The sequence below is a fragment of the Halorutilus salinus genome, from assembly GCF_026242195.1.
Taxonomy (GTDB): Archaea; Halobacteriota; Halobacteria; order Halobacteriales; family Halorutilaceae; genus Halorutilus; species Halorutilus salinus.
Genome location: NZ_RKLV01000001.1, coordinates 110,479 through 165,904, shown reverse-complemented (window position 1 = coordinate 165,904; position 55,426 = coordinate 110,479). Strand labels below are relative to the sequence as shown.

General features: G+C 61.3%; 58 protein-coding genes, 5 tRNA genes and 3 rRNA genes (2 of these 66 running past the window's edge). 37 read left to right on the top strand and 29 right to left on the bottom strand.

The window, feature by feature from the left end; all coding sequences use genetic code 11:
- Positions 1–229, top strand: partial view of a geranylgeranylglyceryl/heptaprenylglyceryl phosphate synthase gene (locus EGH25_RS00915; RefSeq protein WP_266085460.1) — the 3' portion only. The gene continues 464 nt to the left of window position 1, outside the view; the window shows 229 of its 693 coding nt (coding positions 465–693); its start codon lies off the left edge, out of view; the stop codon is at positions 227–229.
- Here the strand turns inward: EGH25_RS00915 and EGH25_RS00910 are convergent.
- From EGH25_RS00910 to psmB, 3 genes are read right to left on the bottom strand one after another with little or no spacing between them, the layout of a single operon-like run.
- Complete coding sequence (locus EGH25_RS00910) at positions 226–696, bottom strand: DUF7984 family protein (protein ID WP_266085459.1); 471 nt, start codon at positions 694–696, stop codon at positions 226–228. The genes EGH25_RS00915 and EGH25_RS00910 overlap by 4 nt on opposite strands.
- Complete coding sequence (locus EGH25_RS00905) at positions 696–2,603, bottom strand: beta-CASP ribonuclease aCPSF1 (protein WP_266085457.1); 1,908 nt, start codon at positions 2,601–2,603, stop codon at positions 696–698. Before EGH25_RS00905 ends, EGH25_RS00910 begins: the two co-directional genes overlap by 1 nt.
- A gap of 18 nt (positions 2,604–2,621) precedes the next feature.
- Entirely contained in the window at positions 2,622–3,287 is a 666-nt protein-coding gene (gene psmB, locus EGH25_RS00900; RefSeq protein ID WP_266085455.1) for an archaeal proteasome endopeptidase complex subunit beta, read from the bottom strand.
- Between the two features lie 123 nt (positions 3,288–3,410).
- Between psmB and EGH25_RS00895 the strand changes: the two genes are divergently transcribed.
- Both EGH25_RS00895 and EGH25_RS00890 read left to right on the top strand, forming a co-directional pair.
- On the top strand, positions 3,411–3,839 hold the full coding sequence (locus EGH25_RS00895) for an FxsA family protein (RefSeq protein ID WP_266085454.1): 429 nt from the start codon (positions 3,411–3,413) through the stop codon (positions 3,837–3,839).
- Positions 3,840–3,878: 39 nt separating this feature from the next.
- A tRNA-Ile gene (locus EGH25_RS00890) sits at positions 3,879–3,952 on the top strand.
- 135 nt (positions 3,953–4,087) lie between these two features.
- Here EGH25_RS00890 and EGH25_RS00885 read toward each other — a convergent pair.
- Positions 4,088–4,579 carry a DUF456 domain-containing protein gene (locus EGH25_RS00885; RefSeq protein ID WP_266085453.1) on the bottom strand — a complete coding sequence of 164 codons (492 nt, stop codon included), beginning with the start codon at positions 4,577–4,579 and terminating at the stop codon, positions 4,088–4,090.
- 338 nt (positions 4,580–4,917) lie between these two features.
- On the opposite strand from EGH25_RS00885, the gene EGH25_RS00880 reads away from it, so the two are divergent.
- The gene (locus EGH25_RS00880; RefSeq protein ID WP_266085452.1) at positions 4,918–6,672 is read left to right on the top strand and encodes an L-aspartate oxidase; all 1,755 of its coding nucleotides are present in this window, start codon (positions 4,918–4,920) and stop codon (positions 6,670–6,672) included.
- A 2-nt stretch (positions 6,673–6,674) separates the two neighbouring features.
- Here the strand turns inward: EGH25_RS00880 and EGH25_RS00875 are convergent, their stop codons facing one another.
- On the bottom strand, positions 6,675–7,163 hold the full coding sequence (locus tag EGH25_RS00875) for a hypothetical protein (protein ID WP_266085450.1): 489 nt from the start codon (positions 7,161–7,163) through the stop codon (positions 6,675–6,677).
- Positions 7,164–7,222: 59 nt separating this feature from the next.
- Here EGH25_RS00875 and EGH25_RS00870 point away from each other — a divergent pair, with 59 nt between their 5' ends.
- Complete coding sequence (locus EGH25_RS00870; protein ID WP_266085448.1) at positions 7,223–8,248, top strand: NAD(P)/FAD-dependent oxidoreductase; 1,026 nt, start codon at positions 7,223–7,225, stop codon at positions 8,246–8,248.
- Here EGH25_RS00870 and EGH25_RS00865 read toward each other — a convergent pair.
- Positions 8,241–8,993, bottom strand: coding sequence for a hypothetical protein (locus tag EGH25_RS00865; protein ID WP_266085446.1), 753 nt, complete (start codon positions 8,991–8,993; stop codon positions 8,241–8,243). The two genes, EGH25_RS00870 and EGH25_RS00865, sit on opposite strands and share 8 nt — an antisense overlap.
- Before the next feature lie 185 nt (positions 8,994–9,178).
- Between EGH25_RS00865 and EGH25_RS00860 the strand changes: the two genes are divergently transcribed.
- Positions 9,179–10,288, top strand: coding sequence for an FAD-dependent oxidoreductase (locus tag EGH25_RS00860; RefSeq protein WP_266085445.1), 1,110 nt, complete (start codon positions 9,179–9,181; stop codon positions 10,286–10,288).
- On the opposite strand, the gene EGH25_RS00855 is transcribed toward EGH25_RS00860, so the two are convergent.
- Positions 10,274–11,443, bottom strand: coding sequence for an MFS transporter (locus EGH25_RS00855; RefSeq protein ID WP_266085444.1), 1,170 nt, complete (start codon positions 11,441–11,443; stop codon positions 10,274–10,276). The two genes, EGH25_RS00860 and EGH25_RS00855, sit on opposite strands and share 15 nt — an antisense overlap.
- Positions 11,444–11,513: 70 nt before the next feature.
- Here EGH25_RS00855 and EGH25_RS00850 point away from each other — a divergent pair, with 70 nt between their 5' ends.
- A complete protein-coding gene (locus EGH25_RS00850; protein ID WP_266085443.1) occupies positions 11,514–11,927 on the top strand; it encodes a Rieske (2Fe-2S) protein in 414 nt (137 codons plus the stop codon).
- Positions 11,928–11,968: 41 nt separating this feature from the next.
- Positions 11,969–12,043 (top strand) — tRNA-Arg (locus EGH25_RS00845).
- A gap of 153 nt (positions 12,044–12,196) precedes the next feature.
- Here the strand turns inward: EGH25_RS00845 and EGH25_RS00840 are convergent.
- Complete coding sequence (locus EGH25_RS00840) at positions 12,197–12,781, bottom strand: uracil-DNA glycosylase family protein (protein WP_266085442.1); 585 nt, start codon at positions 12,779–12,781, stop codon at positions 12,197–12,199.
- 88 nt (positions 12,782–12,869) lie between these two features.
- On the opposite strand from EGH25_RS00840, the gene EGH25_RS00835 reads away from it, so the two are divergent.
- Genes EGH25_RS00835 through EGH25_RS00825 form a run of 3 tightly spaced genes read left to right on the top strand, consistent with a single transcriptional unit; the run spans position 12,870 to position 15,896 of the window.
- Positions 12,870–14,039, top strand: coding sequence for a thiolase C-terminal domain-containing protein (locus EGH25_RS00835; protein WP_266085440.1), 1,170 nt, complete (start codon positions 12,870–12,872; stop codon positions 14,037–14,039).
- Complete coding sequence (locus tag EGH25_RS00830) at positions 14,036–14,395, top strand: Zn-ribbon domain-containing OB-fold protein (protein ID WP_266085438.1); 360 nt, start codon at positions 14,036–14,038, stop codon at positions 14,393–14,395. The genes EGH25_RS00835 and EGH25_RS00830 overlap by 4 nt, the downstream gene beginning before the upstream one ends.
- Before the next feature lies 1 nt (position 14,396).
- Positions 14,397–15,896 carry an Hvo_1808 family surface protein gene (locus EGH25_RS00825; protein WP_266085436.1) on the top strand — a complete coding sequence of 500 codons (1,500 nt, stop codon included), beginning with the start codon at positions 14,397–14,399 and terminating at the stop codon, positions 15,894–15,896.
- Here EGH25_RS00825 and EGH25_RS00820 read toward each other — a convergent pair.
- The 6 genes from EGH25_RS00820 to argF form a co-directional block, all read right to left on the bottom strand.
- Positions 15,879–16,670, bottom strand: coding sequence for a cell division protein CdpA domain-containing protein (locus tag EGH25_RS00820; RefSeq protein WP_266085434.1), 792 nt, complete (start codon positions 16,668–16,670; stop codon positions 15,879–15,881). The two genes, EGH25_RS00825 and EGH25_RS00820, sit on opposite strands and share 18 nt — an antisense overlap.
- A 139-nt stretch (positions 16,671–16,809) precedes the next feature.
- Entirely contained in the window at positions 16,810–17,055 is a 246-nt protein-coding gene (locus EGH25_RS00815) for a type II toxin-antitoxin system HicA family toxin (protein ID WP_266085432.1), read from the bottom strand.
- Positions 17,056–17,325 carry a type II toxin-antitoxin system HicB family antitoxin gene (locus EGH25_RS00810; RefSeq protein WP_266085431.1) on the bottom strand — a complete coding sequence of 90 codons (270 nt, stop codon included), beginning with the start codon at positions 17,323–17,325 and terminating at the stop codon, positions 17,056–17,058.
- A 278-nt stretch (positions 17,326–17,603) separates the two neighbouring features.
- Positions 17,604–17,688 (bottom strand) — tRNA-Leu (locus tag EGH25_RS00805).
- A 49-nt stretch (positions 17,689–17,737) separates the two neighbouring features.
- Positions 17,738–17,872 carry a hypothetical protein gene (locus tag EGH25_RS00800; protein ID WP_266085429.1) on the bottom strand — a complete coding sequence of 45 codons (135 nt, stop codon included), beginning with the start codon at positions 17,870–17,872 and terminating at the stop codon, positions 17,738–17,740.
- 25 nt (positions 17,873–17,897) lie between these two features.
- Positions 17,898–18,815 (bottom strand): ornithine carbamoyltransferase, encoded by a 918-nt coding sequence (gene argF / locus EGH25_RS00795; RefSeq protein ID WP_266085427.1) that lies wholly within the window; start codon positions 18,813–18,815, stop codon positions 17,898–17,900.
- Positions 18,816–18,923: 108 nt separating this feature from the next.
- Here argF and EGH25_RS00790 point away from each other — a divergent pair, with 108 nt between their 5' ends.
- From EGH25_RS00790 to EGH25_RS00780, 3 genes are read left to right on the top strand one after another with little or no spacing between them, the layout of a single operon-like run.
- Positions 18,924–19,295, top strand: coding sequence for a metal-sulfur cluster assembly factor (locus EGH25_RS00790; protein ID WP_266085425.1), 372 nt, complete (start codon positions 18,924–18,926; stop codon positions 19,293–19,295).
- A 9-nt stretch (positions 19,296–19,304) separates the two neighbouring features.
- A complete protein-coding gene (locus EGH25_RS00785) occupies positions 19,305–19,661 on the top strand; it encodes a DUF7124 domain-containing protein (protein WP_266085423.1) in 357 nt (118 codons plus the stop codon).
- The gene (locus EGH25_RS00780) at positions 19,658–20,038 is read left to right on the top strand and encodes a hypothetical protein (RefSeq protein WP_266085421.1); all 381 of its coding nucleotides are present in this window, start codon (positions 19,658–19,660) and stop codon (positions 20,036–20,038) included. The genes EGH25_RS00785 and EGH25_RS00780 overlap by 4 nt, the downstream gene beginning before the upstream one ends.
- Here the strand turns inward: EGH25_RS00780 and EGH25_RS00775 are convergent.
- Positions 20,030–21,448: a hypothetical protein gene (locus EGH25_RS00775; protein WP_266085419.1), complete on the bottom strand. Its 1,419-nt coding sequence runs from the start codon at positions 21,446–21,448 to the stop codon at positions 20,030–20,032. The two genes, EGH25_RS00780 and EGH25_RS00775, sit on opposite strands and share 9 nt — an antisense overlap.
- 65 nt (positions 21,449–21,513) lie before the next feature.
- Positions 21,514–21,909: a DUF7124 domain-containing protein gene (locus EGH25_RS00770; RefSeq protein ID WP_266085417.1), complete on the bottom strand. Its 396-nt coding sequence runs from the start codon at positions 21,907–21,909 to the stop codon at positions 21,514–21,516.
- A 76-nt stretch (positions 21,910–21,985) separates the two neighbouring features.
- On the opposite strand from EGH25_RS00770, the gene EGH25_RS00765 reads away from it, so the two are divergent.
- From EGH25_RS00765 to rrf, 10 genes are all read left to right on the top strand, one after another.
- The gene (locus EGH25_RS00765; RefSeq protein WP_266085415.1) at positions 21,986–23,266 is read left to right on the top strand and encodes a TraB/GumN family protein; all 1,281 of its coding nucleotides are present in this window, start codon (positions 21,986–21,988) and stop codon (positions 23,264–23,266) included.
- Positions 23,267–23,317: 51 nt separating this feature from the next.
- Positions 23,318–27,154, top strand: a complete 3,837-nt coding sequence (locus EGH25_RS00760) for an Eco57I restriction-modification methylase domain-containing protein (protein WP_266085414.1) — start codon at positions 23,318–23,320, stop codon at positions 27,152–27,154.
- A 69-nt stretch (positions 27,155–27,223) separates the two neighbouring features.
- Positions 27,224–27,427 (top strand): hypothetical protein, encoded by a 204-nt coding sequence (locus EGH25_RS00755; protein WP_266085413.1) that lies wholly within the window; start codon positions 27,224–27,226, stop codon positions 27,425–27,427.
- Positions 27,428–27,614: 187 nt separating this feature from the next.
- Positions 27,615–27,983 (top strand): helix-turn-helix domain-containing protein, encoded by a 369-nt coding sequence (locus tag EGH25_RS00750; protein WP_266085411.1) that lies wholly within the window; start codon positions 27,615–27,617, stop codon positions 27,981–27,983.
- Positions 27,976–28,305 carry a hypothetical protein gene (locus EGH25_RS00745; protein WP_266085410.1) on the top strand — a complete coding sequence of 110 codons (330 nt, stop codon included), beginning with the start codon at positions 27,976–27,978 and terminating at the stop codon, positions 28,303–28,305. The genes EGH25_RS00750 and EGH25_RS00745 overlap by 8 nt, the downstream gene beginning before the upstream one ends.
- 65 nt (positions 28,306–28,370) lie before the next feature.
- A complete protein-coding gene (locus EGH25_RS00740; RefSeq protein ID WP_266085408.1) occupies positions 28,371–29,294 on the top strand; it encodes an alpha/beta hydrolase in 924 nt (307 codons plus the stop codon).
- 436 nt (positions 29,295–29,730) lie between these two features.
- Positions 29,731–31,200: ribosomal RNA gene (locus EGH25_RS00735) — 16S ribosomal RNA — on the top strand.
- Between the two features lie 266 nt (positions 31,201–31,466).
- Positions 31,467–31,538 (top strand) — tRNA-Ala (locus EGH25_RS00730).
- Positions 31,539–31,729: 191 nt separating this feature from the next.
- Positions 31,730–34,691: ribosomal RNA gene (locus tag EGH25_RS00725) — 23S ribosomal RNA — on the top strand.
- A 100-nt stretch (positions 34,692–34,791) separates the two neighbouring features.
- Positions 34,792–34,908: ribosomal RNA gene (rrf, locus tag EGH25_RS00720) — 5S ribosomal RNA — on the top strand.
- Together the 16S, 23S and 5S rRNA genes with 1 tRNA gene alongside form the textbook arrangement of a ribosomal RNA operon.
- 168 nt (positions 34,909–35,076) lie before the next feature.
- On the opposite strand, the gene EGH25_RS00715 is transcribed toward rrf, so the two are convergent.
- The 6 genes from EGH25_RS00715 to EGH25_RS00690 are packed head-to-tail and all read right to left on the bottom strand — an operon-like array spanning position 35,077 to position 37,960.
- A complete protein-coding gene (locus EGH25_RS00715) occupies positions 35,077–35,667 on the bottom strand; it encodes a class I SAM-dependent methyltransferase (RefSeq protein ID WP_266085407.1) in 591 nt (196 codons plus the stop codon).
- A 31-nt stretch (positions 35,668–35,698) separates the two neighbouring features.
- Positions 35,699–36,151: a universal stress protein gene (locus EGH25_RS00710; protein ID WP_266085405.1), complete on the bottom strand. Its 453-nt coding sequence runs from the start codon at positions 36,149–36,151 to the stop codon at positions 35,699–35,701.
- A gap of 48 nt (positions 36,152–36,199) precedes the next feature.
- The gene (gene msrA, locus EGH25_RS00705) at positions 36,200–36,721 is read right to left on the bottom strand and encodes a peptide-methionine (S)-S-oxide reductase MsrA (protein WP_266085404.1); all 522 of its coding nucleotides are present in this window, start codon (positions 36,719–36,721) and stop codon (positions 36,200–36,202) included.
- Positions 36,722–36,772: 51 nt separating this feature from the next.
- Positions 36,773–37,267, bottom strand: coding sequence for a redoxin domain-containing protein (locus EGH25_RS00700; RefSeq protein ID WP_266085402.1), 495 nt, complete (start codon positions 37,265–37,267; stop codon positions 36,773–36,775).
- On the bottom strand, positions 37,268–37,549 hold the full coding sequence (locus tag EGH25_RS00695; RefSeq protein ID WP_266085401.1) for a glutathione S-transferase N-terminal domain-containing protein: 282 nt from the start codon (positions 37,547–37,549) through the stop codon (positions 37,268–37,270).
- Between the two features lie 48 nt (positions 37,550–37,597).
- Positions 37,598–37,960 carry a hypothetical protein gene (locus EGH25_RS00690; RefSeq protein ID WP_266085400.1) on the bottom strand — a complete coding sequence of 121 codons (363 nt, stop codon included), beginning with the start codon at positions 37,958–37,960 and terminating at the stop codon, positions 37,598–37,600.
- Positions 37,961–38,044: 84 nt separating this feature from the next.
- Here EGH25_RS00690 and EGH25_RS00685 point away from each other — a divergent pair, with 84 nt between their 5' ends.
- Entirely contained in the window at positions 38,045–38,671 is a 627-nt protein-coding gene (locus EGH25_RS00685; RefSeq protein WP_266085399.1) for a hypothetical protein, read from the top strand.
- On the opposite strand, the gene EGH25_RS00680 is transcribed toward EGH25_RS00685, so the two are convergent.
- Genes EGH25_RS00680 through EGH25_RS00665 form a run of 4 tightly spaced genes read right to left on the bottom strand, consistent with a single transcriptional unit; the run spans position 38,665 to position 41,613 of the window.
- The gene (locus EGH25_RS00680; protein ID WP_266085397.1) at positions 38,665–39,555 is read right to left on the bottom strand and encodes a complex I NDUFA9 subunit family protein; all 891 of its coding nucleotides are present in this window, start codon (positions 39,553–39,555) and stop codon (positions 38,665–38,667) included. The genes EGH25_RS00685 and EGH25_RS00680 overlap by 7 nt on opposite strands.
- Positions 39,556–39,586: 31 nt before the next feature.
- Positions 39,587–40,360 (bottom strand): 4-phosphopantoate--beta-alanine ligase, encoded by a 774-nt coding sequence (locus tag EGH25_RS00675; RefSeq protein WP_266085687.1) that lies wholly within the window; start codon positions 40,358–40,360, stop codon positions 39,587–39,589.
- Positions 40,357–40,587 carry a DUF7123 family protein gene (locus EGH25_RS00670; protein WP_266085395.1) on the bottom strand — a complete coding sequence of 77 codons (231 nt, stop codon included), beginning with the start codon at positions 40,585–40,587 and terminating at the stop codon, positions 40,357–40,359. The genes EGH25_RS00675 and EGH25_RS00670 overlap by 4 nt, the downstream gene beginning before the upstream one ends.
- Before the next feature lie 42 nt (positions 40,588–40,629).
- A complete protein-coding gene (locus EGH25_RS00665; protein WP_266085393.1) occupies positions 40,630–41,613 on the bottom strand; it encodes an ornithine cyclodeaminase family protein in 984 nt (327 codons plus the stop codon).
- 80 nt (positions 41,614–41,693) lie between these two features.
- Between EGH25_RS00665 and EGH25_RS00660 the strand changes: the two genes are divergently transcribed.
- The 9 genes from EGH25_RS00660 to EGH25_RS00620 all read left to right on the top strand — a co-directional run bounded on the left by EGH25_RS00660 (position 41,694) and on the right by EGH25_RS00620 (position 52,178).
- Positions 41,694–41,766, top strand: a tRNA-Gln gene (locus EGH25_RS00660).
- Positions 41,767–42,075: 309 nt separating this feature from the next.
- The gene (locus EGH25_RS00655; RefSeq protein ID WP_266085392.1) at positions 42,076–43,416 is read left to right on the top strand and encodes an ammonium transporter; all 1,341 of its coding nucleotides are present in this window, start codon (positions 42,076–42,078) and stop codon (positions 43,414–43,416) included.
- Positions 43,417–43,432: 16 nt separating this feature from the next.
- Positions 43,433–43,624, top strand: a complete 192-nt coding sequence (locus tag EGH25_RS00650) for a hypothetical protein (protein ID WP_266085390.1) — start codon at positions 43,433–43,435, stop codon at positions 43,622–43,624.
- 127 nt (positions 43,625–43,751) lie between these two features.
- The gene (locus EGH25_RS00645) at positions 43,752–45,155 is read left to right on the top strand and encodes a COG1361 family protein (protein ID WP_266085388.1); all 1,404 of its coding nucleotides are present in this window, start codon (positions 43,752–43,754) and stop codon (positions 45,153–45,155) included.
- Positions 45,152–45,850 (top strand): ABC transporter ATP-binding protein, encoded by a 699-nt coding sequence (locus EGH25_RS00640; protein WP_266085386.1) that lies wholly within the window; start codon positions 45,152–45,154, stop codon positions 45,848–45,850. The genes EGH25_RS00645 and EGH25_RS00640 overlap by 4 nt, the downstream gene beginning before the upstream one ends.
- A complete protein-coding gene (locus tag EGH25_RS00635) occupies positions 45,847–46,980 on the top strand; it encodes an ABC transporter permease (protein WP_266085384.1) in 1,134 nt (377 codons plus the stop codon). The genes EGH25_RS00640 and EGH25_RS00635 overlap by 4 nt, the downstream gene beginning before the upstream one ends.
- A gap of 217 nt (positions 46,981–47,197) precedes the next feature.
- A complete protein-coding gene (gene katG / locus EGH25_RS00630) occupies positions 47,198–49,336 on the top strand; it encodes a catalase/peroxidase HPI (RefSeq protein ID WP_266085383.1) in 2,139 nt (712 codons plus the stop codon).
- 299 nt (positions 49,337–49,635) lie between these two features.
- Positions 49,636–50,559 (top strand): ribonucleotide-diphosphate reductase subunit beta, encoded by a 924-nt coding sequence (locus EGH25_RS00625; RefSeq protein ID WP_266085381.1) that lies wholly within the window; start codon positions 49,636–49,638, stop codon positions 50,557–50,559.
- Between the two features lie 125 nt (positions 50,560–50,684).
- On the top strand, positions 50,685–52,178 hold the full coding sequence (locus EGH25_RS00620; protein ID WP_276591859.1) for a spermidine synthase: 1,494 nt from the start codon (positions 50,685–50,687) through the stop codon (positions 52,176–52,178).
- Here the strand turns inward: EGH25_RS00620 and EGH25_RS00615 are convergent, their stop codons facing one another.
- Complete coding sequence (locus EGH25_RS00615) at positions 52,179–52,697, bottom strand: CinA family protein (RefSeq protein WP_266085379.1); 519 nt, start codon at positions 52,695–52,697, stop codon at positions 52,179–52,181.
- A 42-nt stretch (positions 52,698–52,739) separates the two neighbouring features.
- On the opposite strand from EGH25_RS00615, the gene EGH25_RS00610 reads away from it, so the two are divergent.
- Both EGH25_RS00610 and EGH25_RS00605 read left to right on the top strand, forming a co-directional pair.
- Positions 52,740–53,174, top strand: coding sequence for a gamma-glutamylcyclotransferase family protein (locus tag EGH25_RS00610; RefSeq protein ID WP_266085377.1), 435 nt, complete (start codon positions 52,740–52,742; stop codon positions 53,172–53,174).
- Entirely contained in the window at positions 53,171–53,773 is a 603-nt protein-coding gene (locus EGH25_RS00605; RefSeq protein WP_266085376.1) for an IMPACT family protein, read from the top strand. The genes EGH25_RS00610 and EGH25_RS00605 overlap by 4 nt, the downstream gene beginning before the upstream one ends.
- A gap of 9 nt (positions 53,774–53,782) precedes the next feature.
- Here EGH25_RS00605 and EGH25_RS12345 read toward each other — a convergent pair whose 3' ends face one another.
- The gene (locus EGH25_RS12345) at positions 53,783–53,884 is read right to left on the bottom strand and encodes a DUF8141 family membrane protein (protein ID WP_476729807.1); all 102 of its coding nucleotides are present in this window, start codon (positions 53,882–53,884) and stop codon (positions 53,783–53,785) included.
- A 204-nt stretch (positions 53,885–54,088) separates the two neighbouring features.
- Here EGH25_RS12345 and EGH25_RS00600 point away from each other — a divergent pair, with 204 nt between their 5' ends.
- Positions 54,089–54,844, top strand: coding sequence for a ribonuclease H-like domain-containing protein (locus EGH25_RS00600; protein WP_266085375.1), 756 nt, complete (start codon positions 54,089–54,091; stop codon positions 54,842–54,844).
- Here the strand turns inward: EGH25_RS00600 and EGH25_RS00595 are convergent.
- Positions 54,833–55,426, bottom strand: partial view of a class I SAM-dependent methyltransferase gene (locus EGH25_RS00595; RefSeq protein WP_266085373.1) — the 3' portion only. Its footprint extends 18 nt past the window's final position; only the last 594 of its 612 coding nucleotides appear in the window; its start codon lies beyond the right edge, outside the window; its stop codon occupies positions 54,833–54,835. The genes EGH25_RS00600 and EGH25_RS00595 overlap by 12 nt on opposite strands.

The window sequence follows — 55,426 nt, the reverse complement described above, 5'->3', positions numbered from 1 at the left end:
CTATGTCGAGTACTCGGGTACGTTCGGCGACACAGAGGTCATCGAAGCCGTCGCGGACGCAGTCGACGACGCGACGGTCTTCTACGGCGGCGGTGTCGACGGATACGACCGCGCGAAAGAGGCGGCACGGTACGCCGACTGTATTGTGGTTGGCGATGCAGTACACGAAAAAGGCGTCGACGCGTTACGTGAGACGGTGCGAGGCGTCGACGACGCGCGCGGCGTCTAAAAGCCGTCCTCCTGCCAGTCCCATCCCGGTAGACGTGTCTGTACACCCGCGGCGAGTCCCGCGAGAACGTCGTCCTCGCCCGCGGTCGTCTCTCCGAGAACCTCGTCGGTGTGAACGTCGATATAATGGAACGTCGCCTCGGCGAGCGTCCGCTCAGGGTCGTTACCCGCGACGACCGCGGCGAGGTTGCGCCCAACGATCTCGTCGACGACGAAGCCCGCGTAGTCGTTACGTACCTCAAGACCCACACCGACACGGTAGAGCGCGGCGGCGTTTAGCGCCGGGTCGTCGTCGGCGAGGAAGGCGTCGAACTCGTCGCGTACATCGTCGGCGGATACTTCCGGAACGTCCTCGTCAAAGGCGTCGCCGAGGCTGTCGCGCGCGTGGTTGACGAGGGCGGTGATGTCACCGAGGTTTTCGTCTACGTAAGCGTCGAGTTCGTCGACGGTGTCGCGTGAGACACGCATCAGATGAAACGGTGCGTCTCCAGATTCATCGGCGATATGGTGCGCATGTTAAAGTTCTGGTACAGCGCCGAGGCGAGAGCCTTCGTCTTGCCCTCGTCGCCGTGGACGGTAAAGATCTTCTCAGGACGCGGGTTCATCTCGTCGACGAAGCTGATGAGTTCGTCGCGGTCGCCGTGCCCCGAAAAGCCGTCTACGCTGTAGACGTTCATCTTTATCTTTACCGTCTCCGACCGACCGTCGGACGACGGTACGCGCACCTCGTCGCGTCCCGACTCTATACGCGCGCCAGTAGTGCCCTCCGCCTGATAGCCGACGAACGCGAGCGAGTTTTCGGGGTCGGGCGCGAGCATTTCGAGATGCTCCATGACGGGACCGCCAGCCATCATGCCGTTGGTGGCGAGGATGATAGCGGGTTCGCCGTCACGTATCTCCTGTCTCTGTTCCGTACCCTCGTCGACCTGTTGGAAGCAGTCGGCAAGGAACGGGTTCTCGTCCTCGTGGAAGATACGGTCGCGGAGGTCGTCGTTGAGGTACTCGGGATGCGCCGTATGTATCGCCGTCGCCTCCCATATCATGCCGTCGAGGTAGACGGGCATCTCAGGGATACGTCCCTTGCGCATCGCCTCTTCGAGGACGATCATCATCTCCTGCGAACGTCCGACGGCGAACGCGGGTATGAGTACCTTTCCGCCGTCGTCGTGCGTCTTACGTATGAGCTTGATTAGCTTCTCCTCCGCCTCCTCCTGCGAAGGCGCTTGGTCGTTCCTTCCGCCGTACGTCGATTCGAGGAACAAGGTTTCGAGACGCGGGAAGTCGTTGACAGCCCCGTTGAAAAGACGCGTCTCGTCGTAATGTATGTCGCCCGAAAAGCCGACGTTGTACAGACCGTCGCCTATATGGAAATGGACGACGGCGCTACCGAGTATATGCCCTGCGTTGTGGAACGTCAGCTTGATATCGGGGGCTATGTCGGTGACCTCGCCGTAGTCGAGCGTGATAGTGTGTTTTATCGCCTCCCTCACCATCTCGGAGTCGTACGGAGGCGTCCGTCCCTGCTTCGCCGCGACGTCGAGGTAGTCGACCGTTAGAAGGCTCATCAGGTCGCGCGTCGGCGGTGTCGTGTAGATAGGTCCGTCGTAGCCGTACTTGTACAGGAGAGGGACGAGCGCAGAGTGATCGAGATGCGCGTGTGTCAGAACGACGGCGTCGATCGACTGCAACGGGTTGGCTTCGGGAGCCTGCAGGTACGGCGTCTCGTCCGTGCCCGGCTTGTCGCCGCAGTCGATGAGTATACGCGTTTCGGGCGTCGAAAGCAGGAAGGCGGCGCGTCCGACCTCGCGCCCGCATCCGAGCGTCGTGACACGTACCCATTCGTCGTCGCTCGTCTCCTCGCGGTGTATACGCCGACCCGTCTGACGTAGGAACTCCTTACGTTCGTCGCTCTCCTGTGTCAGGTAACGGCGTATGTTGTCGACAGTCGAAGACTCTATGGGGGGCGTACGCACCACGTCGGGCGTCCAGCCCGTCGCCTTGGTTATCTCACGTAACGTAGAGCCGTGCTTGCCTATGACCAGACCCGGCTTCTCCGCCTTGATCACGACCTCGCCGACGTCGGGCTTGAAGTCGTAGTCCGTGATCCCCGCATCGTCGGGGACGATCCCGTCTATCTCGTCCTTCGCGGGTTCGGGGTCTGTGAGAACACCGGGGTCGGGGCGTACTGTGATACGTTTCCTTAGCTTACGCGCGAGGTCACGTACAAGATCGCCGTCGTCGGCGAACTTCTTGGGGTCGCTCGTGTATATGACGAGTTCGGGACCCTCGTACTCGACGTCACTTATCGCTATACCGCCGGGTATCTCGTCCTCTATACGCTCTTGGAGGTCCTCTAACTCCTCGTCGACGTTCATTTGCGTAGAATTCCTCGTCTAAAGCTCTTGGGCGATCGACTCGACCTCTTCGTCGTCTAACTGGCGGAAGCCCTCGTCGGGCGTGATGGTGGAGAGGAGTATACCGTTTCCGCTTGCCGTGTCGCGCTCCATGGCGCTTTCGAGTCCACGGACTGCGAGCTTCTGCGCCTCGTCGAGGCTAAGGTCGTCGGTGTAGCCGTCTTCGAGGACACCGTACGCGATGACGGAGCCGCTACCGGTCGATACGTACTCCTCCTCCATGACGCCGCCCGCGGGGTCGAGTGAGAAGACGTGCGCGCCCTCGTCGTCGACGCCGCCGAGTATGGGGACGACGCGGAACAGGTACGACCGCAGGACGTTCCCCGCCATGCTCGCCAGACCCGTCATCGTCATGGGCTTTCCGCGCCGCATCTCGTACAGGTTCGCCTCGACCTTTAGTGTCTTGGCGAGGTTCTGACCGTCGCCGACGCCGCCGCTGATCGTGAGCGCGGCGTCGTCTGTAACCTGATATATCTTCTTCGCCGTCTTGCTCGCAACCAGATTTCCCATGCTCGCGCGCTGTTCGGTTGCGAGCACGACTGAGTCACCTGCGGTTATACCTATCGTCGTCGTTCCTTCTGCGACATCTTCGTTCGATACCGACGCTTGGTTTCTTTCTCGCTGATTAGGGTTGTTGGGTATCATCTAAACGTCCCTCGAAAACCCGTGAGGTAGTTCTTCGTTTGAACCCCCACCATATAAAGTTTCAGTATCCGGCGGGAGGACGGCGTACGTAACTAACTTTACGGAGGAGAACTTAGACGCGACGTGCTCGGCAAGCTACTCCTCGCCTTCGTGCTCGTCCCCCTCGTTGACCTGTACGTCCTTCTGCTTGTCGCGGGACGTATCGGCGGTCTCCAAACCCTCGGACTCGTCGTTCTCACGGGGGTCGTCGGCGGTACGCTCGCCAAGGTACAGGGCGTCCAGACCGTCCGGCGTCTACAGCACCGCACCGCGAAGGGTGAGTCACCGTCGCGCGAACTCGCCGACGGCGCGCTGATACTCTTCGGCGGCGCGCTCCTCCTTACACCCGGTCTTATCACCGACGGTATCGGCTTCGCACTCCTGCTACCGTTCGTACGTCCGCGTATACGGTCGGTGCTCTCGTCTTACCTCGGCGACGCTGTGAGACGCGACGCGGTCGTGGTCGAGGTCGACGGAGCCGGGGATGTCGATGTAGGCGGCGACAGTGAGTAACTCTTAAGACGCGCCTCGAACTACGACGAACCGTAGCGGGGGCCAGTAGCTTAGCTAGGTTGAGCGTTCGGCTGATAACCGGGAGGTCCTCGGTTCAAATCCGAGCTGGCCCATGACGAGCGGGTTTTGCGAGCGAACTGTAATGGACAGGAGGATTTGAAGTAGTGAGTGGAGCACAGCGGAACGACCGAGTTCAGATCCGAGCCGGCTCATGATTTCTGAAGACTTTCGGTTCCGGACGGAGCCGGCTACACGAGTATGACGACCACGGTTGCAACGAGTATACCGAACGTGAGAACCGTCTGCATGACGGTGGTTGCCAAGACGCCCAAGGTTGTATACGCGGCTGTACGGAGGCTTCCTCTATGGTCGCCTGTACCCCGGTACTCGACGACGAAGACCGTTCCCGCTGAGCCTAAGAGGAGTCCAACGGGTCCGGCTATGAGTAGACCACCGAGACCGGCGAGTCCCGCGATAAGCGAGAGCCTCGTGGACGCGCCCCCTGCCTTCGCGGCGAGCGCACCCCCGAACCAGTCCACCGCAAGAACCAGAAGACCGACCGCCGTGAGAGCGGTCAGTACGACGGCTCCGGGGTCGGTGTAACCCGTCGAGAACCAGTAGGTGTAGACGCCCGCGAGCGACAGCAGAGCGCCGGGTAGGAGAGGGACGAGGCTTCCCAAGACGCCGAGGGTTGCGAGCGCGACCGCGAGCAGTACGAGAGGGTCGATACCGAGTACCATCGGTCGTCTTCCCATGTAGCTCATCGGGTATGTGCTTTCGTATTTAGCCGAACCTCGCGTCCGGTGTAGAGATCCGATCCGACGGGTTCGGGTGTAGGGGTGAGGTTCGAGGCAGAACCGCAGGCGAGGGGTAGGTCGGGAAAGACGATGGGCGCGCGTTTCGGTATTTTCCGTCCGTTCTCCATCCGCGCAACGCGCGGTCAGTATGAGGCGTTAGGGAAGTATATACTACAGAAATAGAGGTAGTTTTTATTTTCTAAGATTAAGATTACTGCCTCACTCAGGTCGATTCGACAGAACTATAATGAACTAAGATGTATATGTAGATGGGTTCTACAATGACTGACGCAGAAACAGAGACCGTCAGATGCCGCTCTCTGATCGTAGGTGCGGGTGCCGCAGGGGCGCGCGCCGCCATAGCGATGAGTCGGAGCGGTCTGGAACCGCTCGTGGTGAGTAAACGCGACCACGGTGACGCGCATACGACATGGGCGCGTGGCGGTATCAACGCCGCTCTCGGCAACGTCGACGGCGACGACTCCTGCGAGGTGCACGCCGCCGACACGCTCGACGAGGGTCACTTCGTGAACGACCCCGAAGCCGTCGAGGTCGTGACGAGCGAGGCACCCGACAGGATACGTGAACTCGACGACTGGGGCATGGATTTTTCGCGCACGAAGGACGGTGAGATAAACCAGAGGTACTTCGGCGCGCAGGCTTACCCGCGGACGTGTTTCGCGGGCGACCACACGGGAGAGTCGATGCTCGACGCTCTCGTCGGTAAGGCGCAGGAGATCGGTATACCGTATCGCGACAACGTGATGATAACGCGTCTCCTGAGCGACGGTGGGAAGGTCTACGGCGCCGTGGGGTACGACATGGAGGACGGCGGCTTCGTCAGGTTCCTCGCGGGTGCGGTCGTTCTCGCCGCGGGCGGAGCGACGGCGGTCTACTCGCGTCACTCGTCGCGCGAGGAGGAGAACAACGGCGACGGAGCGGCGCTCGCGTACGAGGCGGGCGCGGAGCTAATGGACATGGAGTTCGTCCAGTTCCATCCGACGGGTATGGTCGGCGAGAGGTACGGCGAGGACTGGGACGGAAGGCTCGTCACGGAGGCGGTTCGGGGAGACGGCGGTGTTCTACGTAACTCCGAGGGCGAGAGGTTCATGTTCGAGTACTCGGAGATGGATCGCCCCGAACTCGACGCACGCGACGTTGTGGCGCGCGGTATAGCGAACGAGATAGACGAAGGGCGCGGTACGGAGAACGGCGGCGTCTACCTCGATATCTCGGATGAAGACCGCGACTACATACGTGAACGTCTCCCGCGTATGTACGAGAGGTTCGAGTCGCTCGGCGTCGATATAGCCGAGGAGCCTATGGAGGTAGCGCCGACGGCGCACTACGCGATGGGGGGTGTCGACTTCGACCCGCGTACGGGTGAGACGGGGGTCGAAAGCCTGTACGTCGTAGGGGAGACGACCGCAGGCGTCCACGGCGCGAACCGCCTCGGCGGTAACTCGCTCGCGGAGACGGTGACCGTCGGTAAGCTCGTCGGTGAGTACGTCGCGTCGCAGGAGCCGATAGCACCCGACGAGGAACCCGACCTCGGACACGGCTCCGAGGAGGAGTTCGAGAGACTGAGGACGAAGCTCGACACCGACGGCTCCGTGAGGGTCGACGGGGTCGTGGAGGAACTCGGCGAACTCATGGAGGATCACGCGGGTATACGCCGTGACTCCGACGGTCTGAGGGAGGGTTTGGAGAGGCTCGACGGGATAAGAAAGAAGACGGACAGCCTCGGTATCGACGGCGGTATAACCTCCGTCGAGTTCGAGTTCGCGGTCGACCTTGAGTTCATGGTGACTGTGGCGGAGGGCATACTCCGCGGTGCTCTCGAACGCACCGAGTCGCGCGGCGCGCACTACCGCGACGACCATACGGAGAGGTCGCGCGACTGGAGAAAGAACATACTGTACAGGGAAACCGACGACGGTATGTCGTTAAGAACCTCCGAACCGGGGGAGCCGAACGAGGGCGTGAAACGCGCTCTCGACGAGGAGCACGAGTTAGAGTACCACCATCTGGAGTAAGGTCAGTACCTGTAGACGGCGTCGGCTATACCGATCGTCTGTCCTACGGCGACGACGGCGATACCTGCGACGGCGGGTGAGACAGCGGACGCGTACACGACCGCACCGACGGCGCTGAGAAACGCCGCCAAGACGTACGGAGCCGGTGTACCGACCTCGCGCGCGGTGTAGACGAAGCCCACGGCGGGTAGTAGGAACCAGCCGTAGAGAGCGAGCGCGGTCAGGGGCGCGGCGTCCGTGTACAGACCCACGAAGCCGGCGGCGGTGACGGGCAAGCCCGCGACGAGGACGGCGCGCCAGACGCTCAGGACGCCCTCGGACATATCTTTCCAACCGAGGACGGCGAAGACGGCTATCAGGACAGCCATGACGCCGTGGGCGATCAGTAGTGTCCTCATCTCCAGCCATCCCGCATCGGTTGCGCCCGCAACGATCCATGCGGCGGGGACGAGTACGACGGATCCGTTTTCGAGGGCTGTCTCAGTATCCATACGCGGAAGAGGCGGGGCTTTTCCGTGAGGCTTTCGGAGACGGAAAACGTGTTCTGTACATGGAGATAGGCGTGATAGGCGCTGGCGGTGGCGGTGCGGCGGCGACGTACGTGGTCGACAACACGACGGAGGCGGAAGTGACCGTCTTCGAAAAGTCGCGCGGTGTCTGCGGGCGCGCGGCGGCGCGGAGGCGCGACGGACGTGTCTACGAGTACGGCGCGAACTACCTCAAGGGCGACGACGAACGTGTCAACGAACTCGTGACGGAGGAGTTCAACGAGGGTCTCGCCGAGGTCGAGGGGGATATATGGACGTTCGACGCGGAGGGTAACGTCTCGGAGGGACGCGGAGACGACGAACGTAGATGGACGTACGAAGACGGTATCACGCGTCTTGCGAAGCATCTGTTCGGCGCGACCGATGCGACGGTGCGGCGCGAGACACGTATCGAAGACGTGAGTTACGACGACGGCTGGTGGCTTACAGACGCCGAAGGTCGTGAACACGGCTCCTTCGAGGCTCTCGTCGTCAACCCGCCCGCGCCACAGACGGCGGAGCTTCTGACCGGCACGGGTGTTGAGAAGGTCGACCGTCTCGGCGACTCCGCGTCCGATGTTCCGTACAGGACGGTCTGGACGGCGGTTCTCGGCTACGGCTTCGAGATCGACGTACCTTACTACGCCCTGATCAACACCGACGACCGACACGAAATCGGATGGGTCGGGCGCGAGGAATGCAAGCCCGGACACGTACCCGACGGCGAGTCGGTGCTCGTCGTACAGGCGTCGCCCGACTGGTCGGCGGAAAGGTACGACGCGCCGCCGGAGGAGAACGTAGCCGAACTCGCGGAGAAGACGGCGCGTCTGATCGGCGACGAACGTCTCGCGGAACCCGACTGGACAGACCATCAGGGATGGCGGTACGCCCTCGCCGACGACGGTGTGGCGGCGGGTGCTGTTGGGGACGCCGCAGACGAGGGCGTCTACGTGACCGGCGACTGGGTAGCGGGTGAGGCGCGTCTACACGCCGCGGTGCGCCACGGTTTAGAGACGGGCGAACGCGTCGCGTACGGTCTAACTACCTGACACGCGTCGCGTTAAGAGCTTTCTGAGGTACTTCGACGGTCGGCACGTCGCCGTACCGGAACGTGTCGGAGAAGGTGAGGTCGACGTTCAGATCCGTCCGTCCGGTTGCCGTCGTCCGGTTCCGGAGAACCATACCGGCGCGCGTCTCTGCGCGTAGGAGGCGTCCGTCGTCGGTTATCCAGACGGTGGTACGGAACGTTTCGGTCTCGCCCTCCTCAAAGAAACCGACACCGTCCCTGAACTTGCCTGCGAGTAGTTCGGCTCTACGGTCGCCGAGTTCTACGTCGATACGGTTTGCGTCGGTACCGCGTACGGCTTCGGTTCGGTTGTGCTCGACGGAGGCGTTTCTCAGGAGGTGTTCGTACAGACGGAGTTCGTCCCTCGCGCTCCACGTGTTCTCAACCTCGGCGTCGGTACCGAAAGCCGTCCATCCCGTCGTGTCCCCTTCCCTAACGCTCCTGGTGTAGACGGTTCGGTTTACGAGGTACGTCGTCGTACCGCTCACGGCGCTCCGACCCGCACCCTCTGTTACCGAACTGATGTTAGCGCGCAGGCTCCGCGCCGTCCGGTTAACCACAGCACGGAAGTCGATCGTCGTCGTCCGTGTCGGTCCTCCGGGGGCGTTGAGCGAGTACGACGTCTCGCCGTCGTAGACGTACGAAGATGTGTTTTGGTGTACGAACTCGTCACGTACACCGTCGGCTTGGACACCCGCGCCGAGGCATCCCGACACGACGACGAGCACGAGCAGGAGGAGTCTTTTTATGGACTGACGGTGTCCGCGCCGCTACGTCACGTTTACGGTGGCGACGGACACGGACGAAGGCGGTAGCACCGTCGTGACGACACCGGAAGGTTCCGCGGTGCGTGTAGACAGGAACGGTTACGACGTTCGGTGTTTTGATACGTCCGGGCGGTGAAAACGGTACGATGAACGAACACGTCTCTGTCGTCGGCGGCGGCGTCATAGGTCTGACGACGGGTATCTTCCTCAACCTACAAGGGTACGAGACGCGTATCTATACGCGCGATATCCCTTACGACGGCGTTCCGTCGCCGCAGGTGGCTACGAACTACGCCGCGGCGTCGGTAAAGCCCGTTATCGTCGACGAGGACGGTATAGGCGAGCTTACGCGCGTATCCGAACGTTTCTTCGAGAGGCTGGGCGACGCAACCGATACGGTGAGGCGTCAGAGGAACTACGAGGTGTACGAGAACCGAGATGGGGGCGAGCCTGACCACGCTGACGAACTTCAGGGACACCGAAGCCTCGAAGCGTACGACGGTAAGGTGCCGACGCGCGAGGGCGTCAGCGCATCGGATGTCGAAGGCTACGTACACGAGGTTCTCTTTGTCGAGATGCCAAGGTACGCTCCCAAGCTCGTGGAGTGGTACCGTGCGACGGGAGGGGAGATCGAACGCCGTGAGATCGAACGCGACGGTGTAGGCTCCCTCGACGGCGACACGGTCGTCAACGCGACAGGGGGCGGGGGGTTTTTCGAAGACGGCTCTCTAACAGCCGTGAGAGGGGATCTCGTCTACGTCGACACGGACGGACGTGTAACCGACGACGGAGAAGGATTCTCGTACAGCTACTACACCGACGACGACCGTTTCGTCTACGCCTACCCGCGCGACGACAGCCTCGTGCTCGGCGGGAGCGCACGCGAAGGTGGGTTCGTCGACGGCGAATGGAAGCCCGTTTCCGACGACGCGATCCCGGAAGGTACCGTGAGCATTGACGGTGTCGAGGTTCCGCGACGTATCGTCGACGTTAACACAGAGATCCTGAAGGGCTTCGGCGTCGGTATCGACGGCTGTGAGATGACGGCGCGTTTCGGCTACCGACCGTACAGGGACGGCGGCGTCAGAACCGAGAAGGAGACCGTAGACGGCAAGGAGGTAGTCCACTGTTACGGACACGGGGGAGCGGGTGTTACGCTGTCTTGGCTCTCGGCGAACCGTGTCTACAACCTAATATCGGGTTCGTCGGGGTACGACTACGAGGCTATAGACGAAGTAGCCTCAGTCGACGTCTAAACGCAGAAGGAACGGGAGGGCTAAGACGGCGATTACGACCTCCGCGCCGCCTACGACGCCGAACGCGACGGTGTAGCCGTACGCCTCAACGAGGGCGGTGCCGCCGACGACGCCCGCGAGAAACCCAAGGCTTCCTGCGACGTTGAACCCCGCCATAGCCGCGCCGCGTCCGTCTTCTGGAGACAGATCGGTGACGAGAGCCATGGTTGCGGGTGCGACGAGAGCGCCGAGGACACCGACGGCGAGCATAGCGGCGCGTGCTTCCGTGAGGGTCGGGGTGAGGACGACGAGGAAGACGGCGACACCGTAGACGAGGGAGCCAACGACGACGGGCGGAACGCGTCCGACGCGGTCGGATAGACGTCCGAGAGGGTACTGGAGGAGCGCGAAGGGTGCGAAGAAGAAGGCGAGGGTGACGCCCGTCTCCGCGGGACCGAGAACGAACGTCTCGCGGAAGTAGAACGTCCCTACAAGAGCGAAGAAGCCGGCGGTGAGACGGTCGACGAAGCCGAAGGCGTAAGGAACGGCGACGGCAGGTGTATCGGAGAGACGGCGGACGGCGCGCCGTATACCTCTTTCCCCCGTGGGTACGCGGTCTTCGACAGTGAAGGCGAGGACGGCGGCAATGCCGAGGAGCGCAGAGGCGAGGTACAGAGGTGTGAGCGTACCCGTTTCGTATACGAAGCCGCCGACGGGCGCGCCGAACCCGACACCCGCACCTATCGCAACCCCTGCGGCACCCATGTTACGTCCGTGCCCGCCTCCGAGATCCATGAGCGTCGTGAGGGCGAGCGAGAAGGAGCCGACCGTCGCCGCGCCCTGTACGAAACGGATCCCGAGGACGGCACCGAAAGGGAGGTTCGCGAGCGACGATAGAGCGATTGCGACGTACGCAGTGCAGGCGACGGCGGACGCGAGAACCACGAACGGGACGCGTCTTCCGTACGAGTCGCTCACCGCCCCCCAGATAGGCGCGAAGACGACGTACGCGACGAACTCGGTGGCGACGAAGACCGCGCCCGCGTTGAGTGAGGGGGGCGCACCGAGCGCCCCGACGAGGTCGGCGATACCGGGGTACAGAAGTATCTGTGCGAAGAGGACGACGAAGACGGTGGCGGAGAGCGCAAGCCGGTCACGGTCTTCGCCGACGAGCATACCGGCGATAGAAGCGTGGACGGCATAGGGACTTCGGAAAGGTTTAGCGCGCCGACGGACACGGTCGAACGTGGAGCGTATCGCAAGCCTCGACGAACTCCCCGACGAAGGCACCTTCGTCTTCCGTGTCCGTGACGAGGACGGCGTCGACGAGGCGATACTGACACGCACCAACGGCGATATACACGCGTGGATAAACCGGTGCCAGCACTGGACTGATGTCCGTCTCGACGACGGCGACGGTGCGATGTTACGGAACGGCGAAATCGTCTGCGAGAAACACGGCGCTTACTTCGAGACCGACACGGGTTACTGTAACTACGGACCGTGCGAAGGCTCGCGCCTACCGACCGTCGATGTCGAGGTACACGACGGCGAAGCGTATCTGGACGACGAAGGATACGACTTCGTCGGAACCGGATCGATGGACGACGGCGACGATGTGCCGCAAGGGACACGCGGCGGCGACGACTTCGAGCTATGACGATAGGAACCCTTATTCATCGCGTCGGTCTAAGCCCGGCGGGGCGCGTAGCTCAGTCCGGATAGAGTGCGGGGTTCCGAACCCCGATGTCATGGGTTCAAATCCCATCGCGCTCGCAACGAACGTAGTGAGTGAGAACGCGTGGGATTTGAAGCAGTGAACGAGCGACATAGGAGCGAAGTGACCGTGGTTCAAATCCCATTGCGCCCACCGCAATCTCGCTGGAGCAGATAGAGCCATGCAAAGCATGGCTCAAGAATCCTAGAGTACTACCCAATACGCGTCGCCACGCCTTTCGTCTGCCTGTAGTCGGAGTCGAGTACAGAACGTAGCTCGTCGCGGAGGGCTTCGTATGCCTCTTTGTCCCAGTCGCGCGGATCGAGCGCAGGGATGACGAGGAAGCCCATGCCGTGTACCTCGGTGGCGTGCAGATCTTCGAGCGGCGTTCCGCGTAGCTTGGGTCCGCGTGCGGTGTACGTCCCGATCACGTGACGCACGGCAAAGTCGCCGAGAGGTACGAGAACGTGCGCGTTGATACCGCGTAGCTCGGCGTCGAAGTAACGCACGGCGTCGTCGATCGGGTCGGTATCGGTGAGACGTACGTAGCTCAGGAAGGCGTTCCGGAGACGGAGCGGGTCGCGGCTCTCAACGAACCCAAGATCACCGAGGAGTTCGTGTACGCGCGACGCACCGTCCGAGGAGAAAGGCACGCCCGTCTCTGTACCACCGTGGGCGCGTGGCGACTCGCCGATGAACTGAAAGTCGGCGTTCGCGTCGCCGTATCCGTGAACCGCGGGGTGCGACGGCGGACGCATACCGAACGGGTTGGATACGCGGTCGGTTACGTTCTCCACGGGCTTGGGTCGTCGTCCGCGCCAAAACAGTTGACGGTCTACGAGCGGTGATAGTTGTATTTTTATGTTAACTCCGCGTACACTGACCATGGCAGGAGCAACAGTCGTAGGCGTCGGTATGACGGAGTTCGGCGTCCACGGTAAGACACTCCCCGAGCTTTTCGCCGACGCCGCGTTTCCGGCGCTCGACGACGCAGGGGTAGAGCAGGACGAACTCGACGCATTCTACTTCGGTAACGCGATGAGCGGTCTTTCGGAGAACGACACCCATCTCGCGCCCAAGGTGGCGACGCATATAGGCATGACAGACGTGCCTTTCCAGCGTTTCGAGGACGCGTGCGCTACCTCGGCGAACGCGTTCAAGAACGCCGTACAGGCGGTCGGTGCGGGTGTACACGACACAGTACTCGTCGGCGGTGTCGAACGTTGCACGCCCGAGACGGGTATGGAGACGCCGGAGATGACGCGTGTCTTCGCGTCGGCGTCGCACAGACAGTACGAACAGCCGAGCGGTCTCACGTTCCCCGGCGTCTTCGCACTTCTCACGAAGCGCCATATGCACGAGTACGGAACGACAGAGGAACAGCTTGCGGAGGTCGCTGTCAAGAACCACTACCACGGTAACATGAACGACCGCGCACATTTCGGGGGCGACAAGACGGTTGAGGAGGTTCTCGACGGACCCGTCGTCGCCGATCCGTTTAGGCTCATGGACTGCTGTCCGTTCTCCGACGGGGCGTCGGCGGTCGTCGTCACGAGCGACGGTCTCGGCGACTCGTTCGGCGCTGAAGGCGTCGACGTAACAGGCGTCGGACACGGTGTAGACGCCGTGCCTCTCGCCGACAAGGACAGCCTTCCGGAGACGAAGTCGGCACGTGACGGCGCGCACGAGGCGTACGACGACGCGGACGTTACGCCGGGCGACGTAGACTTCGCCGAGATTCACGACTGCTTCACGGGAGCGGAGGTTCTCGCCACGGAGGCGCTCGGCTTCTTCGAGGACGGCGAGGGCGGACCCGCCGCCGCGGAGGGGAAAACACGTCTCGGCGGCGAGGTGCCCGTGAACCCGTCGGGCGGTCTGAAGGCGAAGGGTCATCCGATAGGCGCGACCGGCACGGCGCAGATTACGGAGCTAACGGAGCAGATACGCGGCGAGGTCGGCGAACGTCAGGTCGAGGACGCGCGCACGGGTGTGGCGCACAACCTCGGCGGCGACTCAGGTACCACGGTCATCACAGTAATGGAGGAGAGGGCATGAGTCTGAGCTACGACGACTGGTCGGAGGCGATCCGCGACGGCGAACTCGTAGGTCTCGAATGCGACGACTGCGGAAACATTACGGGCGCGCCCAAGGCGGCGTGTACGGAATGCGGTTCACGTTCGGTTTCGCGTGTCTCCCTCCCTGACGAAGGCACCGTCTACTCAGAGACGACCGTCGCGGTCGCACCTGAGGGTTTCGAGGGCGGCTACAAGGTCGGCATCGTCGAACTCGGAGGAACCGGAGCGCGCGTCCTCGGTAGGCTAGACGACGAGGCGGAGATAGGCGACGAGGTTGGGTTCGTCGGTGTCTTCGAGAACAGGGACGAACCCGCGCCCGTCTTCGGGTTAAGGTAGAGTGAGACGCGCCGTCCTTCTCACCGTCGCCGTCGTTGGTTTCGCCACCTTGACGGCGGGCGCGTCCGCGGAGCCGGGGGTCGTCAACGGATACGAGGCTGACGACGAGTTAGGGTTCGAGGGCGAACTCACCGACGACGAACTCGACGTCGTCGCCTCGCGCGCGATGGCGAGGGTAGAGGAGATACGCGGAGTTGAGTTCGAGGCTGTCCCTTCGGTCGAACGTATACAGAGGGACGGGGACAGCAACGGTAGCGACGGAAGCCCCCTCGACGCAAACGTGACGCGTAACGACTACGGCAACTGGAACGACGTCGTCTGGGAGGCTCTCCTCATAGTGGGACAGGACGAGTACGCCAACGAGGCGATCGCCGAGACGTTCGGCGGCGCGACACAGGGTTTCTACCAGCCGGGTAACGGTTCGAACACGACGGGTGGACACAGGGACGCGGGAAGTATAACCGTCGTCGGCGGCGTGAACGAAGGCACGTTGGCGCACGAACTCGTCCATGTCCTTCAGGATCAGAGGTACAGCCTAAGCGCCGACCGTTTCAACCCTCCCGTACAGGACGAACAGCTTGCGAGCGACGGTGTGGTCGAAGGCGAGGCGGAGTACGTACGTAAGCTGTACGAACGCAGATGCGCCACAGACTGGAACTGTTACGCGTCGGGCGGAGGTGGCGGAGGTACAGGCGGCGGAGGCGGTGGGGACGACGGAAACATAGGTGTTCTGATGACGGCGTACCAGCCGTACTCCGACGGAGCCGAGTACGTCCACCGTCTGCGCCAACGCGGTGGCTGGGAGGCGGTCGAGGAAGCTTACGACGACGTGCCCACGACGACGCGCGAGATTATCAGACACGATGGCTTCGACGGCGTCAACGTCAGTTATGACGACGAGGCGCGCGGAAACTGGACGACGTTCAACGAGAGCCTCGGCAGGAACGGATACGATGTCGCGGGCGAGGCTTCTGTATTCGTGACCTTCTGGTACCAGTCGAGCGTAGCGGGCTACGGTCTCGATGTTATCGACACGTCGGGCTTCCTGTCGCCCGACGGTGAGTTCGACGTATACAGCTACAGAAGCGACGTCTCGCAGGGATGGGCGGGCGACCGTATCTACCCGTACCGTAACGAGGAGACGAACCGGACGGGCTTCGTCTGGAGATCCGTCTGGGAGACGACCGAGGACGCGGAGACGTTCGCGTCGGCGTACCTCGCCGTACTCGAAGGTCAAGGAGCGACAGAGGTCGACAACGGTACAGTACGTGTCGAGGGAGAGTTTAGAGGCGCTTACACCGTCGCGCGCAACGGGACGAACGTCACCGTCGTACGAGCGCCGACGGTCGAAGGGATCGAAGATATACGTCCGTCGGTCGCCGACGCCCGAAGTCCCGTAAAGGAGCCGATAGACGCACGCCCCGGCGAACCGACACCCGGCTTTACCGTCATGGCGGCGTTCGTCGCGGTCGTCGCCGGCGGTCTACTCGTCCGTTCCTAAACGCATCTCGTGCTCGTCGCAGGCTTCGAGGTCGTCGAGTTCGTGGTCGTGGAAGTTACAAAAGGGGACGCTGTCACCGTCGTTCCGGACGTACTCGTAGAAGACGCAGTTGCCGCAGTACCTGTCGCCCGCAAACCCCGACGACTCCGTGTCGTCTCCGCGTTCGTCGTGGACAACCTCCGCATCGTCGGCGTTTGTATCGACGGTGATTCCGCCGCCACCGTCGGAGGTCGTCGAACCTTTCATCTCCGCGACGCGTTCCTCACGGTTCGGTAGGTCGTCGGAGTACTCAACCGAGACCGACGAACGCGGTAACGTGACCTCAACGTCGAGAACGGAACGGAAGAGAGCGCCGAAGATAAGGAAGGAGCCGAGCGCGTAGACGCCGAAGACGAGAGGCGTCAGGTCAAGAGGGTCGCCAGCCCATCGGGCGGGGTAGGCGTAGTCGAAGAGAGCGATACCGACGAATGCGGTGAGAACCCCTGACGCCGAGAGGACACGGTCACGTCGGGGGGCGGGGACGACGACGAAGACACCGGCGAAGGCGAGCGGGACGCCGACACCCGCGAACTTCGCACCCGCACCCCACATCTGCCAGTCGTGCTCCGCGGCGTCGAATACCGCGGCGACGGTCTCGGAGAACGCCACGACACCACCGAGGAGGGTCAGGAAGACGCCGACACAGAGAAGGGCGAGACCCGCGCGTACACGGAGGTAGCCGTCGTCTCCCCCCTCGTCGAGGCGGTTTTCGTACACCTCCTCAAGCGTAGGCATATCCCAAGTTCCGATTTCGGAGACAAGAGTCTTTCGCAGGTCGTCGGACGTGTGTATGACCCTTTTCTGATCGCTACCGTTCCAAGATGGTTTGGAGTGGACGGCGACGGGGTAGGTGGAAGATGAGGACGCCGCCACCCTACCTGTTCCGGTCTATCCATTCACAGAAGGAGTCGAAGTCCTTAGCGCCGCACTGGTCGGCTATGTTCCTGAGAGTACCCTGCGGAATCTCACCGCCCATAGGTACCGAGACGTTCCGAACCTCACCGGTCTCCGGATGTTTGTACCTGAGTTTGAGGTGGCTTCCTGTCCGATCTACCGGCGTATACCCCATGTCGGTCAGTACCTGTGCGACCACCTCACCTGTGAAGAAGTGCCGAACCATCTATCCGTCGAACCACGGCACGTCAGGTTCCTGAACCTCGTCCGACGCCTCGTCAGGGTCAATACCCCATTCTCGAAGATCCTCGTCGGTGACAGGTTCGCCTATCTCACCCTTGTGGAGTGCGACCACCTCGTCAAGGTTTTCGAGTGCCTCGACGCGCGTCTCACCCTGCGACGCTACGCCTTCCTCTTCGTCGACGGCAGACCACAGTCCGGTCTCCTCGTCCTCGGTGAGCGTTATCTTTCGGCGGACTTCGGATTCGGTGCTCATTCTGTTCCCACCTCGTGCGTAGAAGTATGCCATATAGACGTATTCATATATCTCCCTACGGTACCGGAACACATTAGACTGTCGGCACGGCGGGACGGTATAGATATTCAGAGGCTTAACCGGATTTGCGAGGGGAGGGATCTGAACTACGGTCACTCCACTTCACGCTCACTTCGCTCGTTCCTCGCTCTTTCACTGCCTCGCTTCACTACGTTCAGCGAGACGCTCCGTTCACTAGTTCAAATCCAGCTTCTCGTTCGCTCGTAGGACTCGCTTACTGCGAGGGCTGGGATTTGAACCCAGGAACCCCTGCGGGAGCGGGTCTTAAGCCCGCCGCTGTTGGCCTGGCTAAGCTACCCTCGCGCGGCGGTAAAGACGCGGGCGCGCGGTTTCAAGCTTTCCTATGCGGACGCTACAGGACGGCGTTTAGGAACGTAGCGGGCAACCAGAGCACCATCGCCAGTATGCCAAGGATTACGGCGATCTTCTTGGCTATCGCGCGCCAGCTGGTATCGTCCGCCTTGTCCTTCATTCTGTTTATGCTCATACCGGGGGATACTCCGCCCGTACTCTTAACGGTTTCGTGCGAGCAGGCGGATGAGAAGCGCCATCTGTGCGTGCATACGGTTCTCGGCTTGTTCCCAGACGACCGAGTGCGAACCGTCGATGACCTCGTCGACGACCTCGTGTCCGCGGTGTGCGGGCAGGCAGTGCATGAAGATATGGTCGTCGTCCGCGGCATCGAGGAGGGCGGGTTCGGCGCGGTAAGGCTCGAAGACGGAGGCTTCCTTGCCTTCCTCGCCCATGCTCACCCACGTGTCGGTGTAGACGGCGTCGGCGTCCTCGACGGCTTCGCCCGGGTTGTCGGTGACGGTCACCGCGCCGTCGTTCTGGTCGGCGAATTCGCGCGCCGTCTCGGCGACCGAAGCTTCGGGTCGGTGCTCATCCGGGGTTGCGACACGTACGTCGACGCCGAAGCGCGGGAGTATATGCAGGAGGGAGTGACAGACGTTGTTGCCGTCGCCGAGCCACGCGAGACGGAGGTCGTCGAGCGAACCCTTCGCCTGTTCGAGCGTGAAGGCGTCGGCGAGCGCCTGACACGGATGGTTGAAGTCGCTTAGACCGTTGATGACCGGGACGGACGCGTGCTCGTCGAGCGCCTCTATATCGTCGTGCGCGCTCACGCGCGCCATGATACCGTCGACGTAACGCGAAAGTGCGCGCGCCGTGTCGGCGACGGTCTCGCCGCGCCCTAGCTGTATGTCGTCGGAGCTGAGGAAGACGGCGTCGCCGCCGAGCGTGTTCATACCCGCCTCGAAAGAGACGCGCGTCCGTGTCGACCGTTTCTGGTAGACCGTACCGAGGGTCGCGCGGCTCAACGGTTCGTCGGTCGGCGTGTCGGTCTTTAACGCCCGCGTCTCTTCGATCAGCCCGCGGACGAACCCCTTCGGGAGGGTGTCGAGCCTCACGAATCCGTCGAGCTCTGTCATGGTAAGCCATGGGTCCGGCGTAACATTAATCGGTCGATGGTTTACGGTGGCGGAGCCTCCCGCGGCGGTGACGTAACCCTTTTGCTGTAAGAGAGCAAACGTCCGGGTATGGTAGAAGAATCTGAACCCCAAACCGAATCTCAGAACGACGTAGACGGCGAATACGATGAGATCCAGGACGAGATACTCGAAGAACTCGAATCCGTCCACGACCCCGAGATACCCGTCAACATCGTCGACCTCGGTCTCATCTACGACATGGAGTTCGACGACGACGGAGGCGTCGACATAGACATGACGCTTACGAGCATGGGATGTCCGACGGCGGACTCGATCATGCGCGAGGTCGAACTCACCGCGGAGCAGGTCGACGGCGTCGAGAACGTCGACGTCGAACTCGTCTGGCAACCCCCGTGGACGCCCGAAAAGGTGTCCGACGAGGGAAGGACACAGCTGAACGCAATGGGGGTAAACATCTGAGGTCTGACGATGGATCTCGACGGAGACGTGAACCTCGCCGTTGCGTACGAAGGTATCGCTGACCTCGAAGACACGGGGTTCGCACTAAACGACCTCAAGCTACGTGTCGACGAACTCGGTATCGTGGGCAACGTCGAGTCGCACGTTGCAAACGACCTCGGCAGGGAGCATGATGTGCACGTGGACTTCCACTCCGTACCGCCCGGAAAGAAGAACGGTCTGATACGCGGCAGGAGCACGGACCCCGACGGCGACGCGCGTCACGTGTTCCTCGGCACGACGAAACGCGACGAGGTTCTCGCCGAGAAGATGGGGTGGGAGTACCACGATATCTCCGAGGTAGCCGAGGAGGAAGGCTGGGAGTGAGCGCCGGGGAAGGCGCGAAGCCGGATCACGTACGCGGTATCTGCGACATCGTCGACTGCGACGGTGTCGCGTGCCACGCCTTCCGTGACGCTGGTGGCGAAGTATACGTCGAGGTATGTGACGAACACGTCTCGTCCTTCGACGGCTTTGACTCCGACTACGAACGCGTCGAACACGACAGCCCTTACCGTGAGCCCGCGCGCGTCGGGACACACGACTGCGGCGGGACGTTACACGTCTACGACGTTCCGACGAAGGAAGACGACGACGGGGACGCCGAACACCGTGTCTGCACCGACTGTGGGTACGCGCTTCTGATACGTGGCGGCGAGGACGGTATCAACGTGGAGTACTCGCTGGGAAACGGATCAGGGTAACGACACGCGGTAGGCGTCGCCGGCGTGGACGAACCGACGCGAATCCTCGTTCCGGGGACGTACGACGGCTTTACCCGCCGTCGCATCGTCGGTTTCGACACGTACGCGTTCGACGTCTCCGTCGAAGTACGGCAGGGCGTACCGAAGCGCCTCGTCGGCGCTGTACAGCTGTTCAGGTACGACGGGTTCGTCGGCTTCCTCGACCCTCTCGACAACAAAACGCGCACCGTCGCCGTCGGTGTACGAACCCGACGTTACCGTCAGTATAGCGCCGTCACGTTCGGAGACGGCGTCTTCGGGGGGTTCGACATCAAGAGCCGGGGCGTCTACCTCAAAGACGGTGGTGAGCGGTTCGCCGTCGACGGAGAATCCGGAGGTATACGCGTACCTGCCGCCGCCGAGATGTCCGACGGCGCGTCCGTCGGTCTCACCATCGGTCCCGTCTTCGCCGTGGTAGACACGTATCTCGTCGGCTATACACGCACCCGGACGGGCGGTCAACGAGGAACCGGCTGTCGTACCGTCCGAACCCGCCACCTCCACCCATTCGTAGTCGGCGAGCTTACGCAGACTCCACCGTGACGGGTTACCGGTCGGGGTTACACGGTCAGATCGCACGACGAGACGTGTTCGTACCGTCGCAGGCGGTTTGACCGCCTCGGTGGACGGACGTAGATACGTCGCGGTCGTCTCGTTGGCTTCGTGGAACCACCGTCGTGTCCTGTCCGTCTTTCTGCCACCCCTCAGCCTGTACGCATCGGGGAACGTCGCGCCTTCGAAACGCGGCTTCCGGCGCGGTCCGGGTTCGCCTTCCGTCCAGACGGAGAGCGTCAGACCCGTGATTCCTTCACCGCCGAAGACGTAGAATCCGTCGGCGGGTTCGCCGTCGGCAATCATAAGGTACTCGCCGACGTATCCGTCGCCGGAGCCGAGTTCGACCTTGTCGGGTACGGCGTCGGTGGCGTGGGTCGGACTCCCGTTGATATGCCATACATCGCCGTCACGGACGGGTTGGGGCGGTTCATCGGACAGATCGTGCGCCTCGGTGGGGGCGGCGTAAAGAACGTCGCCCCTGTCGTTCTCCGCGACGCCGTCGTATGGTGGGTAGACGTCGGTTTCGTACACTGCGGCTTCGTCGCCGTCGTTGACAACAACGGTTCGTAACGACACGGGTCGGCTGTTGTCCGCATCTTCCCGGACGGAGGCGACGTACCCCGAACCGCCGAGCGCGTACCCCGCGGCGTTCTTACCCGACGTGAGTTCGACGACCCGCCCTGTGGCGTTGGTTACCGCCTCCATCTCATCGGTGACGTCACGTCCATCGTCGTCCCCGACCGTGGTGTTACCGGTACCCGTCTTGTTCGCGGTTCCGTCTCCGTCGCTCGTGTTCGCGTTGTCGCCGTCGGTCAAGCATCCCGCACCGAGAGCAGAGACGACGGCGATGAACTGACGTCAGCGCATGAACCGTCTATACGTTACCCCTCCTTAACCTTCCACCCGACGTTCTCACGTACCTCGTCGAGGCTCATGTACTCCCATCCCGCCTTCTCCGCCATCACCTCGTCGCGTCTGGAGTCGGAGACGTAGATATGCCGGTCGGCGTCCAACCCCATCTCGTCGTGCGCGCGACGGAGTATATCCATCTTGCCCGAGTCGGGACCGGGGAAGAAGTCGATCTGTATGTCACGTTTCGCGCAGAAGCCGTTTACGACGTGCGTCGGCTTCTCCGACGCGACACCGACGTACTCCGCCCAGCCGTGGACGGTTTCGACCGCCTCAGCGGGGTTCCGAAGACGCGTGAGAACCTCCTCGTAGGATAGAGCCACGGCGACATCGGGCATACCGCCGTCCGCGTTGTCGTCTTTCGCCATGGTGACGGTACGCCCGCGCGTCCGATTAGAGTTCCGGAAAACGTATGTCGGGGGAACATCGTGTATGTAAGAACCGATGTCAGAGCAGGAAGGCGAGGTCGTTCTCGTCGGTACTTCACACGTCTCCGAGAAGAGCGTCGATGAGGTCGAACGCGTCATCGACGAGGAGGAGCCTGACGTAGTCGCAGTCGAGTTAGACGAGAAACGTTACAAGTCGATAAAGGGCGACGGACCCGACGACCTCAACCCGCAGGACCTGATACAGGGGAACAAGCCGTTCGAGCTACTCATCTACTGGCTCCTGTCGTACCTCCAGACCAAGATGGGCGACCGTTTCGGTATCGAACCCGGCGCGGAGATGATGGCGGCTGTCGAGTCAGCCGAGGGGCGCGGTATACCGCTCGCGCTCGTCGACCGCGACATAAACGTCACAGTGGCGCGCCTCTGGTCGAAGATGTCTCTGTGGGAGAAGCTCAAGTTCGTGGGCGCTCTTATCGCGGGCGTCGCGGGTCTCGGACGGACGGACGAGATGACCGAGGAGGAGATGGACGAAATAATCGAGGGCGACATGGTCGAGACGCTCATAGACGAGTTCCGGGCGTTCTCACCGCGCGGCGCGGAGGCTCTTATCGACGAACGCGACGCCTACATCGCCGCCAACCTCGTCGAGCTACGTGAGAGCGGTCAGAAGGTCGTCGCCGTCGTGGGAGCGGGGCACCGCGCGGGTATCGAACGTTACCTCGAAGCACCGGAGACGATACCCGACACGGAGGAACTCGAATCAACCGGAGGCGGACGGCGTTTCTCGGTGATGAAGGCTATCGGCTACGCCGTTAGCGCCTTCGTCATACTGATGTTCGTCCTACTTTTCATGGCGGGGGCGGACAACGCCTTCCTCGCACAGCTCGCCGTCTACTGGTTCGTCGTCAACGGAGTCCCCGCGTTCGTCGGGGCGCTCCTCGGCGGAGGACATCTGCGCTCAGCCCTCGTCGGCGGTTCGCTCGCATGGATGACCTCACTAAACCCCGCACTCGCGCCGGGATGGTTCGCGGGATACGTTGAGCTAAGACACCGCGACGTTTCGGTTCAGGACATCGACGAGATAAACGAGATACTCGGCGACGCGCAGGCGAGCGTACGCGAGCTTTTCGGACGTATGTATCAGATAGAGACGTTCAAGCTACTCCTCGTCGTCGCGCTTACCAACCTCGGTAGCCTCATAGGCACGTTCTTCTTCCTTTTTGTCGTCCTCCCTATCGTCGGCGCGGATGTCGACATGACGGCGCTCCTACGCGAGGGCATGACGAACAGCTGGAACGAACTCGTCTCGCTTGCGCGCGCGGTTCTGCCGTTCTGACCGCGCCGAACGATTTAATCCAGTTGCCGTAATCCGTTCTAACCACGCTCCATGTCTGTCACAACCAAGACCGAGTTCGTCTCTACCCAGTTCGAGACCGAAGTATCTGAGAAAGATATCGCCTCTTTCGCCGCAACCCTACAGAGATGCGTCTCCGAACTGCGCGACAGAATAGACGTCGGCGACACCGTCGAAGGGTTACTCGAAGGCGGTGCCGGAGACTACCAACTCAGGAGTAGCATGTCCGTTGAGGGACAAGACACCGAACCCCTCACGAAACAGGTATTTATCGATCCTATCTTCGACGAACTCGGTTACGACACTCTCTACACCGAAATCAGCGGCGTCTCCGACGACCGCGCCAAGCTCGCCGATTATTCATATCCTCTCAAAGACAACCGCGTTGACTCCCGTCAGCTACTCGTCGAAGCCGAGCCGCTTAATAAGAAACTCGAAGGACGCGGACACGGAATCGACCAAGTCGAAAACTGGCTAAGTCGCCGCGAGTTCGAGTCCGATTTCGGCTTTGCGACCGACGGGAAGCGGTGGATATTCATACGGTACGACCCCGACTCGTACTCTCACGACCGTATCGAGGATATCGACCTGAGCGACGCGGCAGTTGAACTGTTCCACAACCATGCCGGAAGCCGCGACGCACCTATCGAGGCTCTGTCCGACGAGTCAGTTGAGACGATAGAGGCGTTCCTCCAGACCTTTGAGCGCGACAACTTCGTTTCTATCGCGGCAGACTCACGGCAGGTAATCCGCGAGAAGCAGGAAGAGATAACCGACGAGTTCTACGACGAGTACATACGCGTCGTCTTCGGGTTTCGTGACGAGAACGAGGAACGGTCCCCACGATCGCTTGTCGGGGACGGCGTAATCGCTCCAGAAGAGGCAACGGGTGAAGACACACGTCTGTTCGCCGTAAAGACGATGAACCGTCTCATCTTCATCAAGTTCCTTGAGGACAAACGTCTCGTACAGTCCGATCTTCTGCGCGACCTCAAAGAGATGTACGATAACGGAGCGTACGCTCGGTCTCTCTACGACTCCTTCATCGACCCGTTGTTCTTTGAGGTGATGAACCACAAGCCCGACAGCCGTCCGAAGCACGTCGGCAACGTTGATGCATTCGACGGCGTGCCGTACCTCAACGGCGGTTTATTCCGCCCTGTTCTCGGAGACGAGGACGGACTCGATGAACGCGAGTTCGATGTCGAAAACAGTGTTTTAGAGGAGGTCATCGAACTTCTCGAAAGGTACGACTTCTCGGCGGACGGCGGACCCACCGACCTCGACCCGAGCGTTCTCGGTAACGTCTTTGAAAAGACGATTAACTACCTGACGACGAACCCCGGCGACCAGAACAAGGAACTCGGTGCATACTACACGCCGAAGGAGATAACGCGGTTCTGCGCCGAGGAGACGATCCGTCCCGCGCTACGCGAATGTTTCGAGGACTGGCTGATTGAGAACAGCGCGTGGCGGGAAGCTGACTACGACACAGTCTACGAACTAATCGATGACGTACCCGAAAAGAAATCCTTTGTCAAGGATATGATAAACGACGTCGTCGACGAACTACGTGTCGTCGACCCTGCGATGGGGAGCGGACACTTCCTCACATCAGTGACTGAGGAGATAGTCACCGTACGCCAGACGATGCACGATAGAATAGGGGAGGATATCAGTAGACACCAACTCAAGAAACAGACCGTTCAGAAGAACCTCTATGGCGTCGATATCGTCGGTCCGGCGGTGGAGATAGGGAAGCTCCGTCTCTGGCTCTCCGTTATCGGTGAGGTGACCGACGAGGACGCCGAAAGCCTGAGTGTCGGCGAACTCGCGCTTCCGAACATAGCTTTCAATCTCCGACAGGGCAACTCGTTAATCGGGTACACGAACTTCCCGGAGGTTACCGAGGAAGGAGATACGACGCTGCACACGTACCAAGAGGACACGGTCCGGAGTCGGTACGAGGACATCATCGAAGAGATAGAGGCGTACGAACTCGCCGGCTGGGAAGGGAAGCCGGAGGAAGCGGAAAGGCACCGTCGACGTGCGTTTAAGCTTCTGAAGGAGTCTCGTGAAGACCTGGTCGATGATATCCACCAAGAGTTTCGTGAGGCGGGCGTGGGGGATATCACGCACGACGAGGTGGATGAGTTCGATCCGTTCCACTGGGTGTTGGAGTTCGCGGAGGTGTACGCGGACGGTGGGTTCGATGTAATTGTTGGGAATCCACCGTGGGACCGTCTCAAGCCTCTACGTGACGACTTCTTCTCGCGGTACGACGCGGAGTTCCGGACGCGTATGCCGAACGACAAGGACGCGAAACAGGAAGAGCTTCTGGAGGACGAAGAGATAGACGAGGCGTGGGAGAAGTACAACGAGAACATGGAACGCCGTATGGAGTACTACAGTAACTCCCCGGCGTACGAGTTACAGAGTCCGACGGTGGCGGGCAAGTCGACATCGACGGAGAACGACCTGTCGGCGCTGTTCCTCGAACGCGTCTTCAGCCTCTCGCGCGGTGACGGCTACGTGGCGCAGGTTCTCCCCGGAGCGATATTCAACGGCGCGTCCGCGAAAGACCTCCGGACGCAGATGCTCGACGAGACACGTATGCGGAGGTTAGCCATCTTCAGCAACCGAGGGATATTCGGTAACATCGACAGCCGGTACGTCTTCGGCGTGACGGTCTTCCGCAACTCCGGTAGCACCGACGTGGTGAGCGGTGGATACAGGGACGGCGAAATCGACCTACTCGAAAACATCGATGAGAAGGCGGTCGGGATTACACGGCAGGTACTCGAAAACTACTCTCCGAAGGCGAGAATCTTCCCGTACATAAGCAAGCAGGAGGAAGTTGATGTTCTGGAGAAGGTTCTTGACAATCCGCCCATATCGGAGGAGATAGACGGAAAGTGGCACGCGGAGCCGTACGCCGAACTCCACCGAACCAACGACACGGATAGGTTCGTAGAGAGCGAGGAGGACGGAGACTACCCGGTTCTTGGCGGGAGCAATATCTATCAGTATGCGTACAGCCCCGACTACGTGGAGAACCTCGACGCGCCGGAGTTCTGGAGTGTCGACGAGGACGGGAATCCGGAGAAGAGCGCGAAACGACGGGTGCGCGAGAAGAACCTCCGCAAGCTAAAACGCGCCCTGTACGACGCATTCGACGGCACGGGTTCGCAGAAAGGGTTCGTAAACGACCTTCTCGAAGAACACAGAGGCGAACCGCTGTCCGCAAAGGATGTGCTACTCGACTGTACGGAGTACCGTGTCACCTTCCGTGACGTAGCGCGCTCAAACGACGAGAGAACGATAATAGCCTCGGTTATCCCCGACGGGGTAGTCTGCCACAATACGATACACACGGTTCGTCCGTACGAGGTAGACCCTGACGAGGAAAACCTGTCTGAACTGCCTCTCCACGATGTCTACGACCGCGTCTTCTCCGACAAGGAACTGTTCGCCGCCCTCGGTCTTCTCAACAGCATACCGTTCGACTTCCTGATGCGGACGAAGATAGACACCCACATAGTCATGTACAAGTTCAAAGAGTCACAGGTTCCGCGCCTTACCGAAGGCGAGGAGTACTTTGAGTACATCTGGAAACGCGCCGCGCGCCTAAACTGCTACGGGGACGAGTTCGAGGAGATGCGCGAACGTCTCGACGTAGAACCCGCGACGGACGAGGACGAACGCCGCGAGCTACAGGCGGAAATCGACGCCGCCGCGTTCCACGCCTATGGACTCGACAAGGAGGAAACCGAGTTCGTTCTCGATGACTTCCACCAAGTCGAGAACCCGCGCGTGATGGACGACGCCTACTTCGAGATGGTGAAGGAGAAGCACGCGGAAATAGGATAGCCTCCCAACCTTTTGACTGTAGCGCACAAAGGGAGAAATCAATTTATGTCTACGGACACACCTACGAACATGCCGAGGACGTTAGCCTTCAAGGATGAACCGGGCAGGAGGTTCCATTATGGAGCTATATTACATATGGATGAGATCGGCTGGTCCTCGCCAGAAGACGTGGAACCCGGGGAACCAACAAACAGGATAATCGACGAGAACGGACGGGAACGCAGAATCATATCTCTGGAGGAAATGCACGAAGTAGCCAGCATGGTGTGCTAGCGAACGCTGACACGTATCCGGCTACAACCAGCCCAGCCTCTCGATCTGCTTCCGCTACGCGAACCTAAACGGTTAGACAAGCGAAAAGCGGTCTCCGGTTGCGTGAGCCGCGGGCGAACCGGACGCGAACTGACGGTCCTACGAGCACGCCGTGTGTTTTTACTACATCCGGTACAAACAGTACAGTATGCCTACAGAGGCGGACAGGTTCAAGGAGATAGACGACGACGGACCGAAGGCGGGCACGAACGCCGACGAGATACTCTCGTTCCTACGCGACAACCCCGACAAGGCGTTCACGCGCGGCGAGATAGCCGAACGGGCGGGCGTCAAGACCGGCTCCGTCGGTCCCACGCTCGTCCGTCTGCGCGACAAAGGGCGCGTCGAGCACAGGGGTAGGTACTGGCGCGTGAGCGACCGCGAGAGGAGCGGCGGGGCTTCTATCGGTCTCTCGTCGTCAACCGCCGCGGCGCGTGAGAACGGAGAGGACGGCGGGGGCTTCGACCGCGACGGCTGGCGCGAGCACGCCGTCGACCCGCGCGAGAGCCGTGACTGACGCCTACCGGCGCGGGGACGTCTTCTGGGCACCCGACCCGTTCAGAGAGGGTGCGAACCCCCGCCTCTGGCTCGTCCTCGCCTCAGGAAGTCTGCCGTACGCGGGCGAGGAGTACGTCGTCGCCGCCCTCACGACCACTGACCTTCCGGCGAACCACCGCGTCGGGGACGACTGGGTGTCGGGGAACGACCCGTCGAAGGAGTCCTACTGCTCGCCGTGGGTGGTCGCCACGGTAAAGCACGGCGACGTCGTGAACCCGCAGGGGCGCGTGACGGACGGCTTCGCCAACGGGATGGCGGAGGAGTGCAAGGGCTACCTCTGACGGTCCGAGGCTCTGCCGGTCTAAAGCGGCAACAGTTCTTTGTTCGGCGCGCACACGTACCCACCATGAGCTACGAAGCCGGACGCGGCGAACTCGACCCGCAGGTCGAGAGCGTTCTCGAAATGGTCAACAGCATCGATTTCGCCCTGAGCGACTACCCGCCGGAGGAAGCACGCGACATGATGGAGCGTATGGCGGAGATGTCAACCGCCGACCCCGTCGATGTAGACGACGTGCGCGAGGAGACGACGGGCGAGGGTGACGGCGTCGGCGTACGCGTCTACGAACCCGAGGACGCACCTGCGACCGTCGTTTTCTTCCACGGCGGGGGATTCGTCGTCGGAAGCCTCGAAACACACGACAGCCTCTGCCGTCTACTCGCCGACCGTTCGGGGCTACGCGTCGTCTCCGTCGACTACCGCCTCGCACCCGAACACCCGTTCCCCTCAGCGGTCGAGGACGCCTACGAGGCGACGAAATGGGCGGCGAACCGGTACGACGGCGCGGTGGGCGTCGCGGGCGACTCGGCGGGCGGGACGCTCTCCGCCGTCGTCTCTCTCATCGCGCGCGACCGCGGTATGCCCGATGTCGACCACCAGACGCTTCTCTACCCCGCGACGGCGTACGACGAACCGATGCCGTCGCGCTCCGAGAACGCGTCGGGCTACTTCCTCGAAGCAAGCGACATGATGTGGTTCGCTTCCCTGTACGTCGGGAGCGACATACACGCGCGTAACCCGTACGCCTTCCCTCTGCGCGCGTCCGACCACACCGACCTACCGCGCGCGCACGTCGTCACCGCGGGATACGACCCGTTACGCGACGAGGGCGCGGAGTACGCGCGCGTCCTTGACGAGGCGGGGAACGACGTGACACATACGCACTACCCATCTCTCGTACACGGGTTTCTCAACATGGAAGGTCTCGTCGACCGCGCGTACGACGCCGTCGACGAGGTCGCCGACGAGACGCGCGACGCGCTCGTATGACGAACACCGTCGCGGTAGCGCCCGTTCCGGATCGGCGACGCGTTATATTCACGGGGAAGCGCCAGGAAACCTGTTCAGATTCGTAAGCCTAATTAGTTAGTTCAGGGTGTCAAACCCTGTCACGGAGTGCGTTTTTGGCAACGCTTAAGTTTAGCATCCCAATAGGAAGTAATGCGTCGAAGCGGGGCGCGGAGGTATGCGCCCCACCGTGGATACGAACGAACCGTTGCCTTTATGTCTAAAGGCGGCGAATGCTCAAATCCGCGATACGCGATAGATGAGGACCTGAGAACCCGGCGTCCTGCGTCGTCACCTCAGGTCTGATGTGCGCTCTGGTAGCTCGGTGAAATCCGACACGGTGTCGGCTCATCGGGTTATCACACCCATAGCAATTACGATACCCGCCAAGTCCTGCCCGCGTTATGCGGGCAGGCGAACTCCGGTTGATCCTGCCGGAGGCCATTGCTATTGGGATCCGACTAAGCCATGCGAGTCGAGAGTCATTTGGACTCGGCGAACTGCTCAGTAACACGTGGCCAAACTACCCTGTGGAGAGGAATAACCTCGGGAAACTGAGGATAAGACCTCATAGGTGCCCGACGCTGGAATGCGCGGGCACCCAAACGTTCCGACGCCACAGGACGTGGCTGCGTCCGATTAGGTTGACGGTGGGGTAAAGGCCCACCGTGCCAGTAATCGGTACGGGTTGTGAGAGCAAGAGCCCGGAGATGGACTCTGAGACACGAGTCCAGGCCCTACGGGGCGCAGCAGGCGCGAAACCTTTACACTGTACGAGAGTGCGATAAGGGGATCCCAAGTGCCCGCGCCTAGCGTGGGCTTTTCCGAACCGTAAAATGGTTCAGGAATAAGGGCTGGGAAAGACCGGTGCCAGCCGCCGCGGTAACACCGGCAGCTCAAGTGATGGCCGATTTTATTGGGCCTAAAGCGTCCGTAGCCTGCCGTACGGGTCCGTCGGGAAATCCGCCCGCTCAACGGGCGGACGTCCGGCGGAAACCATACGGCTTGGGACCAGAGGACCCGAGGGGTACGTCGGGGGTAGGAGTGAAATCCCGAGATCCTCGACGGACCGCCGGTGGCGAAAGCGCCTCGGGAAGATGGATCCGACGGTCAGGGACGAAAGCTTGGGTCTCGAACCGGATTAGATACCCGGGTAGTCCAAGCTGTAAACGATGCTCGCTAGGTGTGGCGTAGGCTACGAGCCTGCGCTGTGCCAAAGGGAAGCCACGAAGCGAGCCGCCTGGGAAGTACGTCTGCAAGGATGAAACTTAAAGGAATTGGCGGGGGAGCACTACAACGGGAGGAGCCTGCGGTTTAATTGGACTCAACGCCGGACATCTCACCGGTTCCGACTCTGGGAGTGAAGGTCAGCTTGACGAGCTTACTCGACCCAGAGAGAGGTGGTGCATGGCCGCCGTCAGCTCGTACCGTGAGGCGTCCTGTTAAGTTAGGCAACGAGCGAGACCCGTGTCCGTAGTTGCCAGCAGCACGTTCAGTGGCTGGGTACACTACGGAGACTGCCTCCGCTAAGGAGGAGGAAGGAGCGGGCAACGGTAGGTCAGTATGCCCCGAATGAACCGGGCAACACGCGGGCTACAATGGCACGGACAGCGGGATGCAGCCCCGAGAGGGGTAGCTAATCCCACAAACCGTGTCTCAGTTCGGATTGAGGGCTGAAACCCGCCCTCATGAAGCTGGATTCCGTAGTAATCGCGTTTCATCAAAACGCGGTGAATACGTCCCTGCTCCTTGCACACACCGCCCGTCAAACCACCCGAGTGGGGCTGAGATGAGGCTGTGCGTTTAGCACGGTCGAATCTCGGTTCCGCAAGGGGGGTTAAGTCGTAACAAGGTAGGCGTAGGGGAATCTGCGCCTGGATCACCTCCTAACGATCCGCGACCTCCCACACGGGAGGCGCACCGACGCCGCGTCGGACACCTAAGAGCTACCAGAGCGTGATGGTATTGCGCCATCGATGTGCTCGCAAACCATCCGGTTTGCGGCATGCCACAGAGCAAAGCTCTGTGAGCACGCAGGAGGCATGCTTCGCATGCCTCGAAACGTAAGACGAAGGTTTGAAGGATACGCCCCTCCGCCTTACGTTACCGAGCCACTGAAAGTGGCTCTCGCGCATCGACGGCGCGATACCGTCGGGGCCCATAGCTCAGCGGCAGAGCGCCGCCTTTGCAAGGCGGAAGCCGAGGGTTCAAATCCCTCTGGGTCCATGAACCGAACGCTCGTTCACCGTAACGAGCCATCTCGTATGGCTCCTCAGGTGGAGAGCGAACGGTCGAGATGCACCATCCCGTGAAAGCGAGGATGGGAAGGGCTGATGCGTCCACCGTACCCACGGGGGTGCTTTGAAGCCGTGTGTAAGCGTGACTCAGGTGTAAACTGGATCTACCGGAACCATCATCAATCGTGGCTACTACGCCACCTGGTGAATAGCTCGGCTCGAGTGCCGACGAAGGACGTGCCAAGCTGCGAAAAGCTCGGGGAAGGCGCACGGAGCCTAAGAACCCGAGATCTCCTAATGGGAATCCCTATTACAGCCGCCTCGTGCGGTGGGGAACGCCCCGAACTGAAACATCTCAGTAGGGGCAGGAAAAGAAATCAAACCGAGACGTCGTGAGTAACCGCGAGTGAAACCGACATAGTCCAAACCGAAGTCCGGGCGAGACGCGAGTCTCGCTGGATGCCAACGAGCTTCGCTCGTTGAGCACCTTTCGGGCAATGTGGTGTATTGGACTGACACTCATCCGGCGAACGGCGGGCTGAAGTCTCCTGGAACGGAGCGCGAAACAGGGTGAAAGCCCCGTAAGCCTACCCAACTAACCGGTGCGTCAGCTCCGGAGTACCAAGGGTTGGAAATCCCTTGGAAAAACGGGAGACATCGACTCCCAAGACTAAGTACTACTCGAGACCGATAGCGCAATAGTAGCGTGAGCAAAAGCTGGAAAGCACCCTTAGAAGGGAGGTGAGATAGGGCTTGAAATCAGGTGGTTATGGAGCGACAGAGCACGCAAGGAGCTTCGCACCAAAAGAACCGTCCGCAAGGACGCAGTATGAGGTGCGTCGCCGGTGTTCTGTCGTACGTTATGAAAAACGAGCCAGGGAATGTGTCTTTATGGCGAGGTTAACACGTTCAGCGTGGGAGCCATAGGGAAACCAACATGGACGTAGCGTCTTTGACGTGTGGTTCGCCGTGTTCAAGCGCGGGAAGTCATGAGGACACGACCCGAAACCGGGTGATCTATGCGTGGACAGGGTGAAGCGTGGCGAAAGCTACGTGGAAGCCCGAAGAGTTGGTGCCTTACAAAGCCCTCTCGTGATCTACGTATAGGGGTGAAAAGCCCATCGAACCCGGCAACAGCTGGTTCCCACCAAAAAATGTCTAAGCATTACCTCTGCTGAGGTAGTGTGTGGGGTAGAGCAACCGATTGGGGAATACTCTCCCTAGCGGGAGAGGTCCCTTGTCGAACTCCGAACCCACACACGCCGTAGACGCAGGGAGTCCGGGCTACGGGGTAAGCTTGTAGTCCGCGAGGGAGACAACCCAGACGTAGGTTAAGGTCCCCAAGTACAGACTAAGTGCTATTACACGAAGGATGTCACAAGCCGTAGACAACCGGGAGGTCAGCTTAGAAGCAGCTACCCTCTAAGAAAAGCGTAACAGCTTACCGGTCGAGGTTTGTGGCTCCCAAAATTAACGGGGCTCAAGTCTGTCACCGATACCTACGGCATTTTGCGATAGGTGGGCACTCGGCGCGGGCGGAAGCACGGCTTTGAGGTCGTGTGGACCGCGTCGTGAAGAAAATCCTGGCAATAGTAGCAGCGTAGTCGGGTGAGAATCCTGACCGCCGAAAGAGTTAGGTTTCCTTGGCAATGTTCATCAGCCAAGGGTTAGCCGGTCCTAATCCCGTCCGTAAGTCGAGACGGGAGAAAGGGAAACGGGTTAATATTCCCGTGCCTGTCGTCACCAAAAGCCGACGCTTTGGGATAGAAGGAGCGGGGCACTCGCCCCGTCCAAACGCTGAAACCCGTGGAGTGCCGTAATGGCGAGAAGCGGGCGAAGCCGTAAGTGCGAAAGTCCTTCGAGTCCCGGAGCCCGTGAAAAGGCGAGACGACAGACCGTACCGAGAACCGACACAGGTATCTCTGGCTGAGTAGGCCTAGGCGTGTCGGGACAACCGAGTTAAGGGAAATCGGCAAGTTAGCCCCGTAAGTTCGCGAGAAGGGGTGTCTGCCTTTTACGAGGCAGATCTCAGACATCAGGAGGCTTCGACTGTCTAATAAAAACATAGGTGATTGCTAAGCTGTAAAGCCTAGTACAATCACTGAATCCTGCTCAGTGCGGGTATCTGAAAACCCTGTACAAAGGGGCGAAGGACCCGTTAACGGCGGGGGTAACTATGACCCTCTTAAGGTAGCGTAGTACCTTGCCGCTTTATTGGCGGCTCGCATGAATGGACGAACGAAAGCCTTACTGTCCCTAACTTGGTCCCGGTGAACTTTACGTTCCGGTGCGGAGTCCGGAGATCCCCAGGGGGAAGCGAAGACCCTATAGAGCTTTACTGCAGCCTGTCGTTGGGTCATGGGCTCCTATGTGCAGCATAGGTAGGAGTCGTTACAGAGGTGCGTGCGCCAGCACGTCGCCCAGACATCATTGAAATACTACCCGTAGGAGACTGTGACCCTCACTCCGGGAGGAGGACATCAACAGGTGGGCAGTTTGACTGGGGCGGTACACGCTTGAAAATGTATCGAGCGTGCCCAAAGATTGCCTCGTCCGGGTCAGGAACCCGGAGTAGAGTGTAAGAGCAAAAGGCAGTCTGACGCTGTTCTCAAGAAACGGAGGACGGCGAGCCGAAAGGCGGGTCTAGCGAACCTACCAGCCTGCTCGTTGCGGGCGGTAGATGACGGAAAAGCTACCTTAGGGATAACAGAGTCGTCACCGGCAAGAGTACATATCGACCCGGTGGCTTGCTACCTCGATGTCGGTTCCGCCCATCCTGGCGGTGCAGCAGCCGCCAAGGGTGAGGTTGTTCGCCTATTAAAGGGCGTCGTGAGCTGGGTTTAGACCGTCGTGAGACAGGTCGGTTGCTATCTACTGGGGATGTCAGGAGCCTGACGGGAAGTTGCTATCAGTACGAGAGGAACATAGCAACGGCGCCACTGGTGTATCGGTTGTCCGACAGGGCACTGCCGAGCAGCTACGCGCCACGGGTTAACGGCTGAAAGCATCTAAGCCGGAAACCTACCTGAAAAAGAGGCTCCACTGAGGCGGCTCGTACAAGACGAGTTAGATAGAGACGGGATGTAATCTCGAAGGCAACGACGAGTTCAGTCCGCGTCCACTAAACGCCAAGCCATCCTTATCGGTTCTGGTGGATCCAGGCACTAACTGAGTCACGCTTACATTTACATCGCCGGTCGCGCGTCGGGCGCGTTCGTGGGTTCGACCCCCACGGATCGGCTTTAGGCGACCATAGCGGCGGGGTTACACCCGTACCCATCCCGAACACGGAAGTTAAGCCCGCCTGCGTTCCATCCGGTACTGGGGTGCGCGAGCCCCCGGGACAGATGGCTCCGAGAGGAGTGGCTGGTGGAAAGCCTAGGAAACCCATCCCGAGTACACGCAGGGTTCGTCCCGGTGGGAAGGGAGAAGTTTCTGTTGATGGCTTTCTTACCGGTCGTTCGTCGCCGCTTTTTATTCCAGTTTTTAGACGAGGAGCGACAGCTTTGTGTAGAAGTTTCGTTAGCTTAGCCGTCCAGCCGGAAGGTGATCGCGTAATGGTATGGTGGTAGCTCGGTACGTTCCGCCTCGACGAGTCCGGCGGATTCGGCGACATCGACGGTTTTGTCGGGCGTCATACGTAGCTCTTCGGGCGGACCGCGTTCCTCGCCCGCCACGGTCGTCTCGTGTCTCTGTAGGTCGTGCCAGTTTACGACGACGAGGTGTCCGTCGTCGGCGAGTACCTCACGGCACTCGGAGAGGATTCTCCGCGGGTCGTCGACGCCGTGGAGCGTGTTCGCCAAGAGGACGAAGTCGACCGCGTCGATATGCTCGGAGAGTTCGTAGGCGTCGGCGGTGACCGTCTCGATGTTCGCCACGCCGTTCTTCTCGGCTATGTCTTCGAGTTCGTCGAGAAGCGCGGCGTCTATATCGACTGCGTACACGTCGCCCGGTTGAGCGATACGTCCTGCGGGGAACGCGAAGTAGCCGTTTCCGGCGCAGACCTCGGCTACGTCGTCCCCGGTTTTGAGACCGAGGTCGCGTAACGTCTCGCCGGGTGCCGTCCAGAGCCTGCCCCACCAGTCCCAGTCGGGCTGTCGCGTGTTCCGAAACCTCATACGTACGCGGTCGGTGTTGTGGTCTCGCGCACTATCCGTCGACCCCTGCTTCCGTCTTAACGACGAGGACACGCGCCATCGTCCTACGCAGAACGTTCTCCGTCACGCTTCCGAGAAGGTCGCGGTACTCGCTCGGCTGTTCCTCGGTACCCATCACGATTACGTCGGCGTCGAGTTCGTCGGCGCGTTCTACGATGACGTCGTCGGGCTTTCCGTGGACGACCTCCGTCTCTACGTCGACGCCCGCCTCGCGCGCCTCGTCGGCGACGGTACCGACAGCTTTCCGACCCTCGGATTCGAGAGAGTTCTCGACCTCGTCACGCGACATCTCGCCCGCCTCGGCGAGTACCTCAACCGTCGCGTCGTCTACGACATGCAGGACGTGTAATGTCGCGCCGTGGAGTTCGGCGAGTTCGACCGCGTCGTCCGCGGCGGCTTGGCTGGACCGTTCGCCGTCCGTCGGGAACAGAACCTTGTCGTACATACTCCGTCGTGTCGCCGGCGCGACCTATAGGCTTCGGTAGAGACGGCGTCAGGTGACGAGTCCGGGGAAACGTTCGGTGACCTTCTGGAGCTTTGGAGGTATGTGTGCGCGGCAGTAGGGCTGATCCGGGTTGCTTTCGTAGTAGTCTTGATGGTACTCCTCTGCGACGTAGAACCTCTCGGCTGGGGCGACCTCGGTCACTATACCGTCGTATACGTCGCCTTCGAGTTCGTCGATGTACGCCTCGACCTCCTCGCGCTGTTCTTCGTCGTGGTAGAAGACGGCGGAACGGTACTGGCTACCAACATCGGGACCCTCGCGGTCGCGCGTCGTCGGGTCGTGGAGCGCGAACAGAACCTCAAGGAGTTCGCGGTACGTGACCGTATCGGGGTCGTACTCGACGCGCACCGCCTCGGCGTGCCCCGTCGTTCCCGAACAGACCTCGTCGTACGTCGGATCCTCGGTGTCGCCGCCGATGTAGCCCGACGTGACCGATTCGACGCCGTCGACGCGTTTGAACGGAGCCTCGATACACCAGAAACATCCGCCTGCGAACGTGGCTTCCTCCATACACGGTCTACGTGCCGCGCGGTCAAAAACGCGTCGCGTGCCGCACCTCTCTCAACCGACGACACCGTCTATCTCGTCGTACGGCGGGAACTCAGGGTGCTCGTCGGCGACCCACGCGTATCTAACGGTCATACCTTCGTCGACGTAGAAGACCGCCGGACGCGGCTCCTCGACGCCCGTCATGCCGTCGAGTTCGTGCGCCACGCCCCATTCGCGCGCGACACCGTTCGACGGGTCGGCGAACAGACGCGCGTCGGTATCGCGTTCGTCGAGGAAACGTCTGTGCGAGTAAGGCGTCGACGCGGTTACGCCAACGACCGTCCCGTCGTCGTCCCATCCGCGCTCCTCGACCTCCTGCCATATGTACGTCGCGGGGAACGAGCCGTTCATGGGGTAGAAGACGACGAGCGCGGGGACGGTATCGGAGAGCGCGGCGTCCTCCCAGTACTCATCGTTTACGAGCGGACGTGTGAACCCCGGCGCTTCTTCGCCTTCCTCCGGCGCGTCATGCGGCGGTAGCTGTGTGACCTCGAAGCCGAGTTCCATTCAGTCACCGCCTCCGTCGGTGTTCGGGTCCTCCCCTTCGCCGTAGTACTTCTCAACGTACTCAACGATGTTCTCGCTCTCTGTCAGCGTCGCGCCCGTCTCAGGGTCTACGAGCACGGGGACTGTACGTGAACCCGAGACGCGTCTGACGGCGTCGCGTTCGCTATGCAACGGCTCCACAAAACGCGACTCGTAGTCGACGCCGTGTTCGTCGAGGACGCGGACGACGCGTTCGCAGAACGGGCACGCCTGGAGGCGGTAGAGTATACGTTCGTCTTCCATGAAAGGTTGTTTCGTACCGCGAACCCAAAACACTGACGCCGTCGGTGTCTATCCGTCTTCCGGCGTCTCGTCACCGGCTTCGTCGTCCTCGGCTTCTCCATCTGCTTCGTCCACCGCCTCAGCGTCACCTCCGTCGCCGTCCTGATACGGAACCGCCTCGTCGCGCTTAGGGTTACGGAAGACGGTGCGCGATACGTTCCCCGGCGAGACCTCGGAGAGACGGTACATCTCGTCGTCCGCCTGTATGGTGACCTGCTGTATCTCGCCGTCGTCGTTCTCACGCATACGTACGAGATGCAGGTCGCGGTCGTCGAGGAAGTCCATCTCCTCCTCGATGGCTTCGCGTAGTGCGTCGGTGAAACCGTGTTCCGAGGGCACGAAGCCGTCGGCGTCGACGGTTCTGCTTTCCATACATCCGTCTTGTACGCGCGACGGTTAACTCTTTCAGTTGGCTGTTTCCGCAACCCGGATAAGCCACCGGGGCGCGTATACGGTATGACGCGCGAAGCCGTACGCGAACAGCTAAGGCTCGTCTCGGGGTCGGTCTTCGACGTATGGACGGGCGAGTTCCGACCGTCGCGCGCCGTGGGTCTCGGCTTCGTACCGTCGCCCGTCGACGGTGCCGCACGTTTCTTCCTTGGCGGTACACTGTCGGAGGAGTTCACACGACACCGCGCCGGTTACGAACGCGGTATGAAGGCGGCGCTCGACTACGCCGAGGAGGTCGGCGTCGACGGCGGTAGCTTCGGTAAGTACGAGGACGAGGTACTCGAAACCGACTACTGGTACGAGCGGTGCGACGAAGGGCGCGACGAACTCGGTGACGCTCTCCTCGCGCGGTACAGACGTATAGGCGACGACCTCGGTCCTATCGCGGGCTTCCCTAAGGACGGCTTCTGGGAAGCGGCGCAGGGCGTCTACGCGCGTGACGAGACGTTAGAGGCGCTCGATCATCTTTTGGGGTACGCCGATACTGTCGAAGAGCACGCCGACGGCGTCGCGTTGGAGCTTACGGTCGCGTCGCGCAACGTCGACTACACCGACGAGGCGTTACGTTCGTTACGCGCGACCGAGGAGCGTCTTTTCGAACGCGTGAAGGCGAAGGCTGACGACGTCTACTGACCGTCTTCGAAACCCAGCCATCCGTCGAACGTCGTTAGTTCGTCGACGGGGACAAAGACGCCTATACCGTTCGTGCCTTCGACGACGTTGTCGAACTTGAGCGACGCGTACTGGTCCGAACCCATGGGTACGAAAGGAAGAGGGTCGGCGAGTGCGAGACCCACGCGCGCGAGCGGCATCGGTACGGGAACGACGACAAGGCTACGTCCCTCAGCCTCGTAGACGGAGCGCGACATCTCAGCGAGCGTGAGACGTTCGGGACCCCCTATCTCGTACGTCTCGCCCGTATGTTCGTCGTTCTCGACGGTTTCAGCGACCGCCTCGACGAGGTCGCCGACGTAGATAGGCTGGAAACGCGTATCGCCACCGCCCGGAAGACCCGTGACGTAAGGCGTTGTGAGTAGCTTGGTGAAGGACACGAACTCTCCGCCGTCGCCGAAGACGACCGAGGGGCGGAAGACGGTCGCGTCGAGCGACGAAACGGAGACTGCGTCCTCCGCCTCGCCCTTGGCGCGTATGTATGCCGTCTCGCCGTCGGTGTCGGCACCGAGCGCGCTCATATGTACGAGACGGTCGACGCCGTCGTTCTCGCACGCCTCGACGACGTTACGCGTTCCTTCGGCGGTAACGTCGTGGTGGGTCGTACCGCGCGGCTTGACGAGGGGTGACAGCGAGACGAGATGTACGACGACATCCGCGCCCGAGAAGTCGAGCGTCCCGGCTTCGGTAACGTCTCGCTCACGGCGTTCGACCGATCCGTCTATACCGACGGGTGACTCGTCGGGGTTTCGGGAGACAGCGACCACGTCGTGTCCGTTTTCGGCGAGTTTGTTACAGAGATGTGAGCCTACGAACCCCGTGCCGCCCGTAACGTGAACTTCCATGTACTAAACGTTGACACCGACCGTAGTAAAGCTACCGCGTGTCGCCGTCGCCGAAGCCCTCGCGTATACGCCGTTCGGCGTCGTGGAGCGCCTCGTCTGCGTCGAAGGAATCGACGATCTCACGGAGTTCGTCGTCGGAAGCGGACGCCAACGTCTCGGCGTACTCGGTCATACGCGGAAACGCGCGCACGACGTTGTCGACTACGGGAACCGTCGCCGTCTGCGCCGAACGCGACAACGGGTTGAGATCGACGACGATCTCGTCCTTTCCCATCGCGTCGAGCGCCTCTGCACGGTCACCGTCTTCGAGAGGGACGACGACAACGTCCGCGGAGTAGATACCGTCGCGGTCGACCTTTGCGCGTTCGCTCGAAAGATCGGGGATACGTGCGTCCGCCTCCAGACCGCGTAGGGCGACATCCGCCTCGTCCGCGCCGTGTTCACGCAGGTGCTCGGCGATCGCTTCGAGACGTTCACGCGTCCGGTGGAAGATATTGACCTCGATGTCCGCGCCGACAGCCTCGGCGAGCGAAACCGCCTCTTGGGGGCAGAGCGCGGCGACGTTGCCGTTGACGGAGACGACGGCGTGGTCGGCGAGGAGGGTACGCGCGACCGCTGTGCGCTCCGCACGCTCCGCCGCTGGCACCGTCTCCTCCCCGAGAAGGTAGTCGAGAGCCTCGCCGCGTCCCTGAGCAACGAGTCCCTGCTTGCTCGTGATACCTTTCTCGACGCCCTCCTCGATACGGTGACGCGTAACGAGCGAACCATGCCGAGGGTGATCGTCGGGTACCTCCTCAGCCGTCATTCGGTCGATACCTGCCAAGTCGTCGACGTCGACCGACCCCATTTCTGTATCTCCATCTCGTCGCAGGCGTCCTTGAGAATCGAGAGATGGACGCCGACCTGTTTCGAGGAGAGTTCGGTCGAGTCGGCGATGCTCTTGCTCTTGAAGTATCTCTTTCCGCATCCGATACCGTCGCGGAGATGTTCGAGTATACGCCGTTGTTCCTCGCTGTACTCGTCCTCAGACATCAGTTTATGTACGTCTTCCGACGTATTAAATCGGTCGTTCGGTTACGTCCCGACGAGTTCGAAAGGGGTACCGATACCCCGCTCGCGTCCACGTTTGTTGACGAGACGTGCCGCCGCGACATCCTGTATAGCGAGACCCGTCGAGTCAAATACCGTGATGTCGTCCTCTCTGCTTCCGGGGTCATCACCCGCGATGACCTCTCCGAGGGTGGCGTAGACGTCGTCCTCGTCGAACTCACCTGCGGAGACGAGTGTGTTTATTTCACCCGAATGGAGGCACTGCTCCGGGTTGTCGACGACCACGCGTGCATCCTTGACAAGTTCGGAGTCGAGTTCCTGTTTCCCCTCGGCATCCGCACCCATAGCGTTGACGTGCGCGCCGTCGTTCACCCAGTTGCGTTCCACAATGGGTTCGCGCGAGGGGGTGAGGGTAGAGACGACGTCGCACCCCGCGGCTTCCCGCGTCTTCCCGCCGACGACGTCGAAGGAGGTGTCGTCGTGGTCATCGACGAAACGTTCGACCGCTTCTTCATCGACATCCGAGACGACTACGCGTTCTATGTCTCGGACGGCGGTTACCGCCTCGACCTGTCTGTACGCTTGCGCGCCCGCGCCTACGACACCGAACGTCGATACTTCCTCGCGCGCGAGGTGCCGTGTCGCAACGCCCGCCGCAGCACCCGTACGGTAACGCGTGAGGGTCGTTCCATCGATGACTGCAAGCGGAAACGCCGTTTCGGGGTCGGAGTAGACGACGACGCCCATGACCGACGGCAGGCCGTGTTCGTCGGGGTTGTCCGGGTGGGAGTTGACCCACTTGACCGCCGCTCCGTCGTCGTCACCGCCGACGTACGCGGGCATCGAACGGAAGTCGCCGTTGTACTCCGGGAGATCGATGTACGACTTAGGCGGCATCTGGGCGTCCTCATGGTAGTACGCCGCGAAGGCGTCCTCTACGGCGTCGGTTACCGAGGGGGTATCGAGCGTCTCGTCGATATCGTCGGGACCGAACAGGTAGGTATCCATGGTCAACAGTACGCACGCGCCGATAATAACTTGTCCCAAAGGGTAAAGGATAATAGACGAGAGGGATAAGTAAAGAACGGAGTCCCGTAGTGTAGTGGTCAATCACGGGGGGTTCTGGTCCCCCTAACCGAGGTTCGAATCCTCGCGGGACTACAGACTCGGTGCTAAGCATCCTTCACACCGAACGCCCGACAGCGACGGTTATTCCAAATCCCTCCTCGTCTACCTTCTGACACACGGATCAGACACCCGAAGGTGATAGCTTGCTTCGTCGGTTTTCCGGTACGCAACACCGATCTCCTCTGAGAGTTGGAAAGAGCGGTTCCCTAAGCTATTGCAACTCTGTAAATCAAAACGTTGATTAAGCCCCCATCATTTGTATTATTACGTAATACGCAAAATGTACATAGAGGTAAGCCGGATGGAGGTAGACAAAGACCAAGAAAACACTCGGAGAAGGGGATGTTAGGAACGTACGCGCTTCAGTCGGACGTGACGGCTATCGCGGACAGCATCAACAACGTCTGGATACTCACGGTGACGTTCCTGATATTCTTCATGCAACCAGGGTTCGCACTGCTTGAAGCGGGTCAGGTGCGCGCCAAAAACGCCGCAAACGTCGTTATGAAAAACATGTGGGACTGGTCGGCGGGTGTCTTGGTGTACTTCCTGATAGGGGCAGGGGTATTCGCCGTCGTGGGTCAGATAGGTTCGCCGGGTACGGCTTTCGACATCGGCGGAGCTATGTCGCATATCAGTGACCCCGGCTCTTGGGTGGGGTGGCTGTTCGGTGCCGTCTTCGCCATGACAGCGGCGACTATCGTTTCGGGTGCGGTTGCGGGACGGATAAAGTTCTCGGCGTACGCGGTCTACGCCGTCGTTATAACCGCGGTAATCTACCCCGTTGTCGCGGGTTCGGCGTGGGGAGGAACGGGTCTGCTTTCCTCAACCGGATACCTCGGACAGGCTCTCGGCGTCGGCTACAAGGACTTCGCGGGTGCGACGGTCGTCCACGCCGTCGGCGGCATAGCAGGTCTGACAGCGGCGTACATGCTCGGTCCACGTAGGGACAGGTACGACCCAGAAGGGAACTCGGTGCCGATACCCGGACACAACGTCATATACGCCGTCCTCGGAACCCTGATACTCGCCTTCGGCTGGTACGGCTTTAACGTCGGCACGCAGGCGACGGTGCTCACGACGGACGGGGCGTTCCAGGGCGGCGCTCTCGGACGCGTGGCTCTTAACACGACGCTGGCTATGGGAGCAGGTATGGTAGCCTCGACCGCCGTCACGACGTTCTGGCAGGGCAAGCCCGACCCGCTGTTCTCGGCAAACGGTCTCCTCGCAGGACTTGTGGCTATCACGGGTGCATGTGCCCATGTGACGTGGGTCGGAGGTCTCGTAATAGGGATCGTCGGGGGAGCAACGACGCCCTTCGTCTTTCGGTGGGTCGTTGACTCGCTGGGTGTCGACGACGTCGTCGGCGTCTTCGCCGTCCACGGGAGCGCGGGTTTCATAGGGACGATGATGATCCCGTTCTTCGATGTCGCAGGGTTCTCGTTCAGCCAGCTCGTGATGCAGGTAGCCGGCGTCGGGCTGATAGGCACGTGGACGGTGCTCGCGACGATGGTTACGATGGGCGCTATCGACGCGGTCATCGGTCTTCGTGTCTCCGAGAACGAGGAGAGCCAGGGCCTGGACGTGAGCGAGCACGGGATGAGTTCGTACCCTGAGTTCACCGAGTCGGGACAGGATGAGGGAAGTGTGGGACTGTCGGAAGGAAGCTTCGCCGACGACTGAGGAGTTCCACCGGCGTATGACGGCGAAACTGTACGTGTTGGTGAAACACGGCGAGTCCGACTTCAGGCTACACCGGCGCGACGGAACAGAGACCGGGGTCAGGTGGGAGCACAGCCCGGACGCGAGCGAGGTCAGGTCGGTGGGGGTTCCCGAAGGATGCTTCTGCTACCGGTCGGCGGAGGAGTTCGACGTGGGTAGCCGATCGTGAGGGTACCGGAACGCCGGAGGCGTACGAGCGCCCGGTTCGTGGTGTAAGAAGCCCTGACCCTCCGTCGGTCTCGCTCGTGAAGCCCAACCCGAACGCATATTCGTGTACGAGACGTACACTACGGTGGATGAGAAGTCTTCCGCAAACCGCACTACTCGTAGGTATTACCTCCGCTGTCGTGTTGCTTTCAGCCTGTGCGTCCGTCGGTGCCGTTCCGGATGCGCGTCTAACGATCGAGGAGGTGGGTGTCTCGGACGATAGACCGAGTCCCGGAGAGATGGTCAACGTCAGTATCACTGTTTCGAACTCCGGGGGTAGCACCGACGCGGTTGAGGTCGACAGGCTGTATCTTAGGGAAAGAGGAGGTGGACCGTTCGACTCCGTGGACAGGGCGACGGCGGTTGCAAGGTCGGGTGTCGGCGCTCTCTCGCCCGGAGACACGGTTACAGTCGACCTCGTTACTTCGTTCGAGGAGGTCGGTTTCAAACGTCTTGAGGCGTACGTACGCGCGACGAGTCAGGGCGAAGGAACCGATGGGACGGTAACAGCCGCAAAGCCGGTAAACTTCTTCGTAGGCTCCGTCGACGTACAGCGCCCTGAGGGCGACGTCGGTGTGGACGCTACGCTCGTCGAGAGACCGAGCGGCGAGGAGGACGGAGCCGAGGGCGGGCAGGGGGAACAGGTAGGCGGGATAAACATAGGTAACGTCCTCGGCGGTGGCGGTATAGGCGGTGGCGGGGTCGGTTCCGGATCGTTGGGTCAGGACGAAGAACCACCCACGGTGGACGCCTTTGAGGTACGCGTAACGAACTTCGGCAACGTCGAAGCGAGGGACGTCTACGTGACCCCCAGCGTCGACGGTCAGAGTCTTCCGCGTATAGCTGTCGGTAGCCTCGCACCGTTCGGGGTGGAGACGGTCAGCCTCGAACCGTCGAGGATCGGGACGAGTACGTACAGCTTCGAGGTCACGTACACCGCGGCTGGTGAGACGGGAACCGCGACACGTTCGGTCGAGTACGATCCGGCGGTCGCAAACCTCACGGTCACCGACGTGAGCATGCAACGCGAGGGGGATACGATCGTTCTGTCGGGAAACGTCGGGAACACCGGACGTGCTGACGCCAGAGGTACGACGGTCTCTGTCGGTGACTCCGGCGACGGCGTCTCGCCCACGTACCCGTCGGCGAACAGCTTCATAGGCACTGTTCCGGGTTCGGAGTTTACGTTCTTCGAACTCACCGCGGAGGTCGACAAAGCGGCGGACAGTATACCCGTCGAGGTGAGGTACAGCTTCGACGGTACGGACAGAAGGGAGACGTTCCCTCTTAGGATCGACACGGGTTCGGACGTAACGGGGACGGAAGCGGGCGGCGGCGGTGAGGAAGGCGGGGGCGGGGGCGGGGGCGGCGAACCCGCTTTCTCGGCGCTCATCGGCTTGGCTCTCCTCGTTCCCCTCGTCTCGGCGGTCGCCGTGTACCTCCGTCGCAGAGGGGGCAGAAGGGTAGAAGACGGTAACGGCGGTAAGGGATGACGGCTGTCGAGCTGATCGGTGTGACGAAGGAGTACGAGAGCGGCGACAGGAGGGTAACGGCTCTCGACGACATAAACGTGACCGTCGATGAGGGCGAGTTCGTCTCCGTGATAGGACCGAGCGGTAGCGGCAAGAGCACCATGCTCAACCTGATCGGGCTACTCGACAGACCGACGAGCGGTAGGGTTGTCGTCGGGGGCGTCGATGCCACGGATATGAGCGAAAGCAGGAGGACGGAGAAACGCGGTGAGGTGATCGGCTTCGTCTTTCAGGACTTCTATCTCCTCCCTAACCTGACCGCCGAGGAGAACGTCCGTATGCCGACGGCGTTCAACAAGAGCCGTGTCGACAGCGGACGCGCACGCGAGCTACTCGGACGTGTCGGTCTGGGTGACAGGGTAGACCACTACCCGAACGAACTCTCAGGCGGGCAGAAGCAACGCGTCGCTATCGCGCGTTCGCTCATAAACTCGCCTGAGGTTCTGCTCACCGACGAACCGACGGGGAACCTCGACCTCGACACGAGCGAGAGGATACTGGGTGAGATATCGAAGGTGCGCGAGACGGGCGTGAGCGTAATAGCCGTGACGCACGACCCGATGGTGGAGGAGTACGCCGACAGAACCGTGGAACTCGTCGACGGTAGGCTGTCGGATTCGCGCTCCGACACGGCGCGTGTCGGGGGCGAGCCGTGAACCCGAAGCCGACGCTCGTCGGTATGGCGGTGCGTAACCTGACACGGAGTAGGTTCAGATCGGGTCTCGCGTGTGCGGGTATCGCCATAGGCGTGTTCGCGATAGCCGCGCTCGGTATATTCGGGAACGTTCTCGCAGTCGAGGCGACATCTACAATAGGTGAGATAGGGAGCGAGGTGGTTGTCACGCCGAACGGCGAGGAGGGGTACACCTCCATACCTGAGACGGTCGTCGACGAGATAGAGCGCGCCACCTCGGGGACGCCCTCGGCGGCTATACTCACGGCGTCGGGGTTAGCCGCGAGCAGAGGGGAGACGGCTTCGGTCACGTTCTACGGCACGGAGAACCCGGGTGCGGTCTTCGAGGCTTCCGAAGGTAGCCTTCCGCGTGTGTTCAGAACCGGTGCCGCGGTCGGTTCGGAGGTCGCCGAGAGGCTCAGCCTACGTGTCGGCGACAGGATCGAGACCGAGGTCGGCTCATACAGGATAGTCGCAGTTCTACAAGGCTCCGAAACACAGATATCGCCCGTTAGCCCCGACGAGGCGGTCGTCGTCCCTGAGACAGCTCTCGGAACCGGCGGCGGCTACGATCAGGTCGTCCTGAGCGGAGAGTCAGGCGGTGGCGCAAGCGAGGCGGCTGACGCAGTACGGGAAACGGTGAACGCGCGCGAGAACCGTGTCACCGTCTTCGAACTCTCGTCGGTGGTTGAGGAGATAGATGACTTCTTCTCGCTCCTCAGCGGCTTTCTCATAAGCCTCGGCGCGATCTCGCTCATAGTCGCCGGCGTGAGCATACTCAACGTCATGATGATGAGCGTGGTCGAACGCCGCGGCGAGATAGGCGTAATGAGAGCCGTCGGCGGGCAACGCGGAGACGTGGTCAGGATAATACTCATAGAGGCTGTCGCTCTCGGCGTCGTCGGTTCCGTGTTCGGGGTTGCGCTTACGTCCATCGCCGTCGCCGCACTCTACTACCTGACACCGGTGGGAGCCTCGGCGGTCTTCGACCCAGGTACGTTCTTCTACCTCGGCACAGCGTTCGGCGTCGGTGTAGCCGTGAGCGTTCTCAGCGGTATATATCCGGCATGGTCGGCGGCGAACGAGGATCCCGTCGACGCTATACGTGACTGATATACCTCCGTCGTTTCTCGCGTCCCCACCGGTCTATGTTCTGCGCCTCTCTCACCCCCAGACTGTCTTCGAAGTCCACGGACGTTGAACAGCTAAGAAGACGGATGTTTGAGATCGGACAACATCAGTACGTCGATAGCTAATCTCAGTATGTGAATAGGTAACATGAATGTGGTAATGAACAAGCTTAATATGCGAGAGCGCCGATCTATTCATGATGTCTATGTCTAACCAAGACTGGTGGCCCAACCGGTTGAAGCTGGAGATTCTCGACCAGAACGGAAGCAACGTGGGTCCGATGGACGAGGGGTTCGACTACGCCGAGGAGTTCGAAAAGCTCGACCTCGAAGCCGTGAAGGAGGACATCGAGGAGGTTCTGACGACCTCGCAGGACTGGTGGCCCGCGGACTACGGTAACTACGGTCCGTTGATGATACGTATGGCGTGGCACAGCGCCGGTACGTACCGTACCGCTGACGGGCGGGGCGGAGCGGCTGGAGGAAGACAGAGGTTCGCGCCGATCAACAGCTGGCCCGACAACGCAAACCTCGACAAGGCGCGACGCCTCCTGCTACCGGTCAAGCAGAAGTACGGTCGTAAGCTGTCGTGGGCGGATCTCATGGTTCTGGCGGGGAACGTCGCCATCGAGTCGATGGGGTTCAAGACGTTCGGCTTCGCAGGAGGGCGTGAGGATGACTTCAAGGGCGACGACGCCGTTGACTGGGGACCCGAAAAGGAGCTTGACACGCAAGAGCGGTTCGAGGAAGCTGGCGAGATTCAGGAGGGTCTCGGCGCTTCCGTGATGGGGCTGATCTACGTCAACCCTGAGGGTCCCGACGGTCAGCCTGACCCGATGGCGTCGGCGAAGAACATCCGCCAGACGTTCGACCGTATGGCGATGAACGACAAGGAGACGGCGGCGCTTATCGCCGGCGGGCATACGTTCGGTAAGGTTCACGGAGCCGACGACCCCGACGAGAACATGGGTCCTGAGCCGAACGCCGCACCCATCGAGCAACAGGGGCTTGGATGGGAGCAGGACGGCGCGACCAGCGGTGCTATGATCACGAGCGGTATCGAGGGTCCATGGACTTCCTCACCGACCGAGTGGGACATGGGGTACGTCGACAACCTGCTTGAGTACGAGTGGGAGCCTGAGAAGGGTCCCGGCGGCGCGTGGCAGTGGACGCCGAGGGAGGGGGAACTCGTCGAACCTGCGCCGGACGCCCACGACCCCGACGAGGAGGTCACACCGATGATGCTAACGACCGACATAGCGCTGAAAAGGGATCCGGAGTACCGTGAGGTGATGGAGGGGTTCTCCGAGAACCCGATGGAGTTCGGGATGGCGTTCGCGAAGGCGTGGTACAAGCTCACCCACCGTGACATGGGACCGCCCGAACGTTTCCTCGGACCCGAGGTACCCGACGAGGAGATGATCTGGCAGGATCCTCTGCCCGACGCCGACTACGACCCCATCGACGACGACGGGATCGCCGAACTCAAACGGACGATCCTCGGTTCGGATCTGTCGGTTCCTCAGCTCGTGCGAACCGCTTGGGCGTCGGCGTCGACCTACCGCGACAGCGACAAACGCGGAGGTGCGAACGGCGCGCGGATCCGTCTCGAACCTCAGAGGGGCTGGGAGGTCAACAACCCTGCGGAGCTTTCGACCGTCCTTGAGACCTACGAGGGGATTCAGGCGGAGTTCAACGCCGCGCAGTCGGACGACACACGCGTCTCGCTCGCCGATCTGATCGTGCTGGGAGGTAACGCGGCTGTCGAACAGGCGGCTGAGGAAGCCGGCTACGATGTCGAAGTCCCCTTCGATCCGGGCAGAACCGACGCCACCGAGGAGCAGACCGACGTAGGCTCCTTTGAGGCGCTGAAGCCCCGTGCCGACGGCTTCCGGAACTACCTCGGCGACGGATCCGACGAGCGACCCGAGGAGACGCTCGTCGACAAGGCGGATCTGCTGAACCTGACGACCGGCGAGATGACGGCGCTCGTCGGCGGGCTAAGGGTTCTGGACGCAAACTACGACGGTTCCGACCGCGGCGTCCTCACCGACGAGCCGGGGGTGCTCACCAACGACTTCTTCGTAAACCTGCTCGACATGGGCACGGAGTGGGAGGAGTCGCCGACCTCCGAGCCGATCTACGAGGGGTACGACCGTGCTACGGGAGAGTTAAGATGGGAAGCCACACGGTTCGATCTCATATTCGGCTCCCACCCACGTCTCCGTGCTATCGCCGAGGTGTACGGAAGCGACGACGGCGAGGAGAAGTTCGTGAACGACTTCGTCGATGCGTGGAGCAAGGTGATGAGGAACGACCGGTTCGACCTCGACGCATAGACGGTCGGGGGCGTTATGTAAAATACGTTTTTTCGCATACGCCAATTAAATTAGACAAGCCCTCCTACGCCAAGACGCGGGGTCAGGTGTCACGCCATCCATGGTGCCGTCGCCGCACGGGTGCCGCTTCCGTGCGCCGGTTCAGCCGTCGCCGGCGTCCACCGCCGGTGTATACCCTCGTGTCCCGGACACCACCCCCGTTTTTACATTCTCCGTACACCGACCGCGTATTAAACAGCCTTTTTTCCACGGTTCGGACGAGGCTAAAACGGTACGTGAGAGCCGTGCGTGGTTAGGGTATGGGAGCCGACTACAGCCTTGCAACCGAGGATCATAGCTACCGTTACTACAGAAACGCCGTCGAAGGGCACTGGGATCCGTACGGGATAGATCTGTCGGAGGATCGCGAGAACTTCGTGGCGATGGCGGACGATATCGACTGGACGGAGGAGGAGATACGCAACTCAACCAACATACTCCGTTCGGCGCTCGCCATGTTCGGTGCGGGTGAGGGGTCGGTGACCGAGGATCTCGCACCGCTTGCGACGGCTCTCGATACGGTCGAGGATCAGATGTTCATAACCACACAGATGTACGAGGAGGCGAAACACGCCGACTTCTTCGACCGTTACTGGCGCGAGGTGACCAACCCCGCGGAGGAGACGGTCGGCATGGACGTGACATCACCGCACGAGGATCGGTGGTACGCCGACGAGTACCTCGAACTGTTCGAGCGAGAGGAGGAGGCGATGCACAGGCTCGTAGAGGAGGATACGGTTGAGAACCGGGTGCGTGCGTACGCCCACTACCACCTGACCGTCGAGGGTATACTCGCACAGACGGGATACTGGGGTCTTACAAAGAACTTCGACGGTACGAAGGAAGACCTTCCTCACCTACCGGGTCTGGTCAAAGGCATCAAGCTGATACGCCGCGACGAGGCGCGTCACGTCGGCTTCGGTATGCGTAAGGTCAAGGAGGCGATACACGAGGAAGGCGTCGACGAGGAGGTTCTACACGACACGCTCGGTGACATCGTGCCTCTTGTTCAGAAGACGGTGATGCACGTCTGGGACTCCGTCGACGACCCGGATAGCTTCCCCGGTACGGGTCCCGGAAGGCTCGCGCGGTACGCCGCCGACCGTCATCAGGGTAGGATGAAGCAGATGCTCGACGACGACGCCTCCATACCTCAGCTTGACGAGCTTACTGCGCTCGACTGAGGTACGCCTGAGACGCGGCGTTTAATACGGCGTCCCGTGTAGATTATGTAGTGAAGCTTGGGCGACCATCCGCGTACGGCGTCACGGGGGCGGAGACAGCCGTCTTCGTCTCAGGCGTTGCGAGCATGGGGTTGGAGATAGTCGCAGGACGGATGGTAGCCCCGGAGTTCGGTAGCAGTATCTACACATGGGGTAGTATCATAGGCGTCTTTCTCGCCGCGCTGTCGCTCGGATACTACCGCGGCGGCAAGAGGGCGGAACGAGCTTCGGACGGTCGTCTCGTACGTCTCCTTCTCGGCACCGCAGGGTACGTCGCCGTGCTCGTATTCGCGGGCGACCTGCTTCTCGAAGCCGCGGCGGTCGTGCCTCTACCCGCCCGTTTCGCCTCCCTCCCCGCGGTTACGCTCCTGTTTGGACCCCCGACCTACCTGCTCGGCTTCATAAGCCCGTACGCCGCCGAACTGTCGCGGAAAGAGGCGGTGGGCGAGGCGTCGGGACACGTCTACGCAGTCGGTACGGTCGGGAGCATCGTCGGCGCTTTCGGCGCGACGTTCGTTCTCGTCCCGACGCTGTCGGTAGGTAGCTCCAACTTCGTCTTCGGTGCTCTCCTCGTCGTCGCCGCGGTTCTGGTCGACGCGCCGTCGCCGTCACGCGAGACGGTCGCGGGCGCTCTCGTCGTCTCAGCCGCGCTTCTCGGTGCGGTCGGCGCGGGCGCTATCGGCTATACGGTCGAAGGCGAGGTCGTGTACGGGGTACAGACACCGTATCAGGAGCTACGCGTCGTCGACTCGGGCGATACGCGGACGCTCCTACTCGACGGGGCACGGCACAGTGCGATCGATACGTCGAACCCCGACCGCCACGTCTTCGGCTACACGCGTTACTTCCATCTGCCGTTCGTTATGGCTGACGACCCCGGCGGTATCGACGACGTTCTGTTCATCGGCGGCGGCGGATTCACGGGACCCCGTATCTTCGCCGACGAGTACAACGTCACCGTCGACGCCGTCGAGATAGATCCTGAGGTCATAGACGTTGCCGAACGTTACTTCGGCGTCGAAGAGTCCGGGAAGCTCAGTATATACAACGACGACGGTAGACGTTTCCTGCGCCAAACAGACGAAAGGTACGACCTGATCGTTCTCGACGCGTACAAGAAGGACAAGGTACCTTTCCATATGACGACGGTTGAGTTTATGCGTCTCGCAGAGTCACGTCTGTCCGAAGACGGTATGCTGTTCATGAACCTAATATCGGCTCCGTCGGGTCCCGCTTCGAGGTTCTACCGTTCCGAGTACAGAACAGTGTCGCGCGTCTTCCCGTCCGTCTACGCCTTCCCGACGGTCGGTGGGGGCGTTGTTCAGAACATCGAGGTGGTTGCGACGAAGGGGGACGGGAGGCTTACGGAGGAGACGTTGCGTAGACGTAACGGTAACAGGGGTATCGGTTACGACCTTTCGGGAGAGATAGAAAGCCTCGCCGACGCGCCACCGACACAAGACGTCCCCGTCCTGCGTGACGACGACGCACCCGTCGACTCACTCCTCAACCCCATGGTGGGACAGAGGTACGTCATACAGGAGACGGGGGCGGCGAACGCAACCGTGGGCGCGGGGTAGTCAGCCGTCGACCGACCGGACTTCGTCGACGAGCTTACGCAGAGCCGCTTGGGCGAAGTCGCGTTTGTTCGCGCGTCTGTCGCCGTCGAAGACGTACCTTTCGGCGTCGGCGTACGAGCCTCCCGTCCCCCAGTCGTCGGCGTACGCGACACCGACGTAGACGGTACCGACGGGGTTTCTGTCGGTGCCTCCCGTGGGTCCCGCCGTTCCTGTCGTCGCTACGCCCCATGTCGCACCCGCCTTGTCACGTACGCCGCGCGCCATCTCGCGTGCGACCTGCGCGCTCACAGCGCCTTCTTCGTCGAGCGACTCGCGCGAGACGCAGAGTTCGTGGGTCTTCGACTCGTACGTGTAGGTCACGACCGAACGGTCGAAGAAGTCACTCGCTCCGGGTATGTCGGTGATGTAGGAGCCGACGAGTCCACCCGTCGCCGACTCGGCGACAGCGATATACTCGCCGCGGTCGGCGAAAGTCCCCCTGAGTTCGTCGCGTATCCCCGTTGATGCGTCCGTGGTCATGGGGACAAGGGACGGCACGGACGTATCAGTATACCGACGTTAGTGAGCGACAGTAATTTCCGTCCCGCGTACGAAACCGTGCCGGGGAGCATGACAAGCTTCGTGTTTCTGTACGGCAGTCTTATGCGCGGATTCGAGAGCCACGAGACGGTCGATCTTCCGTCGCGCGCGGAGTTCGCGGGGGAGGCGCACTGCGTCGGCACCCTGTACGACCTCGGTGACCATCCCGGTATGACCCTCGAAGGTAACGGACGCGTCCGTGGGGAGCTGTACCGTGTCACCGACGACGGGCTTATACAGGATCTCGACCGTTTCGAGAGGTACTACCCCGAAAGCACCGACGACTCGGTGTACGTCAGGCATCTTGAGGAGGTAGTCGACCGTGACCTAAACGCTTGGGTGTACCTCTACAACGAACCGACAGAGGACGCCAATACCGTCGAGTCGGGCGACTGGCGCGAGTACCGGAGCGGATGACCGACGAGTACGTCACCGTCGCGGGTGAGGGTCACGCCTCCTTCGGAGACAGAGGGTCGGAGTTCGTGGGGTACGTCACGGGTGCGGCGAGCGAGGAAGAGGCGCAGGGCTTCGTCGACGATGTGCGCGACGGACACCCCGACGCAACACACCACGTTTCGGCGTACCGTGTCAGGGACGCCGGTACCGTACGCGGTATCTACGACGACGACGGCGAGCCTTCGGGTTCGGCGGGGAAGCCCGTCCTTGGGGTTCTAAGAGGCGAGTGTACCGAGAACGTCGTCTGTGTGGTCGTACGTTACTACGGCGGTACGAAGCTCGGTTACGGCGGTCTTGTAACCGCGTACAGTCGGACGGCGAAACGCGCGCTCGAAGACGCAGGTACACGGAAGACCGTCCCCCGCGACGAGGTACGCGTCGAGGTGGGGTACGACGACTCAGGAACGGTGCGCGACGTTCTCGAATCGGAAGACGTGGGCTACGACGCCGAGTACGGCGAGAAGGTGGTCTTGGTCGCACGTATACCGACGGGCAGAGCCGACGGTGTCGTCGACCGTCTTCTGAGCGCCACGAGCGGGCGGGCACGGATCGAACGGTAGAGGATGGGGTCACGCGTTCTTCCGGCTATACCTCATAATCCAGAACGAGATGGGGACGCTCGCCGCGACGAGACCGTAGACAGCGCCGGTGAGAGGGTCGACGTCGAGTATGTCGGGTAGGAGGAAGTATCCGCCTACGGCACGAGAGGGTCGAAGAACAAGGACAGGACGATTATCTGCTGTCCGAACGGCAACGAATCGAGTTTACGTAGTACGGGGTTTCCCATACGGGAGCCGTGTCAGCGAGCCTGTTAACACCGTCGTCTCGTAACAGCGTGTCAGCAGGCTTAGGTGGAACCGTCGCGTACCTCCGTTATGCGCGTCGAGAACAGCTTCATACCCGTCCGCGGCGTGGGGGAGAAGACGGAGAAACGTCTGTGGCACGACGGTATCGCCGACTGGGAGAGGTTCGAGGAGTCGGAGGCTCTCGGAGAGAGACGGCGCGAACGCGTGCTGGGTTTCGTCGACGAGGCGCGCGACGCCCTCGAACGACGCGATGTAAGCTTCTTTGGCGACGCGCTTCCCGACCCGGAGCTATGGAGGATGTACAGGAACTTCGACGACGGGGCATGCTTCTTCGACATAGAGACGACGGGCCTGGACGCCGAGAGAAACAAGGTTACGACCGTAAGCTTCCACCGCGACGGCGACACGAAGACGCTCGTACGCGGGGACGACCTGACACCCGGAAACGTCTCAGCCGAGTTCGAGGCGAGCGACCTCGTCGTTTCGTACAACGGCAGGAGGTTCGACGAGCCTTTTCTCGAAACCGACCTTGGCGTTTCGTTTGAGGTACCGCATATAGATCTCATGTACCTCTGTCGCAGGGTGGGTCTGACGGGCGGTCTGAAGGGCGCGGAGGAGGCGCTCGGCGTAGGGCGCGACGGCGTCGAAGATATAGACGGACGTGAGGCGGTACGTCTCTGGCACGCGTACGAGGACGGCGATACGGAGGCGCTCGAAAGGCTCGTGAGGTACAACCGTTACGATACGGAGAACCTACGTGTCGTCCTCGAAGAGGTTCACGACAGGGTGAGCGAAGAGGTTCTCGGATCGTCGTTAGAGACGTAACGTTCCGCGGACGATGGGAGAAACGGGAGGGACGCCACGGAAGCTTTCGACCTCGACGGTCTCGAAGGCGTCGTGCGCTTCGAAGATACCGACGGTGTCGCGGTCTAACCTGCACCCACCGGCGCATCTTCGCCAGACAGGGTTCACCGTCTCCTGTACCCGGCGCGCGAAGCCGTCGTCGCCGGCGTGTTCGACGAACCTGAACTCGCCGCCGGGACGTAGGACGCGCGCCACCTCGTCGAGAGCCTCGCGCGGTTCGTCGACTGTGCAGAAGACGAGCGCAGAGACGACGCGGTCGAAGCCCTCGTCGGCGTACGAGAGCGACTCGGCGAGGTCGTCACGCAGTTCAACGTCGATACCTTCGCGTTCGGCGCGGCGCTCGGCGCGTTTACGCATGTACGGGTCGGGTTCGACGGCGTGCAACGTAGCGCCCGTCCCGGCGAGATACGGAAGGTTGGCACCTGTTCCGACGCCGACGTCGAGCAGATCCCCCGACGCGTCTTGTGCGAGGTAACGCCGATGCTCCTCGACGAGGGGTTCGAACGGACGCGTCACGGTGTCGTACAGCGCGGCGAAGAGACG

Excerpts from the sequence above, each read along its gene's own strand:
- katG (WP_266085383.1), top strand. The coding sequence starts at position 47,198 with ATGTCTATGTCTAACCAAGACTGGTGGCCCAACCGGTTGAAGCTGGAG.
- EGH25_RS00665 (WP_266085393.1), bottom strand. The coding sequence starts at position 41,613 with ATGGATACCTACCTGTTCGGTCCCGACGATATCGACGAGACGCTCGAT.
- EGH25_RS00835 (WP_266085440.1), top strand. The coding sequence starts at position 12,870 with ATGGCAGGAGCAACAGTCGTAGGCGTCGGTATGACGGAGTTCGGCGTC.
- EGH25_RS00815 (WP_266085432.1), bottom strand. The coding sequence starts at position 17,055 with ATGGTTCGGCACTTCTTCACAGGTGAGGTGGTCGCACAGGTACTGACC.
- EGH25_RS00605 (WP_266085376.1), top strand. The coding sequence starts at position 53,171 with ATGACCGACGAGTACGTCACCGTCGCGGGTGAGGGTCACGCCTCCTTC.
- EGH25_RS00680 (WP_266085397.1), bottom strand. The coding sequence starts at position 39,555 with ATGGAAGTTCACGTTACGGGCGGCACGGGGTTCGTAGGCTCACATCTC.
- EGH25_RS00715 (WP_266085407.1), bottom strand. The coding sequence starts at position 35,667 with ATGAGGTTTCGGAACACGCGACAGCCCGACTGGGACTGGTGGGGCAGG.
- EGH25_RS00880 (WP_266085452.1), top strand. The coding sequence starts at position 4,918 with ATGACTGACGCAGAAACAGAGACCGTCAGATGCCGCTCTCTGATCGTA.
- EGH25_RS00855 (WP_266085444.1), bottom strand. The coding sequence starts at position 11,443 with ATGCTCGTCGGCGAAGACCGTGACCGGCTTGCGCTCTCCGCCACCGTC.
- EGH25_RS00685 (WP_266085399.1), top strand. The coding sequence starts at position 38,045 with ATGACGCGCGAAGCCGTACGCGAACAGCTAAGGCTCGTCTCGGGGTCG.
- EGH25_RS00690 (WP_266085400.1), bottom strand. The coding sequence starts at position 37,960 with ATGGAAAGCAGAACCGTCGACGCCGACGGCTTCGTGCCCTCGGAACAC.
- EGH25_RS00625 (WP_266085381.1), top strand. The coding sequence starts at position 49,636 with ATGGGAGCCGACTACAGCCTTGCAACCGAGGATCATAGCTACCGTTAC.
- EGH25_RS00910 (WP_266085459.1), bottom strand. The coding sequence starts at position 696 with ATGCGTGTCTCACGCGACACCGTCGACGAACTCGACGCTTACGTAGAC.
- EGH25_RS00820 (WP_266085434.1), bottom strand. The coding sequence starts at position 16,670 with ATGCCTACGCTTGAGGAGGTGTACGAAAACCGCCTCGACGAGGGGGGA.
- EGH25_RS00670 (WP_266085395.1), bottom strand. The coding sequence starts at position 40,587 with ATGTCTGAGGACGAGTACAGCGAGGAACAACGGCGTATACTCGAACAT.
- EGH25_RS00800 (WP_266085429.1), bottom strand. The coding sequence starts at position 17,872 with ATGAGCATAAACAGAATGAAGGACAAGGCGGACGATACCAGCTGGCGC.
- psmB (WP_266085455.1), bottom strand. The coding sequence starts at position 3,287 with ATGATACCCAACAACCCTAATCAGCGAGAAAGAAACCAAGCGTCGGTA.
- EGH25_RS00905 (WP_266085457.1), bottom strand. The coding sequence starts at position 2,603 with ATGAACGTCGACGAGGAGTTAGAGGACCTCCAAGAGCGTATAGAGGAC.
- argF (WP_266085427.1), bottom strand. The coding sequence starts at position 18,815 with ATGACAGAGCTCGACGGATTCGTGAGGCTCGACACCCTCCCGAAGGGG.
- EGH25_RS00810 (WP_266085431.1), bottom strand. The coding sequence starts at position 17,325 with ATGAGCACCGAATCCGAAGTCCGCCGAAAGATAACGCTCACCGAGGAC.
- EGH25_RS00765 (WP_266085415.1), top strand. The coding sequence starts at position 21,986 with ATGTCAGAGCAGGAAGGCGAGGTCGTTCTCGTCGGTACTTCACACGTC.
- EGH25_RS00740 (WP_266085408.1), top strand. The coding sequence starts at position 28,371 with ATGAGCTACGAAGCCGGACGCGGCGAACTCGACCCGCAGGTCGAGAGC.
- EGH25_RS00645 (WP_266085388.1), top strand. The coding sequence starts at position 43,752 with ATGAGAAGTCTTCCGCAAACCGCACTACTCGTAGGTATTACCTCCGCT.
- EGH25_RS00700 (WP_266085402.1), bottom strand. The coding sequence starts at position 37,267 with ATGGAACTCGGCTTCGAGGTCACACAGCTACCGCCGCATGACGCGCCG.
- EGH25_RS00710 (WP_266085405.1), bottom strand. The coding sequence starts at position 36,151 with ATGTACGACAAGGTTCTGTTCCCGACGGACGGCGAACGGTCCAGCCAA.
- EGH25_RS00655 (WP_266085392.1), top strand. The coding sequence starts at position 42,076 with ATGTTAGGAACGTACGCGCTTCAGTCGGACGTGACGGCTATCGCGGAC.
- EGH25_RS00620 (WP_276591859.1), top strand. The coding sequence starts at position 50,685 with ATGGGGTTGGAGATAGTCGCAGGACGGATGGTAGCCCCGGAGTTCGGT.
- EGH25_RS00870 (WP_266085448.1), top strand. The coding sequence starts at position 7,223 with ATGGAGATAGGCGTGATAGGCGCTGGCGGTGGCGGTGCGGCGGCGACG.
- EGH25_RS00675 (WP_266085687.1), bottom strand. The coding sequence starts at position 40,360 with ATGACGGCTGAGGAGGTACCCGACGATCACCCTCGGCATGGTTCGCTC.
- EGH25_RS00640 (WP_266085386.1), top strand. The coding sequence starts at position 45,152 with ATGACGGCTGTCGAGCTGATCGGTGTGACGAAGGAGTACGAGAGCGGC.
- EGH25_RS00760 (WP_266085414.1), top strand. The coding sequence starts at position 23,318 with ATGTCTGTCACAACCAAGACCGAGTTCGTCTCTACCCAGTTCGAGACC.
- EGH25_RS00885 (WP_266085453.1), bottom strand. The coding sequence starts at position 4,579 with ATGGTACTCGGTATCGACCCTCTCGTACTGCTCGCGGTCGCGCTCGCA.
- EGH25_RS00600 (WP_266085375.1), top strand. The coding sequence starts at position 54,089 with ATGCGCGTCGAGAACAGCTTCATACCCGTCCGCGGCGTGGGGGAGAAG.
- EGH25_RS00615 (WP_266085379.1), bottom strand. The coding sequence starts at position 52,697 with ATGACCACGGACGCATCAACGGGGATACGCGACGAACTCAGGGGGACT.
- EGH25_RS00755 (WP_266085413.1), top strand. The coding sequence starts at position 27,224 with ATGCCGAGGACGTTAGCCTTCAAGGATGAACCGGGCAGGAGGTTCCAT.
- EGH25_RS00695 (WP_266085401.1), bottom strand. The coding sequence starts at position 37,549 with ATGGAAGACGAACGTATACTCTACCGCCTCCAGGCGTGCCCGTTCTGC.
- EGH25_RS00860 (WP_266085445.1), top strand. The coding sequence starts at position 9,179 with ATGAACGAACACGTCTCTGTCGTCGGCGGCGGCGTCATAGGTCTGACG.
- EGH25_RS00785 (WP_266085423.1), top strand. The coding sequence starts at position 19,305 with ATGGATCTCGACGGAGACGTGAACCTCGCCGTTGCGTACGAAGGTATC.
- EGH25_RS00790 (WP_266085425.1), top strand. The coding sequence starts at position 18,924 with ATGGTAGAAGAATCTGAACCCCAAACCGAATCTCAGAACGACGTAGAC.
- EGH25_RS00750 (WP_266085411.1), top strand. The coding sequence starts at position 27,615 with ATGCCTACAGAGGCGGACAGGTTCAAGGAGATAGACGACGACGGACCG.
- EGH25_RS00830 (WP_266085438.1), top strand. The coding sequence starts at position 14,036 with ATGAGTCTGAGCTACGACGACTGGTCGGAGGCGATCCGCGACGGCGAA.
- EGH25_RS00875 (WP_266085450.1), bottom strand. The coding sequence starts at position 7,163 with ATGGATACTGAGACAGCCCTCGAAAACGGATCCGTCGTACTCGTCCCC.
- msrA (WP_266085404.1), bottom strand. The coding sequence starts at position 36,721 with ATGGAGGAAGCCACGTTCGCAGGCGGATGTTTCTGGTGTATCGAGGCT.
- EGH25_RS00770 (WP_266085417.1), bottom strand. The coding sequence starts at position 21,909 with ATGGCGAAAGACGACAACGCGGACGGCGGTATGCCCGATGTCGCCGTG.
- EGH25_RS00650 (WP_266085390.1), top strand. The coding sequence starts at position 43,433 with ATGACGGCGAAACTGTACGTGTTGGTGAAACACGGCGAGTCCGACTTC.